Origin of the sequence: Runella sp. (genome assembly GCF_027484545.1) — a bacterium.
GTDB lineage: Bacteria > Bacteroidota > Bacteroidia > Cytophagales > Spirosomataceae > Runella.
The window spans coordinates 1-43,666 of the sequence record NZ_JAIXST010000085.1 but is presented as its reverse complement, the minus strand read 5'-3'; the positions used below and the strand labels follow the sequence as shown (position 1 = coordinate 43,666).

Here is a 43,666-nt window from a genome sequence, read left to right as displayed (position 1 = left end):
TGGTTAGTTTTTGAAGGTTTAGCAACTCCAAAATACTATTCTTGCACTCTCTATGCTAACTATTGACCTTTAAAACCATTATTTTGACCTAATTCCCTGAAAAGTTCACGTTATTTTAAATCTTAACGGCTTGACGGGCAAGGAGTTTCCAATCTCCTTTTTGCTTTTGCCAAACCAATAAAACCGAAAGTTTGGCCGTTCCGGGCTGCCCGTTGTTGTTGGTCGTAGCGGCTAATTTGTGTCGTACAATGGCTACATTACCCGCTATTTTAATGGTTTGGTCGGTCAGATTGATGGTTACAAAATCTGATTCGTTACTTACAATGGCTCGTACAAATTCAGCCTTGTCTTCTATTTTTCCTGCTGAATGTCCGTAGCTTAGGTCATCGGCGGCGATGTTTTCCAAAGCAGTTTTGTCAGCGTCAATCATTGCTTTTTTGAGTGCTTCAACGGCACTTGCTACCGCTGTCTCGTCTTTTGATTGAGCAAAAGCGGTATTAAGTACAGAGAGACAAGTAATAAGTAATAAAGCGAGTATCTTTTTCATATTCAATTAGTTAAAATAAATCACAAAGCAATTTACTATAAATCTACCTGTTTCATTTTAGGTACTAACAGGTGCATGATAACCCAAGCCAAAACATACGCTGCTCCGCAAACGAAGAACATAATGTAATAAGCCGTTTCGATTTGCTTGATGGAACGGTAATAGACAAACATGTTTTTCTGAACCAATGCCGAAAGTAAAATCCCGCCTAATGCTCCAAACATTCCACCAATACCCGTCACCGAAGCGGTAGTGTATTTGGGGAACATATCCGAAACCGTCGTAAAGATATTGGCACTCCATGCCTGGTGAGCGGCAGCGGCAAATCCAATAACGCAAACGGCATACCACATACTCATACTGCCTAAGATTTGAGCAAAAATGATGGGCGAAACGCAAAAGGCATAAATAAGCATGGAAGTCTTACGAGCTCTGAAAACCGGCCAGCCAATTTTTATAAGGTACATGGGTAAATACCCTCCCACAATACTTCCAATGGTTGATAAGGAATACACAACCGCTACCGGTACGGCAATGCCGGTGCCTGAAAGCTTGTATTGACTTTGTAAAAAATCGGGTAACCAAAACAGATAAAACCACCAAATAGGGTCAGTCAGAAGTTTTCCGATGGCAAAAGCCCACGTTTGACGAAAACTTAACAATTTAGCCCAGGAAACTTGGGGTTTGTCAATGTCATTTTTATCAGCGAGTACTTCTGCGGCATCAGAGTGAATGTAATCGTACTCGGCTTTAGAAAGTCTGGGGCTTTTGGCGGGTGTTTCATAGAACATCAGCCAAAGAACCAGCCACACAAACCCCAACATCCCTGTGATAATAAAAGCCCATTGCCAGCCCATCTCTGCGGCGATGAAAGGTACAGAGAGTGGTGCTATAATAGCTCCAAAGTTGGTTCCTGAATTGAAAATCCCGGTTGCGAAAGCCCTTTCTTTTTTTGGAAACCACTCCGCTACGGTTTTGATTGCAGCAGGAAAGTTACCTGCCTCGGTAATACCAAGAGCAGACCGTACCACAGCAAAACCAAAAACGGTATTTACCAATGCGTGAGCCAAAGCGGCTATACTCCACAAGGTAGTAGCTACGGCGTACCCGATTTTTGTCCCTAATTTATCTACCAAACGCCCGGCACCGAGCATCCCAAAGGCATAAAACAATTTGAACGCAATTTCGATATTGGCATAGTCACCATCGTTCCAGTTTAATTCCTGAGATAAAGTGGACTTTAAAAGACTGATAACTTGCCGGTCAAGGTAATTGACGGTGGTTGCGAAAAAGACCAGACCACAAATGGTCCAGCGATAATTACCGATTTTTTCCATTTAATATAAGGGTTTTGTAATCGCAACGGCGAACCGTCACATAGGCATAAAGGACACATAGGTATTTTGTGATGTTATAAGCAATTGATATTATTTCTTATAAATCAACGAAGTAAACTATGTGCTCTATGTAACTATGTGGTTGCATTGGTTGCAAGGGTTTGGTAATAAGTAATTAGGGTTTTTATCTTTTGGGTTATTTCTTCAAAATTGCCTGCTTCAACAACTGATTTGGGAAATAATTGGGAGCCGATTCCTACGGCGCTTACGCCTGCTCCAAACCACTCTTTAAGGCTTTCCGGTGTGGGTTCTACTCCACCCGTCACCATGACTTTTACGTTGGGTAAAGGTCCTTTGAGTGCTTTTACAAAACCGGAGCCTACTACATTGCCGGGGAAAATTTTCACGATTTCAGCGCCTAATGTGCTTGCGTTATATACTTCCGAAACCGTCATCGCACCGGGCATCCAAGCAATGTTTTGAGCTGCACAAACTTCAGCGACATCGGTGGAGGTACAGGGTTGAACTACAAAGTCGGCACCTAAGGCAATGAACTCTTCTGCCTGAATGGCGTTGAAAACAGTTCCAATACCTAAAGCCATTTCGGGATAGTATGTACTGATGTATTCCCGCAATACTTTAAAAACTTCTTTGGCTTTTTCGCCGCGATTGGTAAACTCAAACGCCCGAATGCCTCCGTCATAACATGCCTTGATAATTTGGCAGGTAAGTGCAGCATCTGGATTATAAAATACCGGCACAATAGGAGTACAGGCTAACGTTTGATAGACTTTTTGTGGTTCAAAGGCCATTTTTAGAGTGGGTTATTCTTAATATTCTATAGATTTTTTTTAGCTCAATACACCGAGCAGGGTTTCTTTTACATCCTCAATACGTTGCTGAGTGGCATCGCCGTATTCCTGAAGTTTGCCGAAAGCGGCGGCGGCGGCAAAATCAATGATTTCCTGAGGAGCGTGTTGATGGTGCAGACCATAAATAAGACCGCCCATAAAACAATCTCCGCTTCCTACTTTATCCACCACTTTTTGAGTGCTGAATTCGGGCGAAACGTACTGCTGACCGTCTTTGTAAAGCGTGGTATAGTATTGAATTCCTTGTCCAAACGCATCAAAACGGAAGGTATTGGCCACCACTTTGCATTTTGGAAAAGCAGCCTGAATAGCTTCGGCGGTGGCTTGGCTGTGGGCGAGGTATTTTTCCTGAGTGGGATTTTGTTCGACTTCTTTGTCTACCGGAATTCCCAAAAGAGTATTGGCAGCCCAAATATTTCCCATAATGACATCACAATACTGGGCTAACTCAGGCATAATTTCGACTGGTTTTTTGCCGTATTGCCACAGTTTTGCGCGGTAATTTAAGTCCACGGAAATCGTGATTCCTTTTTTAGAGGCTACTTCTAAGGCTTCTTTGCAGGCATTGGCCACGTCTTGATTCAATGCGGGGCTGATGGCACTGAAATGAAACCAGGAACACCCTTCCAATACTTCATCCCAGTTGACTTTGCCAACGGCTAATTCTGAAAAAGAAGAAAAGGCACGGTCGTAAATGACGCCTGCATTTTTCAGATCTGCTCCCTGCGGCAAATAATAGGAGCCGATGCGCGATCCAAAATGCCAGATTCCTGATGCATCAATCCCTTTTTGTTGGATATATTCCTCAATCTCAACGGACAATTGATTTTCGGGTAAAACCGTGCTGTAACGAACTGGCACCTGCCAATTGGCGAGGGCGTTGGCAACGTTTAACTCAGCCCCACCCACAAAGACAGGCATACTCGCCTGTTTTATCCATTCACCATTGAGTTGAGGTGAAAAACGCAACAACAACTCACCAAAACAACAGATGGCCCCCGACCCCAATGGGGTGTTTTTATTGGTATTCATATTGATTTTTACTAATTTATATCTTCCCCCATTGGGGGTTAGTGTCGGACCGCCGATGCGGGCTTTAAAATCCAAAATAGTTCTTGGCGTTGTTGTAACAAATATCCTGTACTACCTTACCAATCCACTCCGTATCATTAGGAAGTTCTCCATTTTCAATGTCGTTACCAAATAAGTTACACAGAATTCGACGGAAATACTCGTGGCGAGGGAACGACAAAAACGAACGAGAATCGGTAAGCATACCTACAAAACGGCTCAAAAGCCCCATGTTAGACAAAGCAGTTATCTGTTTTTCCATACCGTCTTTCTGATCTAAAAACCACCAACCTGATCCAAACTGCACTTTTCCGGCAATGGAACCGTCGTTAAAATTACCCACCATCGTGGCGATAACTTCATTGTCAGCAGGATTTAGATTGTAAATAATGGTTTTGGACAATTGGTCATATTCATCCAAACGTCCTAAAAATTTAGACAAGGAAGCTGCCTGCGACCAATCACCAATCGAATCCCAGCCAGTATCAGGACCGAGCAAACGCAAAGCGCGGGCATTATTATTGCGCAACGCACCGATGTGAAACTGCTGTGTCCAGCCCAATTCGTGGTACATGGTACCGAGTTGGTGCAAAATAGCCGATTGGTAAAGCACTTGTTCCGCAACAGTGATGGATTGTCCTGCCAATGCTTTTTTGAATACTGCATTTGCATCTTCAGGAGTGAAATCAGTAGCGTACAATTGCTCCAAACCGTGATCAGACAAAAGACATCCTAACGAAGCAAAAAAGTCAGCACGTTGGCGAAGTGCTTTGGTTAAATCGTCGTAGCTCTGAATTTCAAATCCGACCACTACAGCCAGTTTTTGTACGAAGGTGGTAAAGTTTGGGTTTCCAATTAAGATGAACTTATCAGGGCGGAAAGCGGGGCGCATAACCCCACCCCAACCCTCCCCTTTGAGGGAGGGAGTGTTTGCCAATTGTTGGTGATATTCCAACGAATCCAACGGGTCGTCAGTAGTACAAACCACTTCTACGTTCATTTTCCGCAGCAAATTTCGCACTGAATAATCAGGGGCCTGAAGCTTTTCTGAACACTCATCATATATTTTGCGAGCTGTTTTTGGACTCAAGACATCCTGAACGTCAAAATAGCGTTGCAACTCTAAGTGCGTCCAATGATAAAGCGGATTACGAAGCGTATAGGGAACGGTTTCGGCCCACTTTTCAAATTTTTGATAATCACTTTTATCGCCCGTACAATAACTTTCATTGATGCCGTTGGTACGCATAGCTCGCCATTTGTAATGATCACCATACAGCCAAACCTGCGTCAGGTTTTCAAACGTTTTATCCGAAACAATTTGGTCGGGTGGTAAGTGGTTGTGATAGTCAATGATGGGCATTTGCTTTGCAAACTCATGATAAAGTGTGCGAGCTGCGTCAGTTTGTAACAAAAAGTCTTCGTCCAAAAAAGTTTTAGTCACTGGCATAAGAATACTATAATTGTGAATGATTGAATTAGTGATTTACGGGGTTGCCCACGGTCCGCCGTAGCGGTGCGATGAATGATGGGGGCGTTGCGTAAATTTAGAGCATCTCGTTTACTTCAACGGTTTGAACAGTGTTTCGTAGAAAAAAGGCTTCAAGCGTTGGTTTTACCCCATTTTCAAGCATATTTTCTAAATTTTCTGTCACACTTTGGGCAAAACCTGGCAATAAAGTCAGGTCTGTGTCCCACAGATTCTTATCCTGCAAGACGGTTTCAACCAATTGTGCAGGTGTATTTTGTTGCCATTTAGAATAAAAATACTCCGCTTTCTGGTCCTGAATAGGGTAGGGCTTGCCGTTACGTTCGCCAAAATAGACAAAACTTTCTTTGGCAACGGGCTTCATAAAATAAAGGTAAGCTGCAAAACCCAACGAGAAATATTCGGGAACACAAGCAAAAATTTCGTAATAATTGAGCAACGTAGCGATGTTTCTCATCTTCATTTTTGACGAATAGTTGAGCGTAATACTCAACCATTGGTGATTAAGATGCGGATTTCGAAAACGATCAATGACCTGCATTCCAAAACGCTGCGGTCGTTTTTCGTCCATGGGGTAAGGGATTGCAAGACCCAGCTCGGCCAACATCAAATTGCTGATATAAGCAGCCATGTCTTCGTTTTGCATAGAGCCGATGACAGTGTCAAACCCTGCTAAATAGGCCAAACCACAACTCAAGGTATGCGTGCCGTTCAGTAATCGAAGCTTGAGTTCGCGAAATAAATTGATGTCGGGTTCAATAAAAACTCCTTCATCGGCTTGAGCAAAAGAGAGAATTTGTTTTACGTGGGCATCGCCTTCAATTGCCCATAAGCTGAATACCTCGCTTATGGTGAGCAGTTTGTCTTTATAGCCTAATTCCTGTGTAATAGCTTGATAAACATTGTTATCGGGTTTTCCCGGTACAATTCTGTCCACCAATGAATTGCAGAAATGATTAGCGCTTTCGAGCCAATCTAAGAAATCTGATTCGAGACCATTACGGTGGGCTAATTCAATGACGATGGATTCTAATTTTGAACCGTTGTCGGATATTAGTTCGGTGGGAACAATCACAAACCCTGATTCTTTGGTTCCTCCAAATGCTTTAAATCTTGCGTATAAAAAAGCTAATAATTTGCCGGGGAAAGAAGTGGGGGGAGTCTCTGAAATATTGTCCTGTACCAACTGAATTCCTACCTCGGTTGTATTGGAAATAATGATTTGAAGTTCAGGATTTTTAGCACAATCCAACACACCTTGCCACTGAGATTTGGCCGATAATACCCGACTGATTGCCGAGCAAATGATGTTTTCTTCGATATTTTGGCCCAATTCAACGCCTCTCACGCACAATGTATAAAGCCCGTCCTGTTCATCAAAAGCGGTAGAATCACCCGAATCAGTGGACTTTACAACGACAATTCGTCCGTTGAAAATCCCTTGACGATTGGCTTTGTCAATCAAATAATCGGGCAAGCCGCGCAGCAATACGCCCGTCCCAAACTGTAGCACTTTTTCGGGGAGTTCAAAGAGTCCATCATCGGTTACCACCAAGTTTGGTGTGTTTCGCAGGTGTGTTAATTCGTTCTTAGATAGATAGTTCATAGTGTTAATCGTTTGGCTAATTTTTATGGCTTCTTTGCCCCTAAAAGCCATTTAGCTAACTCTTTCGCTGCGGAGAAATTCTCGTAGATTAAGGGGATGCGCCGTCCGTCGGTGTATTCATTGTATAACCAAGGGTCACCCACGGCGAAGACTGTCCCTTTGCCCACTTTCGCTACGCCCATGATTACATCTCCGTTTTGTGTTACGACGGCTTGGGCAGGAGCTTTTAAATCCAAAGGAGACAGTTCTTTAATGTAAACCGCTTTGGTATTTTGAAAGATAGAATTGCCGGCAGGAATGTTAACGCGACCCTGTTGCCATTGAGTGCCCTGTACCATGTTCACATTTTTTGGCAAAAACTGAATGCCAAATTCCTTAGCCAGACGATTGAAGTTTTTGTGTTCGCAATTGGACGTATCATTGGCCATCAAAACGAGCGTTCCCCCTGCCTTAACCCAATTGCTGATTTGCTTAGTGTCAGCATCCTGAACGAAGTTCGGATTGGGAGTTTCTTTCTTTGTGTCGGGGTCAACGATGATATAGACGTTTACATTTTTGAGATGTTCGGCCGTAGGAGCGGCTCTGATTGCAGTTGTTTTTGCTCCTAAATCACGGAAAATAGTCCCCCATACCCAGAACCCGGAATGCTGACGGTCTTCCCACGTGTAGTGGAATTGTTCTTCGTTTCCGTTCCCATCTTTTCTGAATTCGCGGTTGAAATAATAGTCGGTTGCTACCGTTTTTCCTTGCCCAAGTGCGTTTTCGGCGGCAATTTCCATTTCTACACTGGCAAAAATGAAGGGACCAACCCCTTTGAGGTCATTTTTCTTAATGGGCTCACTGAGGTAATATTCATAACTTCCATCGCGGTAAGGTGTACCGCCAAGACCGCCAACGCTTACTGTTTTGTTGAGACTGATGGCTCCGTTAGGCTCTTCTTCTACAAACTCTTTTACAATACCTGCGTAGCCTTTTTTCGCCGCTGCTAAATAAGAGGAAGGCAAATAGCCCATTCGTACGCCTTTGGCCAACGCGTACACAAACATGCAGGAACCGGATGCTTCAAAATAATTGCCTTTGCGCGTGCCCTGCGTAGTCATCTGATACCATACTCCCGACTTGGCATCTTGGTATTTGACGAGGGCGGGCGCTAAACGTTGCAGATACTTAACGAGGTTGGCGCGTTCGGGGTGATTTTGTGGAAAATAATCCAATACATCTACCAACGCCATGGCATACCAACCGATGGCACGACTCCAGAAATGAGGCGAAAGACCTGTTTTTGGGTCGGCCCATTTCTGCTCTTTACTTTCGTCGTAGCCGTGGTAAACAAGCCCTGTTTTGGCATCAACGGCATATTTTTCAATGAGGCTAAACTGTTTGGCGATGTCGTTGAAATGCTCCGGATGGTTGAAAATAAGGCTGTATTCCGCTGAAAAAGGCTCAGCCATAAATAACCCATCAAGCCACATTTGATAAGGATACCGTTTTTTGTGCCAAAATCCGCCTTCTTTGGTTTTGGGCTGATTTTCAATTTGTTTCCACAATAAATCCGCCGCTTTACGATACTTTTCTTTATCCGGTTGGGTTTGTTGGTACAGCATTAAAAGGGCTCTCCCCGTTGGAATATTATCAAGGTTAAGATCGTCGTACTTATACGTACGAATGCTGCCGTCTTTTTGTACGTAGCGGTCTAAATCCTTACGGATGTATTCAAAATATTTATTGTCAGCGGTACGATTCCATACTTTTTCAAGCGATTTAAGCATTAAACCCTGCTCATAATCCCAGGCAGCAGGCCTTCCTTCTTTTACGGCAATCGAATCTTTGTGCCAAGTCATAAACGACTCCGCCATACGCACCGAATAAGGTGCTTTTTGGGCGAAAAGGGATGGGACAACGAATAGAAAAATAAAGAGATAAAGAGGAACGCGTTTCATATACTATTGATTTTGGGCTAAGTTAAGTCTTTCCGTTTGTCTTGCTTTCCTGTACCGTTAGGTTTGGATTACACAAAGTCTTCTCGCATTGGGTTAAATACATCTATCAGAACGCCGGCTTCGACACATACGGCTCCGTGTAATACGTTTGAAGGCACAAAATAGACGTCACCCTCATTTAAAACCTTACTTTCTTCTCCAATGGTTACCTCAAAAGCGCCGCTTGCTACGTAGCTGATTTGCAAATGGGGGTGTTTGTGAGTAGTTCCAATACCTCCCTGTTGAAAAGCGACTTTGACCAACATCAATTCGTTGGTGTAAGACATGATTTTACGTTGGATTTTGTCGTCAACGATTTCCCACGGAAGGTCGTTGTCTTCGACTAAAACTTTTTCAAAAGCGAGGGTTGTGAAAGGTTTCAAAATTGTATTTTTTAATTAAGTAGATATAAAGCATTTAATTGTCAGTAAAGCAACTGACGGATTGAGTTTACCTTTAATTTATAAGGAAGTCAACGTTTTTAACCGATATTTTTACGCAAACGTTATCGGCAACGTTACCAAATTGTACTTAACAAAAAATAGATTGTAAAGAATCAAGAATTTTTAAAGATTCAGCCTTACAATCCAAGTTTAAAATTCAGTTTATTTACAACTGTAAAATTGAATTTTTCAAAGTTTTTGGAGAGTCCACTTATTGCTTTTTGTACTTTTGTTTTTTGAAAAGTAAGAAACCTCTCTATACGTCTCGCATGAATCAGACCAACAGTGTGTTTTTAATTACCCTTGGCATTGCTACAATGGGTTTTTTGATTAAAAAATTTGATTTTATTTCCGAAAATGATGGGAAATCAATCTCCAAGTTTTTAATGCACACGACCTTCCCCGCTTTAATGATTGTCAGTATGCTTCGAATAAAATTTGAGCCTACTTTATTTTTAATTCCTTTACTCTGTATTGTTCTTGGGGGCGTTATGACCATCGTGGGTTGGATTTGGTTTAAGAATTACCCCAATCGGCTGCGCGGCGTGTTGACGATGGCTTGCGGCGGACTTAACGTAGGCTTGTTTGCTTTTCCTATCATTGAAGGAATTTGGGGCCGCGAAGGACTGGTGTACGTCGCCATGTTTGATATTGGCAACACCATTATCACTTTTGGGTTAGTGTATTCGGTGGGGAGTTATTTTGCAGTAAAAGGAGAAGGAAAAGTAAGTTATGGAAGGGTATTGAAAAAGGTAATTCAGTTGCCTCCGCTACAAGCGATGGTAATTGGTTTGACAATCAATGCCTTAAATATAGAACTTCCTGCGGTAGCGTATGATTTCCTGGACGTACTGGCCAAAGCGAACAAACCGCTTGTATTACTTCTTATGGGGATTTACATGAGTTTTTCGTTGGAAAGAAGCCAAGTGTGGGCAGTTGTCAAAGTCTTGACGATTCGGTATGCGTGCGGAATTGTTGCGATTTTACTTCTTTATACACTTATACCGGAACCTTCGCTGATTCGTAATGTGCTGATTGTCTGTGTAATATTGCCAATAGGTATGACCATTCTCCCCTTTGCTGATGAACTTAACTATGACTCACGCATTGCGGGCGTATTGGTCAACATCTCTTTGTTGATTAGCTTTTTGATGATGTGGGGCTTGGTGGTTGGCTTGAAGTTAGCTTAGAAGAAGGATGGAATGCTGATTTTATACGGTACGCCGCTGCGATGATTTTTATGATGTATTATGATTACAGTGAAAATCATAACAATCTTAAAAATCAGTGTTCTATTTTGTCAGCATTATAAAATCAATAAACCATTCTCCCGTAGCTGTCTCCAGGAACTGGTTTTGCAAAAAGCATCAAAATTTCCAAGTTGAGCGGCCTCAAAAGCAGTTTGTAATTGTTGATAGGAGAAAGGGCGTTCAAAATTAGCCACCGCTATTTTTGGAAAAATATCCATCCAAAATTCACCGGTCGATGCAAGCAATTTAAGTACAAAATCGTGCTTTTTATGGTAAAAATGAAGCCCACTCATTTGCACCGTTTTTTTGCCTTGTTTTACTTCAAAATAGTCTAAGGAAGGCAGATTACCGAGCCAAATCACAAAAGCGTTTTTGCGAATCGTATCTTCTTGATGAGCGATTTGCCGTTGAATATAAGTAGGCGGAATCGTCGTAAGGGGTACTTTGGAATCAAACCACTTCGCAAGCGGCAGTTCAAAGCCGACCCCGTGCATATAATTGAATAAAGATTTTCGCAAACCTTCGCTGAAAAGATCGTGATTAGCTCCTGTTGGGTCGTCGTGGTAAAGATCATTATCTGCGAAACCACCAAAATCAGGACCAATCCGTTGTACGTCAAAGGCTTCCGGTGCGAGTCCCACGGGGCTATGCGAAGTCATTGCAAAGCGATGCCAAAAACCCGATTGCAACACGCCATTTTCAAACAGTTGCCGCACCATTTCGAGCGAATCAATCGTTTCCTGCGTAGTTTGAGTTGGAAAGCCGTACATCAGATACGCGTGTACCATAATACCCGCCTGAGTAAATCCATCCGCAACACGAGCTACCTGTCCTACAGTCACGCCTTTTTGCATTTTTGAAAGCAATCGGTCAGAGGCCACTTCCAATCCGCCTGACATGGCAATACAACCCGAGGCTTTAAGAAGAATGGATAAGTCGTGGGTGAAGTTTTTCTCAAAACGAATGTTGGTCCACCAAACTACCGTCAACTTTCGGCGGATGATTTCAATAGCCAAATCGCGTAATAGGGCAGGGGGAGCGGCTTCATCTACAAAATGAAAACCGTTTTGCTTCGTCTTTTTGATAATTTCTTCGATGCGATCGCAAATGAGAGAAGCAGTAAGCGGCTCGTAATTTTTGATGTAATCAAGCGAAATGTCGCAGAAAGAGCATTTTCCCCAATAACAGCCATGCGCCAAGGTTAACTTATTCCAACGCCCGTCACTCCACAAACGGTGCATCGGATTCACAATTTCAATGACCGACAGATAATCCATCAGCATCAGGTCGGTATAATCCGGTGTACCAGTTTCGCGCTGTGCAACGTCTTTTTCAGAAGCTCCGTTATGATAAACCACTTGGTCGTCAATGCGTGAAAAAATGCGCTTCAGCTTTTCGAGCGGTCTTTTTTGCTCTAAATATTCCAGCAATGAACGTAAGGGTGCTTCACCATCATCTAAACATATAAAATCAACATAGTCAAAAACTCTCGGGTCAGATAAAGAGCGAAGTTCGGTATTACAAAATCCTCCTCCCATGACCACCTTGATGTCGGGGTAGTGCTGTTTAAGGTATTGCCCGCATTTGAACGCCCCAAAAAGATTTCCTGGGAATGGAATGGTCAAACAAACCATAGTAGGCTGAAAGGCCTTAATTCGTTGTTCCAATAGCTCAATCAATAACTTCGTAATCAGCGTATCAGTAGCTTGAAGTGACGCATGGAGTTCATCAAAATACGTAGCAGTACGTCCCAATCGCTCTGCATAGCGGCTAAAACCAAAATGAGGATCAATGGCTTCCTGAATAAAATCCCCTAAATCTTCCAAATATAGAGTAGCAAGATGACGGGCTTTGTCCTGCGTGCCCATTGCTCCAAATGCCCATTCCAAATCTTCGACTTCTTTAAAACGAGTTGCTTCCGGCAAATAAGTACGGTCGCAAATGCTGTGCGCAAGAGTGGGATTTTTGTTCTGTAAAAAAAGAATGACCGGTTCAATCGTGGTTATGTATTCGTCGCGAAGCAGATAGATGCGATACGCATTGTCAGATAACTCAATATCGTGTTCGGCTTGGTCAAGGGTTTCAAAAAGTCGGGTAAGACCTTGGGGGGAAAAGAGGGCTAAAATGACTTCGATTCCCAAATCTGCCTGCTGAGAAGATACACCGAGCGTATTCAGAAACCCCTTGATATACGCCGTGGCAGGGTAGGGCGTATTCAATTGGGTAAACGGAGGTGTAAGCAGTAAAAGTTTACTTTGGAAAATCATACAGCATGGTAAATGACAACGAAGGTAAGAAATGTGTACAACAAAGTTACCTTGGCAGTCCCATTACGGTGAAGTGGTAAAAAAGGAGGGAAATCAATTTTTACAGCGAAGGTAGAAGTTATCGAGTAAAATTTTCAACCAACTCTTCTGCTTTGATCAGTGCTGTTTCCAAATTGTCATTGAGCAAAATTACGTCAAAGCGATCTTGGAAAGACATTTCGAATTTAACCTTGAAAAGTCGTTTGGAAAGGCTGTCTTCGGTTTCAGTGCCGCGTGCCATAAGGCGCTCTTTGATGGCTTCTTCACTGGGGGCTTTTACAAAGATGGAAAGTGCGCGTTCTTTGAAGTATTCTTTGAGTTTAAGGCCTCCCTTTACATCTACATCAAACAACACGTGTTTTCCTTCGGCCCACAATCGCTCAATTTCAGATTTCAGTGTGCCATAATAGCCACCCGGATATACTTCTTCCCATTCCACAAACTCATCGTTGTCAATACTTTTTTTGAATTCTTCGGGTGTAAGAAAGTAATAATCCTTTCCCTGTACCTCATTCCGACCTCGGCGGTCGCGGGTGCAGGCGGAAATTGAAAAACCTAAGTTGTTGTACTTAGCAAGTAAGTGTCTTACGATTGTAGTCTTACCGGAACCGGACGGTGCAGAGAAGATGATGAGTTTGCCTTCCAAGATTTAGAAAATCAGGTTGAGTTTTGCTTTGATAGTAGCGACGAGATTATCGGGACAAATACGTTTGTCAACCTTGGCCTGTAAGGTTTCTTTCACGCACTTTTCAAGATGATACATCTTAATACAGTGCATACAGTGGTCTATGTTATCTCTAAAATGTGCCTTTTCTTCTTCGGAGGCTTCTCCGTCCAAAACCGCCTGAATTTTTTTCAGACATGCTGCATGCTGCTCGCAGTATTCTTTCTGATACTTAGTGTTCTCGCTGGCGGGGGCTGACGAATGCATATCCAATACCATTGTAAAGGTTCAATTTTTTCTTTGAATCTTTCTGTTTTCTTCTATTTGTAATCAAAAGGATTTTGAGATTAAAAAAGTTCACAAAGTAGATTCTGCTTTCATTTTTTTGAAATGGAGCATACCTACTATGTCCCTTTTACTTTTAATCTTCATTAGTATCGTAGCCCATGGAAGAGGCATACGCTCTGAGCTTGTCTTTGAGGAGATTCCGGGCGCGGTGTAAACGGGACCGTACTGTACCAATCGGAATATCCAGAATCTTAGCCATTTCTTCGTAAGTAAATCCTTCGATGTCGCAAAGGATGATTACAGTTCGAAAATCAACCGGCAATGAGTTGAGCGCTGTCGCTACTTCATCACCAATCATGTCTTGAACAGTCTCGACGCGTAAGTCAGTTGTATGATCTACTTCAGCAGCTTCTTCCGAGTTGTAGGTTGTTTCTACTTCCTGGTAATCTACTTTTGAAGGCTCTTTACTTCGCTTACGATAATCATTAATGAAACTGTTTTTCAGGATTCTGAACAACCACGCTTTGGCATTAGTTCCCCGTTCAAATGAAGAAATAAAACGAAAGGCTTTCAGGTAGGTATCTTGAACGAGGTCATTGGCATCATCCTCGTCCATGGTGAGCCTAAAGGCAAAGTTATACATAGAGTTTATGTGAGGCATAAACTCGCGATTAAAAATGTCGTTTCTCTCGATGTCGTTATAAGACGTTTCGGAGGCGGCTAACGGTATTTCTTCGATTTCTTCTGACATAATGACTGACATGGCTGCCGTAAATTTACGAATTTTAACAAACCACCAACCTTCCCCGCAACTCTTCTTCAACCAATCAACAAAAAGACCTCATGAAAGGTTATTTTTAAAGGATTAGTTGTAGATAAACTTTCCCACTTTGGTTTTTGTTAATATACGGCAAAAATTATTCCAATGGTTTTGTCCAACTAAATTATGGACAAAATGGCAGGAATAAAAATGATTTGACTGAGGATGTTTTTGAATTAGCGAGAAAGAAGTTGGGCCAACAACACGCTCACTGTCGTAAATAATACACTACACATGATTTTAAGGAAAGTATAAGGCAGCAAACTAATACTGCCTGCTTCTACTAAAAATAAAACAATGTGGTGAATCGAAATTAACAAAATGACATACGATAAAAAAGCAGGAAGCCCTAATTCCCTAATAGAGAGTTGAAGTCGCCCTTCGGTTAATTTTTGCCCTAATTGATACCGGATAATAATTGGACGCAGATAAGCAATCAGAACAGTAGCCACGGCGTGTAAGCCAAGTGTATTATCGAACGAATCAATGGTAACACCTGTTACAAATCCAATGAATAGTAAGGCAGTAAGATTGATTTCGACGGGTAAAAACAAAATGGCTCCTACGTAGATGAAACAAAATGAATAGTTAAATAACACCAAATGACGTGCTACAAATAGATGAAGCAGTACATAAATCAACCATCTCAATACACTACGTGCGATGTCGTTTGGGTTCATTTAGGTTTATTTAGGAGGCTTTCCTGAAGAGACTGTTGTTGATTTAATAGTTTATTTTCTACCAAATACACATATGAAATTTTAGAAAAGTCGGTAGCAAGTTCGAGGTCAATTTCAAAAAAAGCCTGATCGGCCGCCACCTTGAACGTTTTTACTCGACCCACTGTGATGCCTGGCGGGAATACAGCATTTTGGTCAGAAGTGACAGCGGTGTCTCCTTTTACTATTGTTTTGTAACGGGAAACATCTTTTAATTGAATAATGGAAGGGATGTTGCTGTTTTCCCACTTTGCGGTACCCATTTCCCCACTTCGCAACAGTTTGGTGGAAACCATAAACTGAGAGTGCAAAATGGATGTAATGACCGAAAAATTTTCTTTGCAGATTTTTACTTTTCCTACCACCCCAGTGGATGAAATAACTCCCATTCCTTCTTTGACTCCATCAGCATAGCCTTTGTCTATCGTTAAGTAGTTGTCGGCACGATGCGTACTGTTATCAATTACCTTGGCAATAGTTACAAATTTGTAACGCGTTGCAAAAGCAGAGTCAGGCTGATAACCGGCAGGTGCATTGGAAGGTTTTTGTTGCTGTAAGGTAGTAATGAGCTCGTTTAAACGCCTGTTCTCTTCCGCTAAAGAAGTATTTACATCACGCAGGTTGATATACTCTCGAACCGAATTAGAGATTTCTAACGACTTGGCATTAAGGCTATTAGCAGTATTGAAGTACTCAACACTCCAGTAATTATTGTTATTGACAAGCAACCAAAAACTAAACACCTCTAATAATCCAAAGAGGATAAAATTTCGATTACGGCCAATAAACTCAAAGAGTTGGAGCATTTTAGTAGCAAGTATATAGTTATGAGTATTGAGTATTTTCGGTTATTATTCTCAATACCCAATACTTAATACTTTGTACTTTTTTACTGAATTAATACTGACTTATACAATTCCAGATTTTTCAAGATTTCGCCCGTGCCTTTCACCACTGCTTTGAGCGGGTCGTCAGCTACGTGAATGGGCAGTTTGGTCTTGGTAGCAAGTCGCTTATCCAAACCATGTAAAAGAGCTCCTCCACCTGTGAGGTGGATACCGTTGGTATAAATATCAGCCGAAAGTTCTGGAGGAGAAATTTCAAGGGCTTTCATTACCGCTTCTTCAATTTTAGAGATTGATTTATCCAAAGCGTAGGCAATCTCACTGTAGGTCACTTTGATTTCTTTCGGAATACCTGTCATTAAGTCACGACCGCGTATTTCAAAATCTGCTGGCGGATTATCCAATTCTGGCAAAGCAGAACCTACTTCAATTTTGATTTGCTCAGCAGAACGCTCACCGATGAGTAAATTGTGCTCACGGCGCATATAATCCACTATATCTTTGGTGAATACATCACCTGCAATACGTATAGATTGCTCGCAAACAATTCCTGACAGTGCAATAACGGCGATTTCGGTGGTTCCCCCTCCGATGTCTACAATCATTGTTCCATTAGGCTGTGTAATATCAATCCCGATACCGATAGAGGCTGCAATGGGCTCGTGTACCATATATACCTCTTTCGCACCGGCATGTTCGGCCGAATCTTTTACGGCACGTTTTTCTACTTCAGTAATACCCGATGGAATGCAAATGACCATGCGGTGAGAAGGAGTGAAGAAACGATTATTGGGGGCAATCATTTTAATCATACCCCGAATCATTAATTCAGCTGCAGTAAAGTCGGCAATTACACCGTCTTTCAACGGGCGAATGGTCTTTATATTTTCATTGGTCTTTTCGTGCATTTGCATTGCTTTGTGACCAATCGCCAACACCTTCCCGTTATTCTTGTCCAAAGCAATGATGGAAGGCTCGTCCACTACTATTTTGTCTTTGTGGATGATCAGCGTGTTGGCTGTTCCTAAATCAATTGCAATCTCGCTCGTTAAAAAATCAAATAATGCCATATTGTTTGCTTTCGCAGAGTGACTAAAGTTTTATAGGTCGCAAAATTAAAGGATTTTATCGGCTTTTTGACAGAAACCAAAGCAAGTAATTTTTTTGATTAACCTCTTGAGAATGAGTCGAAGGTTTTATGACCTTGTACAAAATAAGCCCAAATAATGCTCTTAGGCGAAATTGGCAGGGATTGTTGTTCCTTAATGAGGCCAATTTCCTGCGTTATTTTTTTTCGTTTTTGAGGTAGTGTACCAAATGTCCAGGCATAAAATTTAAAATGAGCTCTAACTATAGCCCATATATCACGCCATTGCCCCTTGGGCAAGTACCTTAAAGAGGAAATACCATCTAATATAAGTCGAAAAAGAATAATTTTCCACCTTTGACCAGACGGCAGATTCTTATAAAGCATGGCCAAACTATTGCGGTAATTAAGATAGGTCTTAAAAGGATTTGAAGGCGGGAGTGTTCCCCCTCCAACGTGATAAACGACAGATTTAGGGCAGCAATAAACTTGATATCCTCCTATGTGCAAACGCCAGCAAAGGTCTATTTCCTCCATGTGAGCAAAAAAGTCCTCATCGAAGCCTCCCATTTTATGGAATACTTCCGCTCGTATGAATAAACAGGCTCCGGAAGCCCAAAAAACAGGTACAGCGGTATCGTATTGGCCATGGTCTGTTTCACAATGCTCGAAAATTCTCCCTCGGCAATGGGCATAACCCAGCCAATCTAAGTATCCTCCTGCGGCACCGGCGTATTCAAACTGGGTTTTATTGTCGTATGCCAGTAGTTTAGGCTGACAGGCTGCAATTTGAGGCTGCTCATCCAGCAGTTTAATCATTGGATTCAACCAATTGGGAGTTACTTCTACGTCTGAATTGAGCAAAACGTAGTATTCGGCTTTGATTTCAGCCAAAGCACGGTTGTAGCCACCCGCATATCCGTGGTTGTTGCTTAATCGGATGAGCTGTATTTGGGGGTAATTAGATTGCATCCAAATGACTGAATCATCTTTAGACGCACTATCCGCTACATAAACAGTATAGGTAGAAGAATACCTGATAACAGACGGGAGAAACTTTTCAAGAAAGTTTCTCCCGTTATAATTCAGAATGACAATGGCTACTTTATCCATTCGCCATTATTTCATAAATTGACTCAAGTCCAATCCTGGAATATTGGGTAATATTCCTTCTGTAGATTGCTGAATTTGAGCTTTAATTTTGCTTTCGATATTTTCCATTGCCCTGTTTACTGCGGCAACAATCAAGTCCTGTAACATCTCACGGTCTTCAGGTTGAGCCAATTCAGGGTCAATGGTAAGACTTACCAATTGCTTACGGCCATTGACTGTGACCTTCACCATGCCCGCGCCTGCCTCTGCTGATTCAGTGAGGTGGCCTAAATTTTCTTGGGCTTCTTTCATTTTTGCCTGAAATTCTTTGACCTTTCCAAGCATTCCCATCATATCTCCAAACATAGTATTGCTGATTTTTGAGTGGACAAAGGTAGTGAAAAATGAAAGAACGGCAGATAAATTACCCGTAAATTATGAAGTTTCAGGAGCTATCACACATCGTTCCTGCTTCAGCATTTCTACATTTTCGTCTACTTTCATTCGCGTTTTTTCGTTGTCGAACTCTCCCGCAAAAGCCGCTTTGAGTTCCCGGCGTTTGATAGCTTCCATAAAGCGTCGGATATCTTCTTTGGTTTCAAGCAAAAGCGGCGGCACTTCGGTTGGTTTTCCATCGTCGTCTTTGGCTACCATTGTGAAGTAAGAGGTATTGGTGTGCTTTTGAATACCTGTGCGAACATTTTCCGCAATGACCCGAATTCCAATCACCATCGAGCTGCGTCCTACGTAGTTGATAGAGGCGTGAAGAGACACCAATTCACCTACTTCAATAGGCTGCAAAAAGTTGACACCTTCTACGGTTACAGTGACCACATACGTTCCTGCGTGTTTGGAAGCGCAGGCATAAGCCACTTTGTCCATGAGTGATAACAAGATGCCTCCGTGAATTTTCCCGCCAAAGTTAGCATAGGCGGGAATCATCAGTTCGGTAATCGTAGTACGGGAATAATTGACTGATTTGGGAGGTGTCATTTTTTTGCGTCTTTCAAACTTACACTTCCCCGCGCCAATTTCTCGGCTTCGTCAAATAAGGTTAACGCTTTTTGTAAACCTTCATCTAAGGTGGACATTACCTGATAAAACTCGTTATTCAAGCCCCCTTTTTCACGTTTTTGAAAGGCATAGCGCCCTATTGTTGCCTTCAAATACGTACGAATGTAGGGCTTAGAACGGTTGTATTCTTTTTCGTTGAACTTAATCCCGTCGGCAGTCGCATTTTTTACAATTTCGTTTAAATCTGCGTCAGTGGCTGCATAAGTTTTCAGGAATTCGGGAAAGCTTAGTTTTTCCAATTGCTTCTTATTCTGACCTACGTAGTTCAATGCGTAATCACGTACCGTATTTTTGGCAAACAATTCATACAGGTACGGGGTCATCATACTCGTATCGCGCGGTACAAACACGTCGGGGGTGATGCCGCCGCCGCCGTATACAGTGCGTCCACCGTCGGTATGAAACTGAAGTTTTGGGTTGTTTTTAATGCTGTCAGCTACGAATAATTCACCGTGTGAGAAACGATTTTTTAGGTCTTTTTCATAGGTTTCCACATCGCCCATGGTGTAAGGTTTCTGAATACTGCGTCCGCTCGGTGTATAATAACGTGAGATAGTGAGTCGTAACTCTGAACCATCTGAGAGGTTAACGGGCATTTGTACCAGACCTTTCCCAAACGAACGTCGGCCTACAATGAGGGCACGGTCGTGGTCTTGTAACGCACCCGCTACAATTTCGGAAGCTGAGGCGCTTCCTTCGTCAATTAAAACAACTACACTGCCGCTTTCAAACATACCGGTATTTTTAGCGCGAGTCTGACGGTCGTATCGGTCATCTTTTCCGTCAGTATACACAATCATTTTATCTCCCGAAATCAACTCATCCACCATGTTGGTAGCTCGGTCCATGTATCCTCCGGGATTGCCACGCAAATCAAGTACGAGTTTTTTCATTCCCTGAGTTTTAAGCGTACTGAGTGAGTTTTTAAACTCATCGTACGTGGATTCAGAAAAACGAGTTACTTTGACGTAGCCGGTCTCTTTATCAATCATGTAAGAAGCATCCACCGAGTAGGTGGGAATGCGGTCACGACGAAGTTGGAAAGCCAATGGTTTGGGAACGCCTTTACGTAGGATTTCAATTTTAACATCACTGCCGCGCGGACCGCGAAGTTTGGAGAAGATAAAAGAATTATCAACGCTTTTACCCGTAAAAACTTCATTGTTTACTTTCAAAATTTTATCTCCCCCCTGAATTCCTGCCGCTTCTGAAGGCCCGCCGACGAGTGGAGTGACTACATAAACTGTATCTTTGTAGAGATTGAATTCTATCCCGATTCCGTCAAAACCGCTTTCCAGTTGAGAACGAGCCGCTACGGCATCTTTGGCGTTGAAATAATACGTATGCGGGTCCAGTTTTTCGAGCATTTTAGTGATTGAATAATCTACCAAAGCATCGGTATTGACTGTGTCCACATAGTTGTTGTCAATGAGTTGCAGGACTTCCTTAAATTTCGTGTAACCTCGCGCTACATCTGTCACTCCCTTACTGCCCCCAAAAAAAGTAGCTCCCAAAAGCATACCTGCTGCCAGCGTAATGCTCAGTAAAATTGGCAATCTTACCGTCCAACGGTCGTTTTTAATTGGATTTTCCATAAAATAATTAAGAATTGGAACACAGATAAAACGGATTTGACTGATTTGAACAGATTGGCCAAATGAGTACTGCGTAGCTTCTGCTTTATCGGTGTTCTATTTGTGTCAAAAACATAAAATTAACGAACAAATGCAAAAGGTAGTTTATAACAGTCAAAAATCTCTTTAAACTTTCCGTTCTTTGCGAAATATACCCATTGAAAAATCCATGAAACCTGACAAAAAACTTTTTCTCTTAGACGCATTTGCCTTGATTTACCGGGCTCATTTTGCCTTCATCAAAAGCCCGCGTATTACCTCCAACGGATTGAATACTAATGCGGTATTTGGCTTTACCAATACATTGTTGGAGGTCTTGAAAGATGAAAAACCGACCCATTTAGGTGTGGCATTTGATACTCCTAAACCTACCTTTCGACATATACAGTTTGAAGCCTATAAAGCCCAGCGTCAGCAACAGCCCGAAGACATTACCATCGCCGTTCCTTACGTAAAACAATTACTGAAGGCATTGTGCATTCCGATTTTGGAATTGGATGGCTATGAAGCCGATGATGTTGTAGGGACACTTGCCAAAAAGGCGGCTCGTCAGGGTTTTGAAGTATTTATGATGTCGCCTGATAAAGACTACGGGCAGTTGGTGGAAGAGCACATCTATTTGTACAAGCCTGCCATCATGGGCAAAGGAGTAGAAATCATGGGTCCCAAAGAAGTCTGTGCCAGATGGGGAATTAAAGACATCAGTCAGGTAGTAGATATGTTGGGCTTACAGGGCGATGCATCCGACAATATTCCAGGAATTCCGGGAGTGGGCGAAAAAACTGCCCAAAAACTGTTGGAAGAGTTTGGGTCGGTTGAAAATATCATTGCTAACGCGGATAAACTTGCCGGTAAGCTCAAAGACAAGGTAATTGACGGTGCCGAAAAAGCAATCCTGTCAAAGCAGCTCGCTACCATTGACATCAACGTCCCAATTGAATTCAATGAGGAGGATTTATTGATGTGCGAGCCTAATAAGGAAATGCTTTCAACGCTCTTGGATGAATTGGAATTCAGAACCTTGCGTAAGCGAATGTTAGGTGAAACTGAGGCTCCTGTGCCTATACCTATTGCCGATAAAAAAGGACAATTAAATTTGTTTGGAGATAGTGGTCCGTCTGCTGAAGCGCCTGCTCAGGGAAAACAACCATTTTCAGCGGCTAATCCAACCTTGTTGTTTGAATCTTCCAACGAACGTCGAACCGTCGCAAATACCGTCCATCGTTATCATTTGGTAGATACCCCTGAGCTTCGGCAATCGTTAGCGCATTACTTGAGTTTGCAGGACTCGTTTTGTTTTGATACTGAAACTACTTCCATAGATGCTAATGATGCGGATTTGGTGGGCTTGTCGTTTGCGTACCAAAAAGGAGAAGCATTTTACGTGACTGTGCCTGCGGACCGCGAGGAAGCTCAAAAGGTAGTGGAAGATTTTAGGGCGGTATTGGAAGATGAAAAAATTGAGAAAATCGCCCAAAATCTTAAATATGACATGGTGGTTCTCCAAAATTATGGAGTTCAAGTTGCCGGGCCGTTGTACGATACCATGTTGGCGCATTACCTGATAGAGCCGGAAAAACGGCACAACATGGATATTTTGGCTAATTCATACTTGAATTACGAACCGGTTTCAATTGAGTCGCTCATTGGGAAAAAAGGCCCCAAGCAGCTCACGATGCGGGATGTTGCGGTAGAGAAACTGGTCGAATATGCCGCCGAAGACGCTGATATTACGTTGCAGTTAAAGGAAAAACTGAATCCATTATTGATTGAAAACCAAGCAGAAAAGCTGTTTCGGGGAGTGGAAATTCCGTTAGTGGAAGTATTGGCTTCCATGGAACGGGAAGGAGTGAAAGTCGACATGAAGGCACTGGCTGAAATGTCCGGAGTTTTGGAAGTAGACATGAAGCAGGTTGAAAGGGAAGTGTATGGTTTGGCGGGCGAAGAATTCAATATTTCGTCTCCAAAACAGTTGGGAGTCGTTTTGTTTGAAAAACTCAAACTCATCAAGAACCCCAAGAAAACGGCCACCGGACAATACGCAACGGGCGAAGACATTCTTTCCGACCTTGAAGCCGAACACGAGATAGCGCGTAAGATTTTGGACTATCGGGAATTACAAAAGCTAAAATCCACGTATGTTGATGCCTTGCCGTTGCTGATTAATCCCCGAACCGGACGCATTCATACGTCTTTTAATCAAGCTGTAACGGCCACGGGACGATTGAGCAGTACGAATCCCAATCTTCAAAATATCCCCATTCGTACTCCTCGCGGGCGGGAGATTCGAAAAGCTTTTATTCCCCACAGCGACGAATATTTGATTCTCTCAGCCGATTATTCCCAAATCGAATTGCGCATTATGGCGGCTTTCAGCCAAGATGCAACCATGTTGGAAGCCTTCAACAATGGCTTGGACATTCACGCCAGTACGGCCAGCAAAGTGTTTAAGGTAGAACTCAGCGAAGTGACTTCTGATATGCGTCGCAAGGCTAAAATGGTCAATTTTGGTATTATTTATGGCATTTCGGCCTTTGGATTGGCGCAGCGATTAGGAATACCGCGCGGTGAAGCGAGTGAAATTATTAAGGCTTATTTTCAGGAATTTCCGGCGGTAAAGACCTTCATGGATTTGTCAGTCAACAAAGCACGTGAACACAAATACGTGGAGACGATTTTAGGGCGTCGTCGCTATTTGGCAGATATTGATTCTCAAAATCAAACTACGCGGACGTTTGCCGAACGCAATGCCATCAATGCTCCTATCCAAGGCTCGGCTGCTGATATGATCAAGATTGCCATGATTAACATTCATGCCTTTTTAAAGAAAGAAAAACTTCGTTCCAAGATGATTCTCCAAGTGCATGACGAATTGGTCTTTGATGCTCATCGCGACGAGGTGGAGTTATTGAGCCAAAGAGTCAATGAATTAATGATTAATGCAATTCCACTGCCCGTTAAAATGGAAACGGGGATTGGTAAAGGCATAAATTGGTTGGAAGCGCATTAATTTTGATTCCCATATTTCACGGCAGTCCCTTCCATGATAAAGCCTTGATAATCTTTAGCGGTGTAATACTTGTAGCGCACGTTCACGAGGGCGTGCGCTCCCATGCTAACTCCCCGTATGATGAGTTGGTCCAATAATGCGCGTTTCTGCCCTTCGTCATTGCCTCGGTAAATCATTCGTCCGTCTTTGGTTTGTTGATTACTGAGCGGAACTTCTTTTTCCACTTTTACAAGACCAAGGGCTGTATAGGGCCGACCTGTAGGTTGATTTTCATAGAATACATCGATGGGATATTCTGCATTCGCCAATTTAATGGGAATCCCTAAACCACCGTTGGAAGTAGAAACAGGACGAGCGCAGGAGATAAAAAGTGTAAAGGTGAAAATGTAAAGGGTAAACTGGGTAATTCGTTTGTGTATGTTCATAATTCTATCTTTCTAAATTCGGCTTCGGGAAATTTCATTTGAAAATCTTTGATTACCAATACCGCTACCGGATTGAACGGCGTAATGTCGGGAAATAGTTCGGAATTTACCTTGATGTCGGTCAATTTTCCAAAATAGGCTTTGCCGCTCGCTTCGGGTTTAGTCAGTACCCAATCCTTCCGAAGTTGTTGGGTAATGCGAAACGGAAACAAGGCTGTTGTAAGAGGAAACGAAATAGTGCCGCGTCGTATTGTCGCTTCAAAAAATGGTTTGTCTTCAATGGAAACGGTGATTTTCTCAGCGCGTTTATCAAGCTGCTGTACGTCAAAATCAGCCCATTCTTTGGGTATTCCCCAGTTCTCGATGCCATTCCACACACTATTTTGGTCAGAAACATAAATTTTTGAGATGGAGAAAGTGTATTTGTCCACCATCTTAAACAAACCCGGAATAAACAGTAGTTCTCGGTAAGGGCCAACGGGGGTAGTATGATAATCCACGAGCATGATACTGCTCACTAAACCTTTGTAGAAAACGTTCTGATAGTCAGCCAGAAACCCATTTTCTTGGATGAGTTTTTTCGGTAAGCGATACAGGAAAATGTAGCCATTCCCAGTCAACGTCCAAGGGGCAGGGGCGAGTATGGAAGGGGCAGGAAGTGTTTCAGTAGAGAGAATTTGTTGGGATAATAGCATAGGTCAAACGGTGGTTTTGTAACATTTTTGAGAAAGATATAGACAAAACCGATAACTTAAAATAATAGGCGGTGCTTGTTTAACAAAAAAATTGGTACGAAATTTGCCACCGCTTTTAGCAACTCGGTATTTATGAAACAAAAGGGGCTTCAAACACGACTTATTTCAACGACTTTGGCATTGCTGCTGTTGATAACAGCAATGGCAGGGAAGGCGTTGTCGTTGCCCCAAGCCGATGTTAAAAAGGCAATTGCTGAAAAAACGTCCAAAGACAAAAAGGCCAAAGGCGAACGTCCCGTTATTCAGGAAATGTCGTTGGAGGCGGTTGTTGCTCCTGCTATCTCGTTTGATTTTGAGCAGTCGTTTTATTTTCTGCCTACTATCTTCAGCATTGAATTGCCGTTTGTAAGTACGCTTCCCAAGCGGTTTGATATTTTTTATTATTTCTTCTCTTTTTTCCGAAACGTTTTCGGACACTTCATTGCGATTAATGCACCTTAGTCAACACTAAGGGTGGTTGTATTTTGTCGTGCCGGCGGTACGATAATACTTTTAACGCTTTCCAGCGTTTGAACAGCCCATTTTCGGGTATCGTTTACATTACTCATTTCATCCATTTATTCATCACTCATAAAAACAATGCAAAACAGACTTGGCATTTGGATCTTGACAATAGTAGTAGCCTTATTGAGCGTCTATTATCTGTCCTTTACGTTTGTAGCACGCAGTATTCGCAAAGATGCGGAAGCTTTCGCTACAGGGAAAGACGGTATCGTTGATATTAAAAAGAAAGAACATTATCTCGACTCGCTTCGCCGCGAGCCGGTTTATTTGGGAACAACCTATCAAGAAGTAACACAACGCGAATTAGGATTAGGTCTTGACTTGCAAGGTGGTATGCACGTGGTTTTGGAAGTGGCACCTACGGATATCATGAAAGGCTTGGCTGGTGGAAATTCCCGCAACAGCCAATTCACTGAAGCCTTGAAAAAAGCCGTTGACGCTCAGAAATCAAGCCAATCCAGTTTTGTGGACTTGTTTGTGACTGAATACAAAAGTATCGCTCCCAATGCCCAACTGGCACAGATTTTCTCTAACAGCACCAACCGTGGTAAAATTAATAACAGTTCTTCTGACGGAGATGTTGTTAAATTTTTGAAAGAGGAGGTAGACGGCGCTACCAGCCGGGCATTTCAAATCATTCAGCAACGGGTTGATAAATTTGGGGTAGCGAACCCGAACATTCAACGTTTACCAGGTTCAGGTCGGATTTTGATTGAACTACCAGGAGTTGATAACCCCGAACGCGTTCGTCGCCTTTTGACAGGTTCGGCGAAATTGGAATTCTGCGAGGTTTATACATTGGACGATATTTCTCCTGCGCTTAATTCTTTGGGTGCGTATATGACTCAATTGGATCTGGAAAAGAAAATCGCTTCAAAAGGAGCTGCTTCAACAGATACCAGCAAAGCAGGCGGTGATTTGGCGTCTCAGTTGGCAAAAGGTGCTAAGACTGATTCAACAAAAACCGACACTACAGCTAACCAAACCGGTTTGGCGAGCTTATTTGTTCCTATTTCACAAGGACAATTAGGTGTATATGCAAAAGATACCGCACGTGCCAATGAACTTTTACGTCGTCCCGAAGTGAAATCAATGTTTCCTTCTGATGTCGTTATTTTATGGGATCGTAAAGGAATTGAAACAACAGATAAACGCAACGAAATCGTTGGAATTTACTTCATTAAAAAAACAAGCGGTCAGGCACAGCTTGAAGGTGATGTGATTGTAGATGCAGGAAATGACTACGATGACCGTGGTCGTCCGGAAGTAAATATGCGTATGAATGCCGAAGGCGCACGCAAATGGAAAAACTTTACGGCGGCTAACATTGGTCGTCCGGTAGCTATCATTTTGGATGACTTTGTTTATACCGCCCCTAACGTTCAGAACGAAATTCCAAACGGTAATACCAGCATCACCGGTTCTTTTACCGTAGAAGAAACCAAAGATATGGCCAATATCCTGAAAGCAGGTAAATTGCCTGCGCCAACTACGATTGTAGAGGAAGCGGTAGTAGGTGCTACTTTGGGGTCAGAATCAGTAAATGCCGGGGTGATTTCATCCTTGGTGGGTCTGTTGGTGGTTCTTATCTTCATGGTGATTTACTACAATAAAGCAGGAATGATTGCCGATGTAGCCCTGTTTATCAACTTGTTTTTCCTAATGGGAATTATGGCCTCATTGGGAGCTATCCTAACCTTGCCGGGTATTGCGGGTATCGTATTGACAATTGGTATGGCGGTGGATGCCAACGTGTTGGTCTTCGAGCGTATTAAGGAGGAATTAGCGTCGGGAAAAGATTTGAAATTGGCCATTTCGGACGGTTTCAAAAACTCACTTTCTTCGATTCTTGACTCAAACGTTACTACGTTATTGACAGGTATTATCCTGTTCTTCTTAGGAACGGGCTTGATTCTTGGGTTTGCCACTACGCTTGTAATCGGTATTTTGACCTCTTTGTTTGCTGCCCTGTTTGTATCTCGCCTGATTTTGGAATGGTGGGTAGGCAAAGGCCGTACCATTGAATTCTTCTCAAGCTGGTCACAAAACCTTTTCAAAGGAGCTGACTTTGACTTCGTATCTCGCCGTCGTATGTATTACATCATTTCATCGGTCATTATCGGTGCTGGTATTATTTCAATCATTTTCAAAGGCTTCGGTTTAGGGGTTGACTTTAAAGGTGGACGCAGCTATGTGGTGCGTTTTGAACAAGGTGTTAATACAACGGAAGTACGTCAAGTATTAACGAGTGTATTTGAAGCTGCACCCGAAGTAAAAACGTATGGTGGAGTAGGAATTGGCGCCAACCAACAGGTGAAAATTACCACCAGTTATTTGGCAGATGCTACTACTCCTGATTCTGACAAACAGGCAGAAGCCAAATTGAATGAAGGTCTAAGCAAATTGCCGAATAATAAAGCTACCATTCAAAGTTCGCAAAAAGTAGGACCGACCATTGCCTTTGACCTGATTATGACCTCATTAAAAGCATTGCTGCTGGCTATCTTGGTTGTATCGGCGTATATCTACATTCGTTTCCGACGGATTGCCTTTGTGTGGGGTGCTGTTGTGGCGTTATTCCACGACGTACTCATTATTTTGGCGGTATTCTCCATTTTTAACGGTTTGTTGCCTTTCTCTTTGGACGTTGACCAGGCGTTTGTAGGTGCGGTATTGACCATTATGGGTTATTCAATGAACGATACGGTGGTAGTATTTGACCGTGTTCGTGAGTACTTGAGAGACAATCGTAATAAGAAAGAGACGATTCCGGCTATCATTAACAACGCCTTGAACAGTACCCTGAGCCGTACGGCAGTAACGGGTCTTTCTACCATGTTTGTGTTGATTGTATTATTCTTCTTTGGTGGTGAAGTAATTCGTGGATTCTCATTTGCAATGCTCCTTGGAGTTATTGTGGGTACTTATTCTTCACTTTTTGTGGCTACGCCTATCGTGGTTGATTCACTTACCCGTGCACAGGAGAAAAAAGATGCATTGCCTTCAGAAGCGAAAAAAGAAGCACCTGCCCGTCTTATTTCAGATTTTCCTGACACGCCACGCGGTGGTTTGCAGCAATTAGATATGCCACAGGAAGAAGCACCTGAAGAAAAACCTAAAAAGGAAAAGAAAGCACCGTTGATTAAGCCTTCGTTGAAGAAATAGTCGACAAAAAAACGTCGCCGAGGTTTTGAACCTCGGCGACGTTGATAAATTATTAAAAGAGAAAGGGTTAAGTGACATTCACTTAACCCTTTCTCTTTTAAATCAGTACGTGATGCTCTTTAAATCTCTTTGTGCAAATCATTGTGATAGCCGGCAAAGATGGTACCCTGAATAAGAGTACCTACCAGAGCGGTGAATACATCACCAAACACAAAAACCAATACCGTAATCAATAAAAAGAAGGCGATCAACCAGCCTGAGGGGATTTCCTGTTCTTTATGTGCTTCCATTGAAATCAATTTTTTGAATGATGGCAGAAATTAACGCTGCAAGTTAGGTAAAAAAACTTTTTGTCGGATTTGAAACAAAAGGAAAGTTTCCGGCACTCATTCGGTTATTGCTTTATTTAAGGCTGTTTCCCAACCCGAATACGTTTCTGCGTACTTTTCCTGTAAATGAGCTTCCGGTGCAAAAGTGGCGATTTGGGTAAGTCCTTCAAAGGCAGTTTGGAAATCGTAAACGCCTACTCCAATGCCTGCCGCACGAGCTGCACCCTGTGCCCCGTCGGTATCATATAACTCAATGGTCGCTCCGGTAGTATTGGCAAAAGCCTCGCGGAAAAGCGGACTTAAAAACAAATTGGCGTGTCCTGCCCGTACCGTTTGGGTTTGAACGCCCATCTGTTGCATGACCTGAAGACCGTAGTTGAGCGCAAAAACAATTCCTTCCTGTGCTGCTCTAAATACGTGGGCGGTTGAATGCGTATTGAAATTAAGTCCCTGTAAATGACCACCAACCAAGCGATTTTCGAGAACACGCTCCGCTCCATTTCCAAAAGGCAGAAAAGTCAATCCTTCGGCTCCGATGGGAGTTTGGGCGGCTTGTTGATTCATTTCATCGTAACTGATTCCTCCGGCAAAACGGCGCACCCAACTGTTCAAAATACCCGTGCCATTTACGCACAACAAAACTCCGTTGCGTTGGGCGTCGGGCGTGCTGTTGACGTGAGCGAAGGTATTCACGCGCGAAAGGGGGTCGGCGGTGGCTTGTGCGTTGATTCCGTATACCACACCCGAAGTGCCTGCAGTAGTGGCTACTTCTCCCGGATTGAGAACATTAAGTGAAAACGCGTTATTGGGTTGGTCGCCGGCCCGGTAGGAAATAGGAGTGCCAGCTTTAAGCCCTAATTCGGCCGCAGCTAAAGCGGAAAGCTGGCTTTGAGGTGCAAATGTACTGACTACTTCGGGGATGAATGAGGCATCAAAGCCGTAAAAATCAAGGAGTTGTTGGGAGATTTTTTGTTCGGCAAAATCCCAGAATATCCCTTCGGAAAGTCCCGAAACAGTTGTTTGAGGGATTCCTGACATACGCATTGCCAGGTAATCGCCCGGTAGCATGAAATAACGAATTTGTTCATAAACAGCAGGTTCGTTGTCTTTTACCCACTTGAGTTTTGAGGCTGTAAAATTCCCCGGTGAATTGAGTAAATGGCCTAAACATTCCTTTGAACCCATTTCAGCAAAAGCCCAATTACCAATTTCTACTGCACGGCTATCGCACCAAATAATGGAAGGGCGAAGCGCTCGCAGATCCTTATCTACTACCACCAATCCATGCATTTGGTAAGAAATACCGATACCGGCTACCAAGGCCGGGTCAAAGGTGTATTTTACTTTTAATTTATGGGTGGCATTGACTGCTTCCTGCCACCAACTGTCCGGATGCTGTTCCGCCCAGCCTGCCTGATGTGCTATCATGCCCATTTCCTGTTCGGGAGAGGTGGCGGTCGCCACGGCTTTTCCCGTTTCTATGTCCAACAAAGCAACTTTTACTGACGAGCTGCCTACGTCGTAGCCTAAAAGATATTTCACAGATACGTTAATGGTTTAATGTTTACGATAAAAGGTGAAAATGCACGATTTTACCTTGTCTTATAAAATTCTCACTCCTGACTTCTGACTTCTCACATCTTTATTGTTATTTTCGTAGAAAAAATTGCCTTAAATAGATGTTTGATTACTTCACAACCGAAAGATTGATTTGGATTGGGGCGATTTATGTGGTCTTATGCCTCATTGCGTATTTTATTCAGCACAAATTTATCTTTAAACCCGAAAAACTACCGCAAGATTTTGTCTATAAATACGAAGATTTATTTGAGGAGTTGTTTTTTGACCCCGAACCCAACGTTCGTATCAATGCTTTGCGGTTTTATCAGGAGGAAGCGTCGCGCGGATTGTTGATTTATTTTCACGGCAACACACGCAGTATTAAAGGTTGGTCTAAATATGCCAAAGATTTTACGCAACATGGATACGATGTGCTGATGCTTGATTATCGGGGGTTTGGGAAAAGCGTCGGAAAGCAAACCGAGGATGGAATTAAAAACGACGCGCAGTACATTTATAACAAAATGCGCTCAAAATACGGGTATACCGAAGAAAAAATCATCATTTACGGGCGTTCGTTAGGGTCAGGGTTTGCCACCAAACTGGCATCGGTCAATCATCCGAAAATGCTTATTTTAGATGCACCTTATTATAGTTTTACACGGCTTACCACCCGTTTTTTGCCTTTTTTGCCGGTTTCTTATATCCTTAAATTCTCCATTCGGACAGATGTGTGGATAAAATACGTGAAGTGCCCCATCTATATCATTCACGGCACCAAAGACTTATTGATTCCGTTTCGTTCGAGTGTTCGCTTAATGAATTTGATTCCTCAATCGGCCCGCCTTATCCCGATTTACGGTGGCGGCCACAACAATCTGCCCGACTTTCCTGAATATCACACGCACTTGGCTGATATTCTCAACGACCGTTTTGATTTGATTTTTGATAAGTATGAAAAACGGTATGAATGAAGCCTGGATTTAGGGTAATAAAGACACATTTTACAGGATAAAAACGCTCTTTTGCTTATAAAAAGCGAAGGCTTGTAAATATTTGTGCCTGTCAATCAGCACTTTTTCGGCTTTAAACCGTTTCTTTGTGCTTCTACAGGAATACCCAATTTTTATACACACCATTCCGTCTTTCAAAAAGTAAAATGAGCACCTCATTGCTGCGTCTCGCAAGTATCCTTTATTTGCTCCTTCCTAACCTGATTTTTGCGGCGAGTTGGTTTAGAATTGAACTGGCAATTCCGATGATTATAGGGCTCTGCTACTTGTTTTGGCTGGAAATCAAAGGGGAGAAACAACAAAACAATAAACCATCTTTCAGTAAAAAGGAGCTCATTATCTTGGCTTTTATTACTTTTGTCTTAACGGGTCTAACAGGCATAAGCGGATATTCTTATCAACTTTACGATTATTGGGCAGAAAATACTAAGTTTTATGACTTGTATAAAAGTGACTGGCCCCTTTATTTTGAAGAAGTAGATAGATATGCCTGTTACTATTTTGGATATTATCTTGTACCTGCATTTATTTCAAAACTGGTTGGAGAGTTATCTTTAATTTCTTTATTTATTTGGTCTTGGACCGGGGTTTTTATTTTAATTGTTTGGATTTACTTTTTTACCAATAAAAAGATAAGAAATATCTTTATTGTCTTATCTATCGGTGGAGTCAGTGGTAATTTAAAATGGTTATTAGCCAAGCTAAATGGGGTAGAAGTTATTTTTAGCTCTGAAATGGGTCCCTCCCTAATTACCCCTCTTTTTCAACAATTGCGGTGGACACCTAATCAAGTAATTGCTTGCCTCATCACCAGTTCTATATTGCTCTATTCGTTGTTTTGGGAAAATAAATATTACAAGGCCTTTTTCAGCATTTGCCTATGCCTTATATGGTGTATTTTTCCGGCTGTAATGTTATTTATTTTATTTGCGGCATTCTCTTTGTATTATTTATTCAAAAATGGTTTTGCTGTGTTTTTAAAAAACAATGGACGCAGCTTTGCAGTATGCTTATTGTTTATGATTCCTATCGCTATTTATTTTGCTTCTTCTAATGGCGGCTCCCTACATCATTCCTTCCTTCAGGTACAACGTCCGAAATTTGCCATACCTAAATTGATTATTGATATAGGATTGGATTTGGGTATTCTTCTTATTGGCTGTTTAATACTTCGTAAAACAGTTAACAAATCCTTTTATTTTTTGGCTCTTGCCAGCCTTTTTTTTATATTTCTGCTTCGAACTTATCGATTTGGAGATCAAAACGATTTGTTTATGAGAGGGCAGATGCCGCTTTTGTTCATGGTTGGCATTTTTTTAATGCAAAATTTCAATTTTACTGAAATCAGTTTTAGAAGTAAAATAGAGATAGGGCGTTTTCTTGTAGCAGTATATCTTATCCTAAGCCCTCTGTTATTAACTTCTGAAACACTCATAAAATCAATTCAGTATAACAAAATAACACAGTTATTATGGCCGAATAGTTTTTCGTATAGCCCTTTGCCTTTTGATAAATACAAAAATACCTATCAAATGCTGTACGACAAATATTCTCCTGCCGGATCCAAGCAATATTTAGGCAAAAAAAATTCAATTTATGAGCGATATTTAGCACGGAGGCATTGATGGTTTGCGTTTGTAACGCGAACATCTGTAACGTGCGTTTGAAACGCACTAGTCTTTAGTTCGCATTATAAATGCAAACCAACCGCTCTCCTTAAAGCGAGATACGCCCCAATTCTTCAATCGTATTTATATTCTTCAACCAATCAGGCTGCAGGCATTCGAGCAGATTTATGTCGGAATGTTGTAAAATTCTTAGGGGCGAATGTTGGCCTTTTTTATGGGCTTTGATTAAAAGAGGATAAGCAGTAGGCTCCCAAATGGTGAGCAGTGGCTCAGGAAGTAGAGTTTTTGGATTTTGAAAAGCTGTCACTATTTGAGTTGCCTTTCGATTTTGGATTAAAAATTCAATCGTTTTTTCGTTCATAAAAGGCATATCGCAAGCTACTACTAACCAAGCCTCGTTTGAATCCTGTTCAAAGGCCGATAGAATCCCGCCCATCGGCCCCATTTCATAGGGATCAATCAGCAATGCCTCACTTGTGAAAATTTCTTTTTGATTTTCGCGGCAAGAGAGAAAAGTTTTTCGACAAAACGGTGCTATAATTTCATAGAGATATTTCCACTGAGGTTTCCCGTGATATTCGAGTAGGCTTTTATTCGTACCCATGCGCATGCTTTGCCCACCGACAAGAATCAGACCGTTCATGCTTCCTGAAGGAAAGATAAGGCCCGCAATTCAGACCAATAGGCGCCTTTGTGGGTAAGCGTGCGAGGACGGTAACCGCAGTGTCCTCCCTGTTGGGTCAATTCAAGCCAAACATTGGGTAAATCGGCAATGACTTCCATTGGCAGGCTTTGATAGGGCACAAGAGGGTCATTTTCAGCATTGGCAATGAGGGTAGGAATGGTAATGTTTTCAACCAAATACTTAGAACTACTGCGGTGATAGTAATCCTCGGCACCTTCAAAACCATGCAAAGGCCCGGTATATACATGGTCAAAATCCCAAAACGTTTTTACCTGTTTCCATTGGTCAAGGGCAAAATGTTCGGGATACTGCGACGCTTTGACTTCAATTTTAGGTTTTAGGGATTGCAGAAAACGCCACAAATAAATTTTATTTTCGGGTTTTTCGATATTGCGACTGCACGCCAACAAGTCCATCGGCACGCTGAATACCACCGCTTTTTTGATAGCCGGATTGATATTTTTGCCGCAATCTTCGACATATTTGAGCGTCACATTACCGCCCAGACTAAAACCCATAAGCTGAACGTCGGTATAGCCTTTGGCAAGAGCATGCTGAATAATAAACTCCAAATCGGTGGTTTCACCGCTGTGATAAAATCGGAGTTGCTGATTGAGCTCACCACTGCAACTGCGGTAATTCCAAGCCAAACAATCATACCCATTATTGGTTAGTAACTGGACCATGCCCGTGATGTATTGCCGTGTGCTGCTGCCTTCAAGACCATGCGACAGAATAACCAAGGGAGGTTTTTGGTCGATAATAGACTCTCTCTTTACGGCAAAACTCCAGTCTATATCCAAAAAGTCATCGTCGGGAGTCGTAACCCGTTCGCGACGATAGAGCGGTTTGATTTTGCGAAACAATGCCGGATATATACTTTGATAGTGCCCATTGGGTAACCAAGCGGGTGGTTGGTGCGTATTGGTGCGAATGAGAGGCATAAGCAATTCGACATTTCAATGACAAAAATAACTTTTTCCTGTCAAAGTTTATGCTTGACAAACGTCATTGCTTTATAAAAGGTTTGGAAATCGCCCGTCGCCCGTCGTTGACGCGGATAAAGTATCGGCCCGAAGGTAACTTTGAAACATCAAATTGGTTTAAAAATACACTGCCGTTGTCGTACAGTAATTTGCCGGGCAGGGCTACTCCGTCTAAAGTAATAATTTGGGCGTCTAAATTGTAGGTATTGTCGGATTGGTAAGCAACAGTTAATATATCCTCAACCGGATTAGGATACACCTGAAGGTTTTCTTCAATAATTAAAATTTCGGGAGGTGAGGGTTTAATAGGGCTGTTTGTCGGATATTGTACATTGGTTAATTCAAGTATTTTGGAAGAAACAGAACAGCCTTTTTGGGTTACTTCCACCATATATTTCCCCGCAAGTGCGGCGGTCAAACGCGGCCCGGTAGCGGTTGGAATCACTTCTCCGTTCATAAACCAGCGATAGGTCATTCCTTCACCCGTATTGGTAGTAAGACGAATACTTCCATTGTTGGGAATAGTAGTCCCGCTGTTGCTGGAAATAGCTGGGCGTTCAAGCGTAGAAAGAAGTTGGGTCGGCTTTGAAGTGGCCGTACAATTTTTGTAGGTGACGATTATGCCGTAACTGCCTGCTTCGGTGGGATTCAGTTGTGCGCCCGTTGCTCCGGAAATAGTTTTGCCATCACGCAGCCATTGATACACATAGCCTGCGCCCGTGTTGGCTGTCAATTGAACAGTTTTTCCGGGACAAATGGTTGAACTTCCTTCGGGGGTAATTTTAGCTGTCAGTTCCGAAACCAGTACGTTAATGGATTTAGATTTGGCCGAACATTGGTAGCCAATCGCTTTGACTTCATACTGACCAGCTTGTGAAATTTCAAGGGTTGGTGTGGTGGTCGTACTCAACAATTGACCATTTTTAAACCATTGATACGTTAAGGCATTATCGCCTTTTACCTGCATTTGCAGTTTGCTGTTGCTGCAAAGAGTAGTATCTCTTCCTTTTAAAATTTGTACAGCGCTATTGCAGTCCTGAGATTTTACTCCGCTGACAATCAATGAGTAAGGCTGGGAGCTGTTTTGTAAAGTACGTTTATGCCGGACTGTTATAGTATAAATCTTACCGACAGGAGGAGCTGCGATGAATACCTGTTCTACATTGTCCCGGGTGTTATCTCCAATGACAGCAGCATTGGCAGGATTGGCAGGGTCCAGTACCCACGGAAACCACGTCGTGTTGCTGTCGTCGGTCAGACGTACGTCCAAATCATTGATAAGCTTAGGAGAAGTATCGTCCACGGTTTGAGTACTTACCCGAGTGGGAGTTCCCTCCAGGTCGGTCCAGCAAATAGTCACAATTAAAGGCTCGTTACCGGCAGCGATGATTTTCTGTTGGTAGGTTTCATTTTGGCGTAACGTACTTTCCGAAAGAATGTGTTTATTGCTGGTATTGAGTAATACCTGAGCTGCTTTTTCGGCGTTGAGCAATCCCCATCCGTAGTCATACGCGGGACCTGTTTTTCCGCTTGGCTTCGTTGCGGTATGCAAAACCAGCCCTTTGAGCGTAGCCGAACGCATAAAATAGGTTTGGCGGCGATAAAACAGTTCCTGCAACAAAATCAACGATCCGGATACATTAGCACAGGCTGTAGAAGTGCCCGACATCGTAGCATAAGCATTGTTTGCACTCGAAATAGAAGAAATAATATTGGTTCCCACTCCCAATAAATCAGGTTTGATTCGTCCATCGTCAGTGGGTCCCCAGCCACTAAAATCGGCCACTGAAAAATTGTTGGCTGTCACGTTTGCCCCGCCGATTGTCAAAATGTTTTTAGCATTGGCCTCGGCCGGAATCACATCGTAAGTGTCATTGCGGTTACGGTTCAGAATACTCGTTTGAGTGCTATTGCGCAAAAAATAGGGGGTTCCGATGGGAGGGCCGGTTTCTGCGTGTTTGTTATCAGCCGATTTTACAATCAGATAGTAAGGGCTATTGAAGGCCAAGTTGTCTAAATCCTGCGCTTTTTCATCATAAAAACCAAAACGATAGTCTTCTGTAGTGCTGATACTCGTATTGCCCCACCATTCCCACTTGAGTTTAGGGTCGTTTCCGGGACGGCTTTGATTGAATACCCAACCCACTACGGGCCCGTAGGAGTGATTGGATATTAACATTTTTGAAGCGTTTTTGGCCATCTCCACCAAATCGTCGGTATAATCCCACACATCCAATTTAGCGCCATAAGCCATTCCTTTTACCTGTGGATTGACCCCGGCAGCAGCCATAGTTCCGGACAAATGCGTAGCATGGTCGTTTAGTGTCGTATTGATGTCTTTTTGGTGAATTCTTCCGCCAAATTCTACGTGCGTCAGGCGCGGCATTCCGCCATCCCAGATACAGAGCTTTCCCTCTAATTCTGCCAAATCGCCTTTAAGATCAACTCCCAAACCTCCTCCGCTGTATAGGACCGTGGTGTGAGTACCCGTGGATGCCACTACGTTATGACTTGTATAATAAATGGGAAATCCCAAAGAATCAATCCCCTGTAAAGTTAGAATCTTACCGTTGGCATATTTTTTGCTGACTGCCCAACCCTTCTTTTTGGCCAGTTGAAGTGCCCTTTGGCGATTGGTGGTATAGCGCTTTTGAAGATGATTTATAAACAAACTGTCTGACTTTCTGCCTGTATTTAGTAGAGAACCCGCTATTTGTGCATTTGCATAAAAACAAACAACTGATAAACAAACTATTAGTAGTCTGTTTATCAGTCTGCAGTTTAAAAAAAATGAATTTAGGGGTAAAATAATAGCCATTCCTCTCAGTACACAGGCGCAGCCTAAGGCTTTACAATCGCGTGAACGATGCGCGTGGATGTACCCTCCTCCTCTATAAGTGCAAAAAACGTACCGCTTTGCAAGGGAGTAAAATTAAATTGAGTGCGAAAAGTTTTTTCTATTTTTTCCATTGGACGACGTTCCAGCAAACGGCCGTTTATATCATAGAGAAAAGCAACGACCTTTTGCGAGGGAGAGCCCGGCGACTCATACTCACAAACTACAAAGTCCTGAGCCGGATTAGGGTAAATCCTTGAGCTCTTTGCCTGTAGTGCGGGGTCTTCTTCCAAGGCTGTAATGGTAATTCTGGTTTCGTCCGAAACCACTTCTCCGCAACCGCTGACATTTGCTCTGACGGAGTAGTTACCCGTTTGGAAAGCGGTAAAAGTAGCGCTTGTCGCTCCCGGAATCGGCAATCCGTTGATGAGCCATTGATTGCTTGAAGCCGCATTGGAGCGTAACGTAATGCCGTCTACGGTGATAATAGGTTTTTCGGGTTTTCGGGTTGTGATAGCTACGGGCGTAGATAAAGTGGGCAGGCAATTGTTGACGGAAGTACTGACCGCGTAATTGCCCGAATTCATCGCTACAAAACTCGAATTGATAGCCCCGTTGATGGGCTGATTATTAAGAAACCATTGATAAACCCCTGCGTTTGTTGGGGCATTGAGGCTAATCGAAGCGCCTTCGCAAATCGTAGAACTTCCGTCAAAAGAAACGGTAGGTGTGGATTTGGTAGCGGTTTGAGCTATCACAGGTACCCGTTTACTTGGACAGCCAAGTGATCTTACTTTGAGGTCATAGAAGTAATAATAGGCATTGGTAAGGGTATCAACGGCATTGTTTTGGGTAAAAAGTGCTCCGCGCACAGCCATCACGCCGGGAATGCTGAAAGGGAATCCTGTTACACCTGCGTTGCTTCGGAAAATGGTAGCGCCGTTTTCGTATTCAATCGTAATTTTATAATCTCCTGCTTGTGGAATAGAAAGATTGAGCGGATAAACTCGACCTTGGTCGTCTGGGTCATCGGCCCATTGTCCCGCGGGTGCTCCTACATTGGCCGCATTGGGATTGCGACTCGCAACCACATCTACGCTTGTACTGGAAATAAATTTATCGTCTAAGCCCAGCACGGTAAAGTTCAATCGCCCCGGTGAGGACGTATAAAGCCGTGCACTTTCTAAAACAAGCGGAATTTCGGTACGGATAAGTGGCGAAGGGCCAAAACTTCCTGCGTACGTACCACCTGTAAAAGCTGATTTGGTGGCAGGGCCAACCGTGCCGCTAAAGTCATTAAGGGCTACGTAGAAAGTGCCTCCGGGTAATTTAACGGGATTACTTGCAAAATTTCCAACCGCAATGGGCTTGGTCGTAGTAGGGCTATCGTACCAAAAAGCAACGCCGTTGTCGCGGGAAATAAGTGATAATGGGTCGGTGCCGCAGTAAGTAGCAGTGGCGGTGGTGACGGTGGGCACGGTCGCAACGGTACGCGTTTGTCGCAATACACTGTTGAGCGTGTCTTGGTCGCCCTCCAAATGAGTCCGGGATACAAACTGGTAATTGATGCCGGCTTTCAAAGTGCTCAAAAATGCATCCGAAAGCGAAAGGGTCGTTTCCGCAAAAGCAGGTAAGGTTTGAGTAACGGTTCCCGTTAATGTTCCCACTAATTGCCCGGTTGGTTCTAAGACCTGTACCGAAACGGGGATATTTTGCTGAGGGTCAGAGCCTACATTACGAACTCGAACAATAACATTAGATAGTTGACTGGTGCAAAAATTGTTGTCGGGTGTTACCAAGGCCGTAAGGCTAACGTCGCGAGAAGGCCGTGCAAAACGTACCAAAAACTCTTGAGTTTCGCCTTTGGAATAGGTTCCACAAGCGGCCACGGCAGTAGCATTGGTTGTTTCGACACATACAATCCGAACTCTGGATACATCCCCGACAACTAAGCCCGAAGGTGCTTTAAGTGCCGTTTTAAAAGTGCCGGAGGCATTAATGACCTCCGAAGTGGCAACAAGTTCATTGAGGTCGTCAAAATCACCGTCTCCGTTCCAGTCCACAAACACCTTGACTACTTTGGCGAAATCAGTTCCGCAAGAGCCTACGCCCACTTCCAACGGGAGGGTTTGCCCGGCGGCTACGGGAGCTATTTGCGTCATAAAATCACTGTAATCCTGACAACCGCTTTTTGCGACTTGGTTAATGGTTCCCAAAATTACTTGCGTGATTCTTGAGTCGGCAGTTGAGACAGCTTTGGATTCGCAAAAAGCCTTTCCGCCTATTCCGCTTACAATAAGGGCATATTGTTGGGTATTGTTGGTAAGGTTACCTTTGTGTTTGATGGTGATGGTATAAGTCCTTCCCGGCACGGCATTGGGAATGATAATCTGCTCTACATTGTCACGGATATTATCTCCTCGGGTGGCATTGGCGGAGGGTTGATTCGGGTCCAAAATCCACGGCAAGGATTCCGTGGTTCCATCGCTCACGCGCAAATCAAGGTCATTCAACAATTTGGGAGTGCGGCTGTCAAAATTGGCTGCCGTGGTAGGAGTAGCGACTGCCTCAGGGTCCGTCCAGCAAATTGTGACGACCATTGTTCCTTTTCCCGAAGCAATCACCTGTGTAGTGTAGGTTTCGTTGGGGCCTAATGTACGCTCAGAAATTTGATTGGTTTGGTCATGGTTCAAAATCACTTCAGCGGCCTGCTTCATGTCCAAAAGTCCCCAACCGTATTGGTAGTCGGGCCCGGGATTACCGGCATCATCGGCGGTGTGCAAAATCAAGCCTTTCAAGGTCGAAGAACGCATGAAATTGCCCGTCTGTTTGTTATACAATTCCTGCAACAGAAAAAGTGAACCTGCTACGTTAGGCGTTGCCATTGAAGTTCCGCTCAGCGTAGTGTAGGCATTGTTGGAAGTGGAATTGGTCGAAAAAACACTCACGCCTACTCCTACAATATCCGGTTTGATACGTCCGTCATCGGTAGGGCCCCAACTGCTGAAGCTTGCAATGCGCGGGTCTGAGAGTTGATTGTAGCCGTTGCTCAACACACTGATAGCTCCAACAGTTAGGATATTTTTAGCGGTACCATAGGTCGAAATCAAATCATAATCGCTTTGGGCAGCGCGGGGGGTGCGGCTGGTACGGGCACTGCTTCCAAAGAAATAGAGCGTACCTGCCGGAGGGCCATTGCTGCCGCGGGCATTTCCTGCAGAATTAACAATGAGATAGTAAGGGGCATTGTACGCAATTCGGTCCCATTCGCGGGTACGGGTATCGTAAAATCCAAACTTATAATCCTTTTGGTCATTGATGGTGGTATCGCCGTACCATTCCCATTTGAGATTGTTGTCAGTACCCGCGCGGCCCGTATTCAATCTCCATCCCGTCACTAAACCGTAAGAGTGATTGGAAACGAGTAAATTAGGCGCGGCATTGATCATTTCCGGGCTGTCGTTGTTGAAATCATGGGCTAATAAATCCGCGCCGTTTGACATGCCCCGCGCCCGTGGGTTAATGCCAGTCGCTATCATCGTCCCGCTGACGTGCGTGGCGTGACCGTCCACAGTGGTTGCGTTGTCCACTTGAGTGATTCGTCCCGTCAATTCAGTGTGCGTATCCAGTACTTTGCCCCCGTCCCACAGGCCCAACCGGCTTTTCATGGGTGTACTTCCACCCGTGAGATTCAGGTCCAGACTTCCTCCCTGATACAATGAATTTGTGCGGGTAGTAAGCGCCGCGCCGCTGTTGGTAGTAGTTACGTCATAGAGCGGTTGGCCTGTTTCGCTTACGCCACTCAATATCATTACACTCCCATCCGCAAAAGTTTGACGCAGCGGCCAATTGTTCTGCTTGGCTAACGATTGAAGTTGTATTTGTGCTAAACGAGCTTGATTTTCAATGGATTGGCGCGTAGTTTCTATTTTTTTTTGCTGTTCCGACGAATACAACGGTCGTGGTTGCGCGTAGGTTGTAAATGAAGTTATTCCCAAAATAAGGACAAACAAAAGTAAACGGTAGTGCATGATGAAGATTCTTTTCCTTTAAACGTAAAAATAGGGCTTGAAGTTATATGAAAAAATCAACTTTGCAGAACTGCAAAAACGTAGAGCCGCAAAATTTTGCGGCTCTACAGGGATTTAATTTCGGCAATGGGAGAAGCAATTAATTGGTGAAAACAAATCGCTCACCGACGATAGGTTGTGCCAACACTGTTTTTTCTTTTACCAATGTCTTGCTGATTATAGGGCGTTTGCCATTCTTGGCTTTTCTACCGCTTTCCACTTCAAAGGTATATTTACCATCGGGCACTGCTTTCATATCGACCGAAAACAGGTGCTCGGTTTCACTGCGTGCCATATCCAAATAGCAAATAGGATAATTGCCGGCATCTTTGACCGTGATCCAAAGCTTTTTGCCCGTGGGTTTAGCAATGGCTACCCGTACTTTGGTGGAACCTTGAAGATGAGTAAACTGAGCCTTAAAATTTTCGGTTTCTACCACCGAGTGCGACTGTTCATTTGCTGCATTTGTGATAAACAGGGCTCCTAAAAAGAAGACGGCGGAAGCGATTGAGGTTTTCATGATGGATAAAATTTAGTGTGTGAAAAGAGTTGTTTTTGCGTTGAACTATGGACCAAAGGTGGCAGGAAGTATTGACCTAAAAAATCAATAATTTGGGGGATATGGGTAGTGATAAAAAAGAAAAACCCGCTGATTATCAGCGAGTTTTTGCTTAAAAAGGTAGGGGTTTAGGCGTGTTGATGCGTGAGTAAAGGAAAATTCTTTTTTAAGAGGAACAGGATGTAAGCAATGAATAAAACCCGTAGAAGTAAATGGCCGAATTCAGCGACTTGAACGGAATAATGAACTCGTAAGCGATAGGTTTTATCGGCAGACTTCTGCATCTCCATCTGAAACAGACTTCCTGTCATTTTAGCACCCACCTCGACGGTAAGGACAGAGATTGAAAACGACTGACTCTTGACTGTCGACGCTGAGCGAAGCTCCGATGTTGACTTGGCCTGACATACATAAGCAATGACTGTGAAGCCAAGGATAAGTGCTGCGAGAGTGAGTGCCTTTTTCATGATGGAATTAATTTATAGCGTACTAATGAGTTTCTTTTGAACACCTCAAAGGTCGGGAGAGAGAAGGACGTAAAAAATCAATAATCTTAGGGAGAAGGTTAGTGAGAAAATAAAAAAATCCCGTGAATTTCAGGGGATTAGAAGATTGTTGGTGATGGGTTAAAAATAAAATCAGGCTCTTTTAGGCGCCCTGACGAGCGAAACTTTAGCTTAACTAAAAGAGCCATGTCTCTTCACCTTTTTCTTATTCTGGTGTTGGGACTTTTACTTTTATACCATCTCCATAAGTACGAGCGCGTTTTAATAAATTAAGATCATTCAATAAAGAATTAATTTCTGAAGCATCATCAAGCATACTTTTATCAGAAAAATACATAATTGTAGCATGCTTGTTTGCATTTGGCAATTTGTAAATAATACCTCTCAAATAGTAGCAGGGCTGTTAAGTTCTATTTTTGGCGGTGTATCAAATGTAATGCTGCCTCTCCAAGTTGAATTGCCAAAAGCACCAACCAATCGCCAAGTTGTGCCACTTGTCCAATTTGGAAAAG

Annotated in this window: 36 protein-coding genes; 6 read left to right on the top strand and 30 right to left on the bottom strand. The window is 43.0% G+C overall.

The window, feature by feature from the left end; all coding sequences use genetic code 11:
- Positions 1-115 precede the first annotated feature (115 nt).
- The 8 genes from Q0081_RS08180 to Q0081_RS08145 all read right to left on the bottom strand — a co-directional run bounded on the left by Q0081_RS08180 (position 116) and on the right by Q0081_RS08145 (position 9,284).
- The gene (locus tag Q0081_RS08180) at positions 116-547 is read right to left on the bottom strand and encodes a nuclear transport factor 2 family protein (protein WP_298351265.1); all 432 of its coding nucleotides are present in this window, start codon (positions 545-547) and stop codon (positions 116-118) included.
- Between the two features lie 35 nt (positions 548-582).
- On the bottom strand, positions 583-1,884 hold the full coding sequence (locus tag Q0081_RS08175; protein ID WP_298351262.1) for an MFS transporter: 1,302 nt from the start codon (positions 1,882-1,884) through the stop codon (positions 583-585).
- 134 nt (positions 1,885-2,018) lie between these two features.
- Positions 2,019-2,696 (bottom strand): bifunctional 4-hydroxy-2-oxoglutarate aldolase/2-dehydro-3-deoxy-phosphogluconate aldolase, encoded by a 678-nt coding sequence (locus tag Q0081_RS08170; RefSeq protein ID WP_298351259.1) that lies wholly within the window; start codon positions 2,694-2,696, stop codon positions 2,019-2,021.
- 39 nt (positions 2,697-2,735) lie between these two features.
- Positions 2,736-3,788 (bottom strand): sugar kinase, encoded by a 1,053-nt coding sequence (locus tag Q0081_RS08165; RefSeq protein WP_298351270.1) that lies wholly within the window; start codon positions 3,786-3,788, stop codon positions 2,736-2,738.
- A 64-nt stretch (positions 3,789-3,852) separates the two neighbouring features.
- Positions 3,853-5,277: a glucuronate isomerase gene (gene uxaC / locus Q0081_RS08160; protein ID WP_298351256.1), complete on the bottom strand. Its 1,425-nt coding sequence runs from the start codon at positions 5,275-5,277 to the stop codon at positions 3,853-3,855.
- A gap of 97 nt (positions 5,278-5,374) precedes the next feature.
- The gene (locus Q0081_RS08155; RefSeq protein WP_298351254.1) at positions 5,375-6,922 is read right to left on the bottom strand and encodes a tagaturonate reductase; all 1,548 of its coding nucleotides are present in this window, start codon (positions 6,920-6,922) and stop codon (positions 5,375-5,377) included.
- Positions 6,923-6,945: 23 nt separating this feature from the next.
- The gene (locus Q0081_RS08150; RefSeq protein ID WP_298351251.1) at positions 6,946-8,862 is read right to left on the bottom strand and encodes a glycoside hydrolase family 88 protein; all 1,917 of its coding nucleotides are present in this window, start codon (positions 8,860-8,862) and stop codon (positions 6,946-6,948) included.
- A 68-nt stretch (positions 8,863-8,930) separates the two neighbouring features.
- The gene (locus Q0081_RS08145) at positions 8,931-9,284 is read right to left on the bottom strand and encodes a cupin domain-containing protein (RefSeq protein WP_298351248.1); all 354 of its coding nucleotides are present in this window, start codon (positions 9,282-9,284) and stop codon (positions 8,931-8,933) included.
- Between the two features lie 329 nt (positions 9,285-9,613).
- Between Q0081_RS08145 and Q0081_RS08140 the strand changes: the two genes are divergently transcribed.
- Positions 9,614-10,534, top strand: coding sequence for an AEC family transporter (locus tag Q0081_RS08140; RefSeq protein ID WP_298351246.1), 921 nt, complete (start codon positions 9,614-9,616; stop codon positions 10,532-10,534).
- A 116-nt stretch (positions 10,535-10,650) separates the two neighbouring features.
- On the opposite strand, the gene Q0081_RS08135 is transcribed toward Q0081_RS08140, so the two are convergent.
- The 11 genes from Q0081_RS08135 to Q0081_RS08085 all read right to left on the bottom strand — a co-directional run bounded on the left by Q0081_RS08135 (position 10,651) and on the right by Q0081_RS08085 (position 21,084).
- Complete coding sequence (locus Q0081_RS08135; RefSeq protein ID WP_298351242.1) at positions 10,651-12,861, bottom strand: radical SAM protein; 2,211 nt, start codon at positions 12,859-12,861, stop codon at positions 10,651-10,653.
- Positions 12,862-12,979: 118 nt separating this feature from the next.
- On the bottom strand, positions 12,980-13,546 hold the full coding sequence (gene gmk / locus Q0081_RS08130; RefSeq protein ID WP_298351239.1) for a guanylate kinase: 567 nt from the start codon (positions 13,544-13,546) through the stop codon (positions 12,980-12,982).
- Between the two features lie 3 nt (positions 13,547-13,549).
- Positions 13,550-13,831 (bottom strand): hypothetical protein, encoded by a 282-nt coding sequence (locus tag Q0081_RS08125; protein WP_298351237.1) that lies wholly within the window; start codon positions 13,829-13,831, stop codon positions 13,550-13,552.
- Between the two features lie 154 nt (positions 13,832-13,985).
- Positions 13,986-14,615 carry a sigma-70 family RNA polymerase sigma factor gene (locus Q0081_RS08120; RefSeq protein ID WP_298351234.1) on the bottom strand — a complete coding sequence of 210 codons (630 nt, stop codon included), beginning with the start codon at positions 14,613-14,615 and terminating at the stop codon, positions 13,986-13,988.
- Positions 14,616-14,848: 233 nt separating this feature from the next.
- Complete coding sequence (locus Q0081_RS08115) at positions 14,849-15,352, bottom strand: hypothetical protein (protein WP_298351231.1); 504 nt, start codon at positions 15,350-15,352, stop codon at positions 14,849-14,851.
- Positions 15,349-16,197, bottom strand: a complete 849-nt coding sequence (gene mreC, locus Q0081_RS08110; protein WP_298351227.1) for a rod shape-determining protein MreC — start codon at positions 16,195-16,197, stop codon at positions 15,349-15,351. Before mreC ends, Q0081_RS08115 begins: the two co-directional genes overlap by 4 nt.
- A gap of 83 nt (positions 16,198-16,280) precedes the next feature.
- Positions 16,281-17,306, bottom strand: a complete 1,026-nt coding sequence (locus Q0081_RS08105; RefSeq protein ID WP_298351224.1) for a rod shape-determining protein — start codon at positions 17,304-17,306, stop codon at positions 16,281-16,283.
- Positions 17,307-17,404: 98 nt separating this feature from the next.
- Positions 17,405-18,436, bottom strand: coding sequence for a glycosyltransferase family 2 protein (locus Q0081_RS08100; protein ID WP_298351222.1), 1,032 nt, complete (start codon positions 18,434-18,436; stop codon positions 17,405-17,407).
- 6 nt (positions 18,437-18,442) lie between these two features.
- On the bottom strand, positions 18,443-18,781 hold the full coding sequence (locus Q0081_RS08095; RefSeq protein WP_298351217.1) for a YbaB/EbfC family nucleoid-associated protein: 339 nt from the start codon (positions 18,779-18,781) through the stop codon (positions 18,443-18,445).
- 69 nt (positions 18,782-18,850) lie between these two features.
- Positions 18,851-19,408, bottom strand: coding sequence for an acyl-CoA thioesterase (locus tag Q0081_RS08090; RefSeq protein ID WP_298351214.1), 558 nt, complete (start codon positions 19,406-19,408; stop codon positions 18,851-18,853).
- On the bottom strand, positions 19,405-21,084 hold the full coding sequence (locus Q0081_RS08085) for a S41 family peptidase (RefSeq protein WP_298351212.1): 1,680 nt from the start codon (positions 21,082-21,084) through the stop codon (positions 19,405-19,407). Before Q0081_RS08085 ends, Q0081_RS08090 begins: the two co-directional genes overlap by 4 nt.
- 208 nt (positions 21,085-21,292) lie before the next feature.
- Between Q0081_RS08085 and polA the strand changes: the two genes are divergently transcribed.
- Positions 21,293-24,133 carry a DNA polymerase I gene (gene polA, locus Q0081_RS08080; RefSeq protein WP_298351267.1) on the top strand — a complete coding sequence of 947 codons (2,841 nt, stop codon included), beginning with the start codon at positions 21,293-21,295 and terminating at the stop codon, positions 24,131-24,133.
- Here the strand turns inward: polA and Q0081_RS08075 are convergent.
- Together Q0081_RS08075 and Q0081_RS08070 are read right to left on the bottom strand one after the other, a co-directional pair.
- Positions 24,130-24,558, bottom strand: a complete 429-nt coding sequence (locus Q0081_RS08075; protein WP_298351211.1) for a hypothetical protein — start codon at positions 24,556-24,558, stop codon at positions 24,130-24,132. The two genes, polA and Q0081_RS08075, sit on opposite strands and share 4 nt — an antisense overlap.
- The gene (locus Q0081_RS08070) at positions 24,555-25,253 is read right to left on the bottom strand and encodes a hypothetical protein (protein WP_298351208.1); all 699 of its coding nucleotides are present in this window, start codon (positions 25,251-25,253) and stop codon (positions 24,555-24,557) included. Before Q0081_RS08070 ends, Q0081_RS08075 begins: the two co-directional genes overlap by 4 nt.
- Before the next feature lie 132 nt (positions 25,254-25,385).
- On the opposite strand from Q0081_RS08070, the gene Q0081_RS08065 reads away from it, so the two are divergent.
- Positions 25,386-25,754, top strand: a complete 369-nt coding sequence (locus tag Q0081_RS08065; protein WP_298351205.1) for a hypothetical protein — start codon at positions 25,386-25,388, stop codon at positions 25,752-25,754.
- A gap of 138 nt (positions 25,755-25,892) precedes the next feature.
- Positions 25,893-28,982, top strand: coding sequence for a protein translocase subunit SecDF (secDF, locus tag Q0081_RS08060; protein WP_298351201.1), 3,090 nt, complete (start codon positions 25,893-25,895; stop codon positions 28,980-28,982).
- Between the two features lie 119 nt (positions 28,983-29,101).
- Here the strand turns inward: secDF and Q0081_RS08055 are convergent, their stop codons facing one another.
- Both Q0081_RS08055 and Q0081_RS08050 read right to left on the bottom strand, forming a co-directional pair.
- On the bottom strand, positions 29,102-29,272 hold the full coding sequence (locus Q0081_RS08055) for a hypothetical protein (RefSeq protein ID WP_298351198.1): 171 nt from the start codon (positions 29,270-29,272) through the stop codon (positions 29,102-29,104).
- Between the two features lie 96 nt (positions 29,273-29,368).
- Complete coding sequence (locus Q0081_RS08050; RefSeq protein ID WP_298351196.1) at positions 29,369-30,853, bottom strand: xylulokinase; 1,485 nt, start codon at positions 30,851-30,853, stop codon at positions 29,369-29,371.
- A 137-nt stretch (positions 30,854-30,990) separates the two neighbouring features.
- Between Q0081_RS08050 and Q0081_RS08045 the strand changes: the two genes are divergently transcribed.
- Both Q0081_RS08045 and Q0081_RS08040 read left to right on the top strand, forming a co-directional pair.
- Positions 30,991-31,845: an alpha/beta hydrolase gene (locus Q0081_RS08045; protein WP_298351192.1), complete on the top strand. Its 855-nt coding sequence runs from the start codon at positions 30,991-30,993 to the stop codon at positions 31,843-31,845.
- 185 nt (positions 31,846-32,030) lie between these two features.
- Positions 32,031-33,509 carry a hypothetical protein gene (locus tag Q0081_RS08040; protein WP_298351189.1) on the top strand — a complete coding sequence of 493 codons (1,479 nt, stop codon included), beginning with the start codon at positions 32,031-32,033 and terminating at the stop codon, positions 33,507-33,509.
- A gap of 91 nt (positions 33,510-33,600) precedes the next feature.
- Here the strand turns inward: Q0081_RS08040 and Q0081_RS08035 are convergent, their stop codons facing one another.
- From Q0081_RS08035 to Q0081_RS08005, 7 genes are all read right to left on the bottom strand, one after another.
- On the bottom strand, positions 33,601-34,155 hold the full coding sequence (locus Q0081_RS08035) for an NTP transferase domain-containing protein (protein ID WP_298351186.1): 555 nt from the start codon (positions 34,153-34,155) through the stop codon (positions 33,601-33,603).
- A complete protein-coding gene (locus tag Q0081_RS08030) occupies positions 34,152-35,141 on the bottom strand; it encodes a YheT family hydrolase (RefSeq protein ID WP_298351182.1) in 990 nt (329 codons plus the stop codon). Before Q0081_RS08030 ends, Q0081_RS08035 begins: the two co-directional genes overlap by 4 nt.
- 64 nt (positions 35,142-35,205) lie before the next feature.
- Positions 35,206-37,854 carry a S8 family serine peptidase gene (locus tag Q0081_RS08025; RefSeq protein WP_298351179.1) on the bottom strand — a complete coding sequence of 883 codons (2,649 nt, stop codon included), beginning with the start codon at positions 37,852-37,854 and terminating at the stop codon, positions 35,206-35,208.
- 170 nt (positions 37,855-38,024) lie between these two features.
- Positions 38,025-42,050, bottom strand: a complete 4,026-nt coding sequence (locus tag Q0081_RS08020; protein ID WP_298351177.1) for a S8 family serine peptidase — start codon at positions 42,048-42,050, stop codon at positions 38,025-38,027.
- A gap of 139 nt (positions 42,051-42,189) precedes the next feature.
- Positions 42,190-42,609: a hypothetical protein gene (locus Q0081_RS08015; RefSeq protein WP_298351174.1), complete on the bottom strand. Its 420-nt coding sequence runs from the start codon at positions 42,607-42,609 to the stop codon at positions 42,190-42,192.
- A 167-nt stretch (positions 42,610-42,776) separates the two neighbouring features.
- Positions 42,777-43,115, bottom strand: coding sequence for a hypothetical protein (locus Q0081_RS08010; RefSeq protein ID WP_298351172.1), 339 nt, complete (start codon positions 43,113-43,115; stop codon positions 42,777-42,779).
- A gap of 244 nt (positions 43,116-43,359) precedes the next feature.
- Positions 43,360-43,542 carry a hypothetical protein gene (locus tag Q0081_RS08005; protein WP_298351169.1) on the bottom strand — a complete coding sequence of 61 codons (183 nt, stop codon included), beginning with the start codon at positions 43,540-43,542 and terminating at the stop codon, positions 43,360-43,362.
- Positions 43,543-43,666: the final 124 nt, after the last annotated feature.

Excerpts from the sequence above, each read along its gene's own strand:
- Q0081_RS08180 (WP_298351265.1), bottom strand. The coding sequence starts at position 547 with ATGAAAAAGATACTCGCTTTATTACTTATTACTTGTCTCTCTGTACTT.
- Q0081_RS08175 (WP_298351262.1), bottom strand. The coding sequence starts at position 1,884 with ATGGAAAAAATCGGTAATTATCGCTGGACCATTTGTGGTCTGGTCTTT.
- Q0081_RS08170 (WP_298351259.1), bottom strand. The coding sequence starts at position 2,696 with ATGGCCTTTGAACCACAAAAAGTCTATCAAACGTTAGCCTGTACTCCT.
- Q0081_RS08165 (WP_298351270.1), bottom strand. The coding sequence starts at position 3,788 with ATGAATACCAATAAAAACACCCCATTGGGGTCGGGGGCCATCTGTTGT.
- uxaC (WP_298351256.1), bottom strand. The coding sequence starts at position 5,277 with ATGCCAGTGACTAAAACTTTTTTGGACGAAGACTTTTTGTTACAAACT.
- Q0081_RS08155 (WP_298351254.1), bottom strand. The coding sequence starts at position 6,922 with ATGAACTATCTATCTAAGAACGAATTAACACACCTGCGAAACACACCA.
- Q0081_RS08150 (WP_298351251.1), bottom strand. The coding sequence starts at position 8,862 with ATGAAACGCGTTCCTCTTTATCTCTTTATTTTTCTATTCGTTGTCCCA.
- Q0081_RS08140 (WP_298351246.1), top strand. The coding sequence starts at position 9,614 with ATGAATCAGACCAACAGTGTGTTTTTAATTACCCTTGGCATTGCTACA.
- Q0081_RS08135 (WP_298351242.1), bottom strand. The coding sequence starts at position 12,861 with ATGATTTTCCAAAGTAAACTTTTACTGCTTACACCTCCGTTTACCCAA.
- Q0081_RS08125 (WP_298351237.1), bottom strand. The coding sequence starts at position 13,831 with ATGCATTCGTCAGCCCCCGCCAGCGAGAACACTAAGTATCAGAAAGAA.
- Q0081_RS08120 (WP_298351234.1), bottom strand. The coding sequence starts at position 14,615 with ATGTCAGTCATTATGTCAGAAGAAATCGAAGAAATACCGTTAGCCGCC.
- Q0081_RS08115 (WP_298351231.1), bottom strand. The coding sequence starts at position 15,352 with ATGAACCCAAACGACATCGCACGTAGTGTATTGAGATGGTTGATTTAT.
- mreC (WP_298351227.1), bottom strand. The coding sequence starts at position 16,197 with ATGCTCCAACTCTTTGAGTTTATTGGCCGTAATCGAAATTTTATCCTC.
- Q0081_RS08105 (WP_298351224.1), bottom strand. The coding sequence starts at position 17,306 with ATGGCATTATTTGATTTTTTAACGAGCGAGATTGCAATTGATTTAGGA.
- Q0081_RS08100 (WP_298351222.1), bottom strand. The coding sequence starts at position 18,436 with ATGGATAAAGTAGCCATTGTCATTCTGAATTATAACGGGAGAAACTTT.
- Q0081_RS08095 (WP_298351217.1), bottom strand. The coding sequence starts at position 18,781 with ATGTTTGGAGATATGATGGGAATGCTTGGAAAGGTCAAAGAATTTCAG.
- Q0081_RS08090 (WP_298351214.1), bottom strand. The coding sequence starts at position 19,408 with ATGACACCTCCCAAATCAGTCAATTATTCCCGTACTACGATTACCGAA.
- Q0081_RS08085 (WP_298351212.1), bottom strand. The coding sequence starts at position 21,084 with ATGGAAAATCCAATTAAAAACGACCGTTGGACGGTAAGATTGCCAATT.
- polA (WP_298351267.1), top strand. The coding sequence starts at position 21,293 with ATGAAACCTGACAAAAAACTTTTTCTCTTAGACGCATTTGCCTTGATT.
- Q0081_RS08075 (WP_298351211.1), bottom strand. The coding sequence starts at position 24,558 with ATGAACATACACAAACGAATTACCCAGTTTACCCTTTACATTTTCACC.
- Q0081_RS08070 (WP_298351208.1), bottom strand. The coding sequence starts at position 25,253 with ATGCTATTATCCCAACAAATTCTCTCTACTGAAACACTTCCTGCCCCT.
- Q0081_RS08065 (WP_298351205.1), top strand. The coding sequence starts at position 25,386 with ATGAAACAAAAGGGGCTTCAAACACGACTTATTTCAACGACTTTGGCA.
- secDF (WP_298351201.1), top strand. The coding sequence starts at position 25,893 with ATGCAAAACAGACTTGGCATTTGGATCTTGACAATAGTAGTAGCCTTA.
- Q0081_RS08055 (WP_298351198.1), bottom strand. The coding sequence starts at position 29,272 with ATGGAAGCACATAAAGAACAGGAAATCCCCTCAGGCTGGTTGATCGCC.
- Q0081_RS08045 (WP_298351192.1), top strand. The coding sequence starts at position 30,991 with ATGTTTGATTACTTCACAACCGAAAGATTGATTTGGATTGGGGCGATT.
- Q0081_RS08040 (WP_298351189.1), top strand. The coding sequence starts at position 32,031 with ATGAGCACCTCATTGCTGCGTCTCGCAAGTATCCTTTATTTGCTCCTT.
- Q0081_RS08035 (WP_298351186.1), bottom strand. The coding sequence starts at position 34,155 with ATGAACGGTCTGATTCTTGTCGGTGGGCAAAGCATGCGCATGGGTACG.
- Q0081_RS08030 (WP_298351182.1), bottom strand. The coding sequence starts at position 35,141 with ATGCCTCTCATTCGCACCAATACGCACCAACCACCCGCTTGGTTACCC.
- Q0081_RS08020 (WP_298351177.1), bottom strand. The coding sequence starts at position 42,050 with ATGCACTACCGTTTACTTTTGTTTGTCCTTATTTTGGGAATAACTTCA.
- Q0081_RS08015 (WP_298351174.1), bottom strand. The coding sequence starts at position 42,609 with ATGAAAACCTCAATCGCTTCCGCCGTCTTCTTTTTAGGAGCCCTGTTT.
- Q0081_RS08010 (WP_298351172.1), bottom strand. The coding sequence starts at position 43,115 with ATGAAAAAGGCACTCACTCTCGCAGCACTTATCCTTGGCTTCACAGTC.